34 protein-coding genes (1 of these 34 only partly in view) are annotated in these 57,671 nt (G+C 64.2%); 23 read left to right on the top strand and 11 right to left on the bottom strand.

Going from position 1 to position 57,671, the window contains the following annotated elements; genetic code table 11:
• The 4 genes in view from CRP40_RS07765 to CRP40_RS07750 are tightly spaced (at most 25 nt apart) and all read left to right on the top strand, a layout consistent with a single transcriptional unit that may run on beyond the window.
• Positions 1–337: the 3' portion of a polysaccharide biosynthesis/export family protein gene (locus CRP40_RS07765; protein WP_027916351.1), read on the top strand. It extends 221 nt beyond the left edge of the window; only the last 337 of its 558 coding nucleotides appear in the window; the start codon falls outside the window, past its left edge; it ends in the stop codon at positions 335–337.
• Positions 338–362: 25 nt separating this feature from the next.
• Positions 363–1,478 (top strand): hypothetical protein, encoded by a 1,116-nt coding sequence (locus CRP40_RS07760; protein WP_027916350.1) that lies wholly within the window; start codon positions 363–365, stop codon positions 1,476–1,478.
• A gap of 19 nt (positions 1,479–1,497) precedes the next feature.
• Positions 1,498–3,060 (top strand): Wzz/FepE/Etk N-terminal domain-containing protein, encoded by a 1,563-nt coding sequence (locus CRP40_RS07755; RefSeq protein WP_027916349.1) that lies wholly within the window; start codon positions 1,498–1,500, stop codon positions 3,058–3,060.
• 10 nt (positions 3,061–3,070) lie between these two features.
• Positions 3,071–3,877: a CpsD/CapB family tyrosine-protein kinase gene (locus tag CRP40_RS07750; protein WP_027916348.1), complete on the top strand. Its 807-nt coding sequence runs from the start codon at positions 3,071–3,073 to the stop codon at positions 3,875–3,877.
• A gap of 40 nt (positions 3,878–3,917) precedes the next feature.
• On the opposite strand, the gene galE is transcribed toward CRP40_RS07750, so the two are convergent.
• From galE to CRP40_RS07735, 3 genes are all read right to left on the bottom strand, one after another.
• Positions 3,918–4,895: a UDP-glucose 4-epimerase GalE gene (galE, locus tag CRP40_RS07745; protein ID WP_027916347.1), complete on the bottom strand. Its 978-nt coding sequence runs from the start codon at positions 4,893–4,895 to the stop codon at positions 3,918–3,920.
• A 106-nt stretch (positions 4,896–5,001) separates the two neighbouring features.
• Entirely contained in the window at positions 5,002–7,599 is a 2,598-nt protein-coding gene (locus tag CRP40_RS07740) for a cellulase family glycosylhydrolase (RefSeq protein WP_027916346.1), read from the bottom strand.
• The gene (locus CRP40_RS07735) at positions 7,596–9,131 is read right to left on the bottom strand and encodes an O-antigen ligase family protein (RefSeq protein ID WP_042139422.1); all 1,536 of its coding nucleotides are present in this window, start codon (positions 9,129–9,131) and stop codon (positions 7,596–7,598) included. The genes CRP40_RS07740 and CRP40_RS07735 overlap by 4 nt, the downstream gene beginning before the upstream one ends.
• 95 nt (positions 9,132–9,226) lie before the next feature.
• On the opposite strand from CRP40_RS07735, the gene CRP40_RS07730 reads away from it, so the two are divergent.
• The 12 genes from CRP40_RS07730 (at position 9,227) to CRP40_RS07675 (ending at position 21,307) form a co-directional block, all read left to right on the top strand.
• The gene (locus CRP40_RS07730) at positions 9,227–10,603 is read left to right on the top strand and encodes an oligosaccharide flippase family protein (RefSeq protein ID WP_027916345.1); all 1,377 of its coding nucleotides are present in this window, start codon (positions 9,227–9,229) and stop codon (positions 10,601–10,603) included.
• A gap of 40 nt (positions 10,604–10,643) precedes the next feature.
• Positions 10,644–10,856: a twin-arginine translocation signal domain-containing protein gene (locus tag CRP40_RS07725; RefSeq protein ID WP_027916344.1), complete on the top strand. Its 213-nt coding sequence runs from the start codon at positions 10,644–10,646 to the stop codon at positions 10,854–10,856.
• Positions 10,853–12,319, top strand: coding sequence for a GMC family oxidoreductase (locus tag CRP40_RS07720; protein WP_027916343.1), 1,467 nt, complete (start codon positions 10,853–10,855; stop codon positions 12,317–12,319). Before CRP40_RS07725 ends, CRP40_RS07720 begins: the two co-directional genes overlap by 4 nt.
• A gap of 104 nt (positions 12,320–12,423) precedes the next feature.
• Positions 12,424–13,041, top strand: coding sequence for an acyltransferase (locus tag CRP40_RS07715; RefSeq protein ID WP_027916342.1), 618 nt, complete (start codon positions 12,424–12,426; stop codon positions 13,039–13,041).
• Positions 13,034–13,987: a glycosyltransferase family 2 protein gene (locus CRP40_RS07710; RefSeq protein WP_033695182.1), complete on the top strand. Its 954-nt coding sequence runs from the start codon at positions 13,034–13,036 to the stop codon at positions 13,985–13,987. Before CRP40_RS07715 ends, CRP40_RS07710 begins: the two co-directional genes overlap by 8 nt.
• 8 nt (positions 13,988–13,995) lie before the next feature.
• Positions 13,996–14,520, top strand: a complete 525-nt coding sequence (locus CRP40_RS07705) for a serine acetyltransferase (protein WP_027916340.1) — start codon at positions 13,996–13,998, stop codon at positions 14,518–14,520.
• On the top strand, positions 14,517–15,503 hold the full coding sequence (locus tag CRP40_RS07700; protein ID WP_027916339.1) for a glycosyltransferase: 987 nt from the start codon (positions 14,517–14,519) through the stop codon (positions 15,501–15,503). Before CRP40_RS07705 ends, CRP40_RS07700 begins: the two co-directional genes overlap by 4 nt.
• Before the next feature lie 9 nt (positions 15,504–15,512).
• The gene (locus CRP40_RS07695; RefSeq protein ID WP_027916338.1) at positions 15,513–16,517 is read left to right on the top strand and encodes a DUF535 family protein; all 1,005 of its coding nucleotides are present in this window, start codon (positions 15,513–15,515) and stop codon (positions 16,515–16,517) included.
• 49 nt (positions 16,518–16,566) lie between these two features.
• The gene (locus CRP40_RS07690) at positions 16,567–17,769 is read left to right on the top strand and encodes a glycosyltransferase (protein WP_027916337.1); all 1,203 of its coding nucleotides are present in this window, start codon (positions 16,567–16,569) and stop codon (positions 17,767–17,769) included.
• On the top strand, positions 17,766–18,953 hold the full coding sequence (locus CRP40_RS07685) for a glycosyltransferase family 2 protein (protein WP_027916336.1): 1,188 nt from the start codon (positions 17,766–17,768) through the stop codon (positions 18,951–18,953). The genes CRP40_RS07690 and CRP40_RS07685 overlap by 4 nt, the downstream gene beginning before the upstream one ends.
• Positions 18,953–19,711 carry a WecB/TagA/CpsF family glycosyltransferase gene (locus CRP40_RS07680; RefSeq protein ID WP_027916335.1) on the top strand — a complete coding sequence of 253 codons (759 nt, stop codon included), beginning with the start codon at positions 18,953–18,955 and terminating at the stop codon, positions 19,709–19,711. The genes CRP40_RS07685 and CRP40_RS07680 overlap by 1 nt, the downstream gene beginning before the upstream one ends.
• A gap of 174 nt (positions 19,712–19,885) precedes the next feature.
• Positions 19,886–21,307 carry an undecaprenyl-phosphate glucose phosphotransferase gene (locus CRP40_RS07675; protein ID WP_027916334.1) on the top strand — a complete coding sequence of 474 codons (1,422 nt, stop codon included), beginning with the start codon at positions 19,886–19,888 and terminating at the stop codon, positions 21,305–21,307.
• A 38-nt stretch (positions 21,308–21,345) separates the two neighbouring features.
• Here the strand turns inward: CRP40_RS07675 and CRP40_RS07670 are convergent, their stop codons facing one another.
• A complete protein-coding gene (locus CRP40_RS07670; RefSeq protein ID WP_027916333.1) occupies positions 21,346–22,299 on the bottom strand; it encodes a LysR substrate-binding domain-containing protein in 954 nt (317 codons plus the stop codon).
• A 146-nt stretch (positions 22,300–22,445) separates the two neighbouring features.
• Between CRP40_RS07670 and CRP40_RS07665 the strand changes: the two genes are divergently transcribed.
• Positions 22,446–23,822 (top strand): L-serine ammonia-lyase, encoded by a 1,377-nt coding sequence (locus CRP40_RS07665; protein WP_027916332.1) that lies wholly within the window; start codon positions 22,446–22,448, stop codon positions 23,820–23,822.
• 12 nt (positions 23,823–23,834) lie between these two features.
• Here CRP40_RS07665 and CRP40_RS07660 read toward each other — a convergent pair whose 3' ends face one another.
• The 4 genes from CRP40_RS07660 to CRP40_RS07645 all read right to left on the bottom strand — a co-directional run bounded on the left by CRP40_RS07660 (position 23,835) and on the right by CRP40_RS07645 (position 29,698).
• Positions 23,835–25,754 carry an acyltransferase family protein gene (locus tag CRP40_RS07660; protein WP_033695181.1) on the bottom strand — a complete coding sequence of 640 codons (1,920 nt, stop codon included), beginning with the start codon at positions 25,752–25,754 and terminating at the stop codon, positions 23,835–23,837.
• Positions 25,755–25,874: 120 nt separating this feature from the next.
• Positions 25,875–27,170: an FAD-binding oxidoreductase gene (locus tag CRP40_RS07655; RefSeq protein ID WP_027916330.1), complete on the bottom strand. Its 1,296-nt coding sequence runs from the start codon at positions 27,168–27,170 to the stop codon at positions 25,875–25,877.
• Positions 27,171–27,183: 13 nt separating this feature from the next.
• Positions 27,184–28,272 (bottom strand): polyamine ABC transporter substrate-binding protein, encoded by a 1,089-nt coding sequence (locus CRP40_RS07650; protein ID WP_027916329.1) that lies wholly within the window; start codon positions 28,270–28,272, stop codon positions 27,184–27,186.
• A gap of 67 nt (positions 28,273–28,339) precedes the next feature.
• On the bottom strand, positions 28,340–29,698 hold the full coding sequence (locus CRP40_RS07645; protein ID WP_027916328.1) for a glutamine synthetase family protein: 1,359 nt from the start codon (positions 29,696–29,698) through the stop codon (positions 28,340–28,342).
• Between the two features lie 161 nt (positions 29,699–29,859).
• Between CRP40_RS07645 and CRP40_RS07640 the strand changes: the two genes are divergently transcribed.
• Entirely contained in the window at positions 29,860–30,759 is a 900-nt protein-coding gene (locus CRP40_RS07640; RefSeq protein WP_027916327.1) for a helix-turn-helix domain-containing protein, read from the top strand.
• A gap of 101 nt (positions 30,760–30,860) precedes the next feature.
• The gene (locus CRP40_RS07635; RefSeq protein WP_027916326.1) at positions 30,861–32,771 is read left to right on the top strand and encodes an AAA family ATPase; all 1,911 of its coding nucleotides are present in this window, start codon (positions 30,861–30,863) and stop codon (positions 32,769–32,771) included.
• A 219-nt stretch (positions 32,772–32,990) separates the two neighbouring features.
• Here CRP40_RS07635 and CRP40_RS07630 read toward each other — a convergent pair whose 3' ends face one another.
• The gene (locus CRP40_RS07630; protein ID WP_027916325.1) at positions 32,991–34,376 is read right to left on the bottom strand and encodes an aldehyde dehydrogenase family protein; all 1,386 of its coding nucleotides are present in this window, start codon (positions 34,374–34,376) and stop codon (positions 32,991–32,993) included.
• Positions 34,377–34,482: 106 nt separating this feature from the next.
• Here CRP40_RS07630 and CRP40_RS07625 point away from each other — a divergent pair, with 106 nt between their 5' ends.
• Both CRP40_RS07625 and CRP40_RS07620 read left to right on the top strand, forming a co-directional pair.
• A complete protein-coding gene (locus tag CRP40_RS07625) occupies positions 34,483–35,352 on the top strand; it encodes a LysR family transcriptional regulator (protein WP_023535440.1) in 870 nt (289 codons plus the stop codon).
• A gap of 301 nt (positions 35,353–35,653) precedes the next feature.
• The gene (locus CRP40_RS07620) at positions 35,654–36,175 is read left to right on the top strand and encodes an acyloxyacyl hydrolase (protein ID WP_027916324.1); all 522 of its coding nucleotides are present in this window, start codon (positions 35,654–35,656) and stop codon (positions 36,173–36,175) included.
• Between the two features lie 51 nt (positions 36,176–36,226).
• Here CRP40_RS07620 and CRP40_RS07615 read toward each other — a convergent pair whose 3' ends face one another.
• Together CRP40_RS07615 and CRP40_RS07610 are read right to left on the bottom strand one after the other, a co-directional pair.
• Positions 36,227–38,362 carry a TonB-dependent siderophore receptor gene (locus CRP40_RS07615; RefSeq protein WP_027916323.1) on the bottom strand — a complete coding sequence of 712 codons (2,136 nt, stop codon included), beginning with the start codon at positions 38,360–38,362 and terminating at the stop codon, positions 36,227–36,229.
• A 135-nt stretch (positions 38,363–38,497) separates the two neighbouring features.
• On the bottom strand, positions 38,498–39,280 hold the full coding sequence (locus tag CRP40_RS07610) for a helix-turn-helix transcriptional regulator (protein WP_042139415.1): 783 nt from the start codon (positions 39,278–39,280) through the stop codon (positions 38,498–38,500).
• Positions 39,281–39,692: 412 nt separating this feature from the next.
• Between CRP40_RS07610 and CRP40_RS07605 the strand changes: the two genes are divergently transcribed.
• Both CRP40_RS07605 and CRP40_RS21915 read left to right on the top strand, forming a co-directional pair.
• The gene (locus CRP40_RS07605) at positions 39,693–46,034 is read left to right on the top strand and encodes a non-ribosomal peptide synthetase (RefSeq protein ID WP_033695180.1); all 6,342 of its coding nucleotides are present in this window, start codon (positions 39,693–39,695) and stop codon (positions 46,032–46,034) included.
• A gap of 132 nt (positions 46,035–46,166) precedes the next feature.
• Positions 46,167–57,671, top strand: an 11,505-nt coding sequence (locus CRP40_RS21915) for a non-ribosomal peptide synthetase (protein WP_176505836.1), incomplete at its 3' end; no start/stop codon positions are given.

Genomic DNA, 57,671 nt, shown 5'->3' with positions numbered 1-57,671 from the left:
CTCGGTTGAAAAACAAGTGGCCAGCAAACTGGAAAAGTTTCTGCCTGACCCGAACGTCAGCGTGGTAGTCAAGAGTAACGCGGGCAACTTGGTGTATGTCCAAGGCAAGGTCATAAAGCCCGGCCCCGTACAAATGTCAGGCCCTACGGCGGTGCTGCAGGCGTTGAGCATGTCGGGTGGCCTGGACAAGTTTGCCGATGAAAGCGAAATAATGGTCGTGCGTGGCACCGGCACGTCCCAGAGAATCCTGCCCGTGCGATACAAGGATTTGGTGACGGGCCGCGACATGTCGACCAATATTCAACTTCAGGCCGGTGACACGCTGGTCGTTCCTTGATCATGCCTTTTAATAAGTAGACTTGATGCCTCTTCCAAGAACAACTCGCATTGCCGCGGCAATTGTGGCCTTGCCGCTTGCGCACTCAACCCAGGCCGCTACCTGGCAGTCGACGGTGGTGGTACCGACGTCGGTCGAACACGACAGCAACCCGCTGTTGCTATCGTCGGGCGAAAAAGGCGTGACACGTACCCTGATTGCACCTGACTACACCCTGATCGGCAGTTTCGGCCGAGATGAACTGCGGTTAGGTCTGGGCCTGGATATTCTGCGCTCCTCCGACACCAACGTCGTCGATGACCGCGAAGACCCAGACATCAGCCTGGGCTGGCAACGCACCACCGAACGCGGGCAGTTCGGGCTGCTGGCCCGCTACAACGAAACCTCGACGCTGTCGGGTACCGTGCTCGATACCGGCGTTGTTACTACCGATGGGACGCAGAAGCTGTACACCTTGACGGGTAACTGGCGCCAGGCGATCACCGAACGCAGCACCCTGAGCAACGAAACCACCTACAACCGCGCCCGTTACGATATCAACAGCCTGACTGGCTACGACGAGCTGGCCAATACCCTGACCTGGACCTACGCCTTGAGCGAGCGCGCCGATGCCTATACCCGTTTCGGTGCCCGGCGTTATGAACCCGAGGACGACCTGACCGCCACGGCCTCCAACAGCTACAGCCCGGCGGTGGGGATCAAGTACCAGTTCTCAGAGTCATTCAGCGCCGATGCGCACCTGGGCGTCAACAAGGTATCGGGCAGTCAGGGGGGCCGGCGCGGGGAGGGCGGCGTGGCGCTGCTGTACACCGGCGCACGCAGCGATGCCAGCCTGACGGTCGAGCGCAGTACGGTAGCCAGTGCCCAAGGCGGGTTTGCCCAGCTCGATCAGGTGCGTGGGGTCTGGAGTTATGCGCTCGACCCCTTGACCCGGGTCGGCGCCGACGCCGCCTGGCAGGACAGCAAGGGCCAGATACCCAATACCTTGCAGATCTACAGCCTCTGGGCCAGCCGCCAATTGTCCCCCTACTGGGACCTGCGCCTGGCGCTGACGTACAAGGAGCGCAAGCAGGACCTCGACGGCGATGCGACCGCCACGATCGTTGGCTTGACCCTGACATACCGCTATCCCGACATCTGAACCGCTTGCAGGTGGCCCCATGAAGTCCGATTACGAGCTCTCTCTCAGAGATTACATCGCCATTATCAAGGACCGGGCCGTGGTGTTGGGGGTCAGCGCAGCCGTTATCCTGGCTGCCACCGTCGCCGTGGCGCTGACGGTGCCACCGATCTATCAGTCCACCGGCACGATCCTGGTGGAGTCGCAGCAGATATCTCCCGAGCTGGTGTCGACCAACACCACCAGCTTTGCCGACGAGCGCATCGAGGTCATTCGCCAGCGGGTGATGACGCGCGAGAACCTGCTGCGCATCATCGACAAGTACGGACTGTTTGCCGACAAGCGCTTGAGCGAAAGCGACAAGATCGACCAAATGCGCAACGCCATCGCGGTCCAGACGCTGACCACCTTCGTGCGCGGGCGCGGCGAGGCGACGGTGGCCTTCAACGTGTCTTTCGAGCATCGTCAGGCAGAGGTGGCCAAAGAAGTCGCCGATGAACTGGTCACGCTGTTTCTCAACGAAAACCTCAAGCAGCGCACCGAACGGGCCAACGAGACCACCGAGTTTCTGACCCAGGAGGCGAACAAGCTGGGGGCAGAACTGGCCAGCCTGGAGAACCAGCTGGCCGACTTCAAGCAGGCCCACGCCAATGCGTTACCTGAGCATCAGACGCTGCGCATGAACATGCTTTCGCGGGCTGAGCTCGAGTTCCGGGAGGTCGACCGCGATTACAAGGCGGCCCAGGAGGAACTGCGCTACCTGGAGCTTGAACTGTCCGCCGCCAATGCCGGCCTAGGTACCAAAACCGGCGAGGGCGTGCGCCCAGCGGGCGCCGACCAGCCCCAGGACCTGGCGAGCCTGAAGGCCGAATATGCCCGCTTGCTGACCCGCTACAAAGAAGCGCACCCCGACGTGGCGGCGGTCAAACGCAGGATTCAAGCGCTGGAGGCCAGTGGCCAGACCGGTAGCGTGGCCTCGACGGTGAGCCTGGATGCGGCACGCGTACGGGCCAAGATGAGCGCGGCACAGGTACGCATTGCCTCGCTGGCCGAGCAGAAGCGCGAGCTGACCCGCAAGATGGAAGGTTACGAAGCCGAGATTCTCGAAGCGCCGCAGGTCGAGCGCGGCCTGGTTACGCTGATGCGCGACCATGACAACGCGCGCAAGAAGTACGAGGAAATCCGGGCCAAGGAAATGGGCGCCAAGATTACCGAGAGCCTTGAGCAGGAAAACAAGGCCGAGCGTTTCGTGCTGCTCGAACCGCCCTTGATGCCCGAGAAGCCGATCAAGCCCAACCGCAAGAAAATCGCGGCACTGGGCCTGGTGCTGGCGCCGGCAGGTGGTGGGGCGCTGGTCATGTTGCTGGAGATGCTCAACCAGCGCGTGCGTGGCGTTGGCGCCCTGGAGAACCTGCTTGGCAGGCGCGTGCTGGTGGCGCTGCCTTATATCGACACCCGCGCCGACGTGGCCAGGCGCAAGCGCTGGCGCAACGGGCTGATCCTGGCAGCGTTGTGCCTGGTGGCTATCCTGGTAGGGCTGGTACACCTCTTCTACATGCCGCTGGATGTGCTGTTGCTCAAGCTCACCTCCAGGTTTGCATAGGAAAGCAGTGATGGACAGGAATACACCGGCTCATGGCAATACCCTTCACCCGGTCACTCCAGGTACGCCCCAGGCCGTGAACCCGGCACCGGGTACCGCGCTTGCGGAGGTCCCGGGGCAGTTCGACTACGTCAATACCAAGGTGGTGGCGCTCAAGGCCGATCACCTGGAACGTCACCGCATTGTCGCCTACAACAAGAACTCCAGCATGAACGGGCCCATTGACCTGTTGCGCACCCAGGTGCTCAGGACCATGGAGGAAAACGGCTGGCGTACCCTGGCCATTACCTCCCCCACGCCCGAAGCGGGCAAGACGGTACTGGCCATCAACCTGGCCATGAGCATTGCCCACTACACCACCCGCACCGCCTTGCTGGTGGATTTCGACCTGCGCCGTCCTCGCGTCGGCAGGAGCCTGGGGCTGCCCATGGACTGCTCGCTGAACGAGTTTCTCGATGATCAGGCGCCGCTGCAGGAATGCCTGGTGAACCCCACATTGCCTCGTTTCGTCGTACTGCCGACGCGGGTGCCGGTACCCATGTCGACCGAAGTGTTGTGCTCACCCAAGGTCACTCACCTGGTCAGCGACCTGCGTAATCGCTATGCCTCGCGCATCTGCATCTTCGACCTGCCACCGCTGCTCAGCTCCGACGATGCGATCACCGTACTACCCACGTTCGACTGCGTGCTGTTGGTGGTGGCCAACGGCATGAACACCAAGAAAGAGATCGAGGACTGCCTGCACCACCTGGGCACGGCGAACCTGATTGGCACCGTCCTGAATAAGGCCGACGAAAAACCGCAGCCCTATTATTGAGCGTTTTCAAGGGGCGCCGTCGGGCAGCCCCGATGGACGCTCAACGCCATGTCATTGCCGGCCATGGGTACTGCCGCTCCCATTGCCAGGCGTGCGCCACGATCACTTCCAGGTCTGCGTGCACAGGCCGCCAGCCCAGCACCTGCATGGCCTTGCTGGCATCGGCCACCAATCGGGGCGGGTCGCCTGCGCGGCGCGGTGCGTCCAGCACGGTGATGGGTTGGCCCGTCACGGACCTGGCCGCATCGATGACCTCCTGCACCGAGAAGCCCAGGCCATTGCCCAGGTTGAACACTGCACGCTCGCCGCCGTCGAGCAGGTAGTCCACGGCCAGCGCATGGGCGCAGGCCAGATCGGTCACATGTACGTAATCGCGGATGCACGTGCCGTCGGGGGTGGGGTAGTCCCGGCCGAATACCGTCACTGCCTCGCGCCGGCCAGAGGCGGCCTGGAGAATAAGGGGGATCAGATGTGTCTCCGGCTCATGACGCTCGCCGAGCAACCCCGCCGGGTCTGCGCCTGCGGCATTGAAATAACGCAGGCATACCGACTTGAGCCCGTAAGCCCGATCGAAATCCTCAAGGATCTGTTCCACCATCCACTTGCTCAGCCCATACGGGTTGATCGGCGCCTTGGGATGGGCCTCGTCGATAGGCACGTACTGCGGATCCCCATACACAGCCGCCGTGGAGGAGAAAATCAGGCACTTGATTCCTGCGCTGACCATCGCCTGGAGCAGCGACAGGGTAGCGGCGACGTTGTTCTGGTAATACTTGCCCGGAGCGCTGACCGATTCGCCCACCTGGATGAACGAGGCAAAATGAAAGACCGCGTCGAACGTGCACATGCCGAACAGCACGTTGAGCGCGGCTTCATCGGCGATGTCCAACCTGGCCCACTGAATGCCCGGCCCTGGAGATACCAGGTCCGCTACCACCACTTCATGCCCGGCAGCCAACAGATAGCCGACCATGTGCGAGCCAATATAGCCCGAGCCCCCCACTACCAGGTACCTCATCCACACCTCCACGAAGCCGCTGTCGACAGACACCGTGAACCGTCCCTGGGACATGCAGGCGGGATGCTCGGCTAACAGGTGCCATGAGCGTAGATGGCCATCTGCCCTATTTCAAGAACAGCCAATTGGACATGTAGGTGCCATCCAGGGTGATGTGATAACGCCCATCACGGTAGCTGGCGGGCAGGGGCTTGAGCTGCGCCTGGGCATCGCGGGCGAACAGCTTCAACCCGGCAGGCGCCTTGATGCTCAGCTGGGCCTTGAGCGGTTCGACATGAAAGCGCGTGTTTTCCTCAGGCTGGGGCACCGCTCGCGTGCCCAGGGACACCAGCAGGCTGCGCGACTGGCCCAGTACCACACCGTCGAGACTCTGCACGGCGATACTGGCGTAGGGTGTGCTCGCCTGAACCTGGACATCCCCCAGGGTGACCGTACGCCCGCCCAGCCAGCCCGTTGCCGCTTGGGTGAGGGGCGTGTCGATGGTGTAGAGGCCTGACTGCCAGTTGCGCTTGAGCTCGCCGGTATCGCTCACCGACTCGGTCGCGTCTGCCGGCAGCAACGCCTGGGCAGGGTCGTGCAGCACGGTAGCCCCGTCAGCAATGGCCGCAGGTTTGAGCCATGGCAGCTGGGGCGTGACAGGCAAGGCGATCTGAAGTTGGCCCAGGCCCACCGCCGTGCGCAGCAGCGCCGAGGTACGTGGGGTGATGTCCTGGTTGTACAGGGTTTCGGGGCTCGGCGCGAACACGTAGCGGGTACTGGCGGGTTGAACGTCCCCACGCCTGTACATCAGTGCGGCAGCCGGCATCGTGGCAAGCAATGCCGGATCATTGTAGGCATGCCAGTTGTCTGCCGTGCGCCAGCCGGGGTTGAACGCCTGTTGACTGTAGGCGTACTGCAGCATGGCGTCCCAACCTTGGTGGCTGGCGGTTCCGGCGATGTACAGCGGCAGGGAATGCCGGTCAGGCAACGGGAAAGGCTCGGCGTTCCATTCGCTGACCGTCAACGGTTGGCCCACGACCTGAGCGGCGGCCAGCCAGTCGATCAAGCCGTCGCTGGTCAACGGGTTCTTCTCCAGCTGGCCACTGGCGCCGTAGCTGTGGGCATCGATGACATCACCCACCGTGAGGGCGGGCAGGGCACTCAGGCCGTTGCCGCCCCAGGTGCTGGTGGTGGCGATCGGCACCCGTACCCCCAGGGCGCGCAAGTGCGCGATCATGTCGGCATTGAAGCGCTGCTCCAGGTCGTTGAGAAACAGCTTGGAGGGCCCAGGTTGCCAGGCCCGCCAGGTCAGGTCCGCTGGCAGGTCGTGCTGGCTGGCGAACGCCTTGGCAGCGGCCATGTAACGCTGACTGTGACGGGGGACGTCCTTGTCCGGCAGCAGGGCGTTGCCGTAGTGCTGGGTGATGTCGTTCTCGTTGGTGAGCAGGATGGCCGCGATGGCGGGGTCATCTTTGTAGGCCAGGCCTGTCAGAGGGTTTACATGGCCCAGGTACTGAGCGGCGAAGTGTTTCATCGCCTGCTGGATGCTGGCGTTGACGTAGGCGTAGCCCTTGAGGTCGACCCGCGCTTGGCCCTTGGCCAGTTCGCCAAAGTCATCGATACCGTCCTGGGCGGTCAGAGCGCGCTGCACATGCAAGTCCAGCCAGATGTAGATGCCCTCGTCCTTGAGCGCCTTGATCCAGAGGTCAAGCTTGCGCATGGACTCGGCGTCCAACTGCTGGGTGTCGCGAACCTGCGTGCCGTCACCAAACACATTGGGGCTCACCCAGGGGGAGTCGTGATGGTGCAGCCGTACAAGGTTGAAGCCCAGCGCCGACAGGCGTTTTGCCTGCTGGGCAATCTCCTCGTCAGGGCTCTTGAACAGGGCGTAAGCCGACAGGTTGGTGCCCCAGAAACGCACGGGGGTATTGTCCTCGAACACCAGTTGTTCCCCGCGCGCCTGCACAAAGCCGTGCTTGCCGGCGGGCTTTTGCCGCGCATTGAGAAACGAAAGGTCAACGGGGGATGTGCGCCAGTCCACCTGGTCCTCTGGCCAGGCTGTAGGGTCCACCAGACCGAAGCGCTCGGTAGGGGTGGGCGCGAGTGCGATGTCCCCGGTTACGTTCAGCACCGCCTTGACCTGTTGCTTGCCGGCAGCGATGGCGTCCTTGTAGAAGAAGGCGCGCAGCTCCGAAGGATTGCCGCGCTCGAAGTAGACCTTGGCCAAGGGTGGGTCGAAACGCATTTCTACACGCCTGCCCTGCTCGGCACCGCCCCAGGACCACCCGCGGTTGTCGGCCAACAGTTGCGGGGCACCCATGGCCCCCGCGATCTGCGCAGGATCGAACTGGAACACCATGCCGCCGCCAATCACATCGCGCTGGCGGCTATGGGCGTCAAGGTCGAAGTCCCACGCCAGGGTTTGCGGTTGCACCTGGGTGATCGCCGCCTTCAGCTCGAAATCCAGGGCCTTGTTCAGCCCCTGCAAGGTGTAGCGCCCGGGGCCATCGACGCTCAGGGCGGTCTGGAAACCCGTCCAGCTCCAGTCCTGCGCCCAGAAGTCGAACTTGGCGCTCATCACTGGCCCGCCGCCCTGCGTCACCACCGGCAGGCCGTTTTGCTCATCGATGCTGACCTGCCACGCCTCGGACCGAACGCTCGTGGGTAAGCCCAGGGAGCAAAGGGCGGTCAGGCACAGCACGGCACGCAAGGCAGACAGGGTCATGAAAGGCTCCTGGGTTGCGCAGAGGGGATGTCGTAAGAGGGCGTAGCGAGCGAGTGCTGCCGGCGGACCATGTGGGTATAGGCCACGCCTAACCCTGCGATGGACCAGTACACCACCGGGATGAACGTGATGCTGCTGACGGTGAAGATGATCACCAGGATGCCGATCAATGTCGCCAGCAGCACCCGGCCAAGCTGACGACGTTCGTCGTCCTTGTCGTCGAAGCTGCGCATGGCCTTGTAGATGCCGCGCAGTACCATGGCGAAGAAGGCCACGAACAGCCCGAGCCCGACCAAGCCGACGTGCAGGGCCAGGTTGATGTAGGAGTTGACGATATCGATGATGCCTTCGCCCTGGATCATCGACTGCATTTCGGGCGTGTTGCGAAAATCGAACGAGCCGAACAGCGGATTGCGCTGGATGACGATCCACGCATTGTCCATGAGCCGCTCGCGGTAAGTGATGTTCTCTTTTTCAAGGTTGCCAATGAACGGCAGCAGGTCCAGCACCTTATCGCCACCCGGTATCACACCGAGCAGCGGCAGGGCGAGCACCCCCGCCGTTGCCAGCAGGGCCAGGCGCCGCACGGCCCCCCTGCCCAGCGCCACGAACACCACCACGATCACCGCAGCGCCAATCCAGGGCCCGCGTGAGAGCGGCGCGAACAGACCGGCAGCCAGCAAAAGCGCGCCCATCCAGCGATGCAACGGCCGGCGCAGATAGCCTTGCACGAACAGGAACAGGCCGATGGCGACACTCATGACATAACCCAGCACGATGGCCTGGCCCGTGGTGACACTGGCCCGCAGGGCGCCGCCCCGGCTCAGGTAGCCCGACAAGCTCCACGGCACACCCATGGCGTCGATCAGGGCGCTGTACAGCAACCAGTGGCGTACATACTCGGCGACCCCGATCAACGCCAGCAGGAAGCCGACCAGGACGAAGGCCAGCATGGCGTCCTTGAAGTCGCTGACCTGGCGCAACCCACGGCTGGCCACGTAGTAGGGCAGAAATACATCGACATACAGGTACAGGGCCTGGCGCAGGGTATCGGTGGGCGTGGTTTCGCGCAGATAGAGCACACTCATCAGCACCAGGCTTGCCGCCAGCAGGCGATCTGGCCAGGTGCGGCCAAAGCGCAGCGTGTCCGGCTGCCGACGCAAGGCCAGGGCGGCTGGTAGCAGCACGCACAGTGTCAACAGGCGGATGTGGTTGAGGTCGACCAGGTAGTTGACCACACCGAACCCCGGAACCTGCGCCGCCGCCGGTGGGATCAGAAACAACAGCAGGTAGAACAGCGCCATGGGGTTGTGTTCACGACGCCCGGCCAGGTACAGGATGAGCCCGCCTGCCGCCAGGTACAGCCAGAAACTGTGGGAGACGAATGCCAGCACCGTCAGCAGGAACCAGAGGTTGCGCCGGCGCTTGAAATCGCGCAGCGGGATCAGGTCGGTGGCAGGACGCCGAGCCAGCACGAATACCACGCTGGCCAGGAACAGGATGACGATCAACGCGCGAAAATGTTCAGGCATCAGCTATTTACACCTTCCTTTCGGTGGGCCACGGCTAGCATCATGGCTGATTGAAACTATAGTGACTTTTAGCCATCTAGTCAGAGATAGAACCCATGCCGTCGATTGAGGTGTCAGCCACCGCAAGCTTGCGCTCGCGGGCCTTGCGGGCGGGGTCATGGAACCTGGTCTCGCAAGTGGCTTCCCAACTGATGCGCCTGGGCGGCAACCTGATCATGGCGCGTATCCTGGTCCCCGAGATGTTCGGGGTCATGGTCATCGCCACCACGGTTTCGGTACTGCTTCACTTGCTCTCCGATGTTGGCTTGCGCCAGAACATCATCCAGAGCCATCGAGGTGACGACCCCGTTTTCCTCAACACGGCCTGGACTGTCCAGATCATTCGCGGCTTTATCCTGTTCGCCTTGACCTTGCTGCTTGCCCTGGGCGCATGGCTGGCGCAGGTGGCTGAGCTGTGGCCTGCGGACGCGACCTACGCGGCCCCGGTTTTGCCGGCGGTACTGGCCATCACCGGCCTGTCTGCCGTGATCTGGGGTTTTCAGTCCACCAAGATAGACGTGGCAGTGCGAACCTTCCAACAAAAGCGCGTGGTGCTGGTCGACCTGGCATCGCAAGTCGCGGGCCTGCTGGTGATGCTCGTGGTGGGCTACCTGACCCATTCCATCTGGGCGCTGGTCAGCGCTGGCCTGGTGTCTGCCCTGGCCTGGACGGTACTGGGCCACACTGCGCTGGAGGGCCCTGGCAATCGTCTGCACTGGGACCGCGCCGCCCTGAACGAGCTGATCGTGTTCGGGCGCTGGATCCTGCTGTCTTCGATGGTCGGGGTCCTGGCCATGTATGGCGACCGCATCTGGTTCGGTGCCAGCATGACGGCGGCGCAGCTGGGCGTGTACTCCATCGCCGTGCTGATTCTGGGGGCAGTGCAGATGGCCATCATGAAGGTGGTCGGCGCCGTTGCGCTGCCGGCGTTCAGCGAAGCGGCTCGTGCTGATGATCGCGAGCGTCTGGTAGCCCTGTATCACCGTTTTCGGCTATTGGTGGACCTGCTGGTGCTGTTCATCTGCGGAGGGTTTCTGACCGCCAGCCCGCTGCTCATTGGCTGGATGTACGACGAGCGGTACCGTGAAGCAGGGCCGATGCTCGCAATTCTCTCGCTGTCATTCCTTACATTGCGCTATACATTGGCCCATCAGGTCTGGATCGCCTTGGGGCTGACCAAGTACCAGGCCATGGACAACATCATTCGCCTGGTCTCGTTGTGGGGGTTACTGCCGGTACTGCTGTATTTCGGTGGGGTGGACTGGGCGATCTGGGGCGTTGCCCTGCACACGCTGCCCACACTGGTGTTGATCGTTTACGTGAACAGCAAATTGGGAATGTTCAGCCTCAAGCGCGAGCTTGGAGTGCTGCCGGCCCTGTTGGCCGGGGCGCTGTGCGGGGCTGGATTGACCGCTTTATTCGAGTGGATCTGAGCGCGACCTGTAGGAATTTCGTGAGGATGGCCAGGTAATCATGGGCAAGCAGAGCGTGTGTGCGTCACGAGTAGGGCGTAGGGGCTTTCTGAAGGGGTGCGCGGTGGTGGGGGCGGCAGGCGCTGTGCTGGGCCCAGTGACAGCGGTCGCCGGCCAAACGCTGCCCCGGCCCACCGCCGAGGCCAATGAGGCGTTCGTGGTCATCAATGGCTGGGTATTGCCGTCTCAGTATTTCAAGAGCCCGTCGGCATGATCACCGATTTCCAGGAACACAAGACGCTGCGCGACAGTTACGACGTGTGCATCATCGGCGCCGGCCCGGCCGGCATCACGCTGGGGCTGCGCCTGGCGGCCGCAGGCTGGAGCGTGCTGCTGGCCGAGGGGGGCGGCCATGACTACGCACCTCGCTCTCAGGAGCTGTATGCCTGCACCTCCAGCGGGCTGCAGCTGTATGCCGAGCAGACCCGGCTACGTTATTTAGGCGGCACTTCAAACCATTGGGCAGGCCGGTGCCGACCCTTCAGCCCGTCCGACTTTTCCATCGCACCGCCAGGTGACCTGCCGGGCTGGCCCATTGAGTACGCCGAAATCGCGCGCTACCTGCCCGCCGCCATGGACATCGTCGACCTGCCCGCCGGTGCCGACTTTCATGCCATCAACACGGGCCTGGACGGCGACGAGTTCGAACCGGACCGCTTCCTGCTCAGCACCCCAACCCGATTTGCCCAGAAGTACGCCACCGCCTTGGAACAAACCCCAGGGCTGGACGTGTTCATCAACTGCAACTGCGTAGACCTCGAATTCGACCCCGCCTCTGGCCGGCTGGCGGCAGTGCTGTTGTCGGACTACGCTGGCAACCGCCAGCGTCAGGTCGCACGGCATTTCATCCTCGCCGCAGGCGCCATCGAGAACGCCCGGCAACTGCTCAACAGCAGCTCCCTGGCAGCGGCCGGTGTGATCAGCCAGGACGGCTTGGTGGGCCGTTGTTTCATGGAGCACCTGAACATCGACATGGGCACGTTCATCCTCAAGTCAGGGCTGGATCCCGACCCGCGCGAGTACTACACCACCGATGCCTTCATCGAGCATTTCAAGATCGGCAAGGGCAATGTGCGCGCGGCCCTGCTGGCCGACGTGCAAACCTACGGCCGTACCGCCGAGGTCAAGTACTTCCTGGAAACCCTGGCCTGTGACATGGGCGTGGCCAGCAAGGTGGCCTTCGTCGCCAGCTTCAGCTGCCCGGGCGATGGCATCATCAGCACCATGATCGAACAATTCCCAAGCCTGCACAGCCGGATCTCGTTGCTCGACGAGAAGGATGCGCTGGGCGTGGCCAAGGTCAACGTCAACTGGGTACTCGACGAGCAGGACCGGCATACGATCAAGTGCATCGGCACCGAACTTGCGACCCAGTGGGCCAAGGAGAACCTTGGGTTCGTCAAACTCAACGACTTCGTCTACGACACCTCGATACCGCTCAGGCTGTCGCCGCACGCCCACCACATGGGCACCACGCGCATGGCCGCCGACGCCCGTCATGGGGTGGTGGACCGCGACTGCAAAGTGTTCGGCACCGACAACCTGTATGCAGCCGGCAGCAGCATCTTCGCCACCGGCGGTGCCTCCAACCCGACCATGCCACTGTTGCAATTCGCCGTGCGCCTGGCTGAACACCTCGATGCCCGCATGAGCGCCCAGAGGAGCGCCGCGGCGTGATTCACCGGCTTTAGGACAAGGGGTGCGGCGGTCAGCACACACAAGAACGAGACCGGCGCCGCCCAGGGATAACTCAGGTTGCATCGATTGCGAGGCCAGGCAGCATGATGGGATGGATACGCAGAGCCGTAATGCAGTATGCCCACCGCACGGGACGGGCACGCGGTTTGTACAAGAAAATGTGCAACCCAGCGGGGCTGGAATGGGGCACCTACCTGGCCCGTTGGGGCGGTTTTCACTCGGTGGGCACCAACGTCTACATCAACCAGGGTTGCAACGTGACCGACCCATCGCTGGTGCGCATTGGCAACAGCGTGGGCCTGTCCGATTGCACCCTCATCGGCCATGACGGCGTCGTGCTGCTGATCGAGCACCGCTTCGGCAAGCACCTGGACTCGGTCGGCTTCATCGACATCAAGGACAACTGCTTCATCGGTCACGGCGCAATCGTCATGCCGCGCGTGACCATCGGGCCGGACTCCGTCGTGGCCGCCGGGGCCGTGGTGACCAAGGACGTGCCGCCCGGCACCGTCTATGGGGGTAACCCAGCGGCCTTCATCTGCACCACCGATGCGCTGATCAAACGGGTGGAAGCCCGCTGCGAAGCCTATCCCTGGATCGACATCGTCAAGCAGCGCAAGGGCGCTTTTGACCCCCAGGTGGAGCCCATGCTGATGGCCCAGCGGCGCCAGTACTTCTTCGGGGACAGCGACAATGGCTAAGCCGGTGGACGTGATGGTGGTCAATTTCAATACGGCCGGTTTGCTGCAGCCCATGTTCGATGCCTTGCGCAGCGCCGACAGCGAGCACCTGGCGCGCTACCTGGTGGTGGACAACGCTTCGGCTGACGACTCACTTGCCCGCTTGACCCAGGTCTGCCCTCAGGCGCTGGTGCTGAGCAATCGGCAGAACGTAGGGTTTGGCCGTGCCAACAATCAGTTGCTGACCCACCTGCAAGGTCAATACGCCCTGCTGCTCAACACCGACGCTTTCGTGGCCCAGGACGCGTTGCACAAGACCCTGGACTACATGCAGGCGCACCCGGAGTGTGGCGTGCTGGGTGTTCGGCTCGAAGGCCGCGATGGCAGCCTGCAACCGAGCTGCCGGTATTTTCCGACACCGCTCAACGTGTTTCTTGCCCGCACCGGCCTGGAACGCTTCGTCCCCGGCGTACAGCGCGTTGATGACATGAGCTGGGACCATGGGTCGGTGCGCGAATGCGATTGGCTGCCTGGGTGTTTCTACCTGGTGCGCCGTGAGGTCCTCGACCAGGTCGGGCTGTTCGACCCCCGTTTCTTTCTGTATTACGAAGAAGTCGACCACTGCAAGCGCGTCAAGGCAGCGGGCTGGAAGGTGGTGTTCTACCCGCACACCACGGTGGTGCACATCGGCGGCGAGAGCTCCAAGTCGGTGGCCCAGCTCGAAGCCGCGAGCCGGCAGATATCCGCTTACCAGATAGAAAGCGAGCTGCTGTACTTTCGCAAGCACCACGGTCGGGCCGGCCTTGCCCTGCATATGCTGCTGGTGAGCCTGGGTGACCTGATACTGGCGCTCAAGGCCTTGATCAAGCGGCGCGGGCGGGCGGCCTTGCGGGCCTGCTGGCTGCACAGCCGCACCACGTGGGCATTGCTGTTCAAAACCCGCTATGCCACCCAGCCGACAAGGTAGTGCGCACCATGTTCGAGAATATTCGTGCCGATTTGCGGGCCCATGGGGGCGATTGGGGAGCCCAGGGGTTCTGGGTGATGCTGGTCTACCGATTTGGCCGCTGGCGGTATGGCGTGAGGCCCGCGCCGCTGCGCAAGCTCTGTTCGCTGGTCTACAAGGTGTTGTTCAAGCTGGTACAGATCCTGACCGGGGTCGAACTGCCCTGCGAGGCGGTAGTGGGCCGGCATTTCGTCATCGATCATTTCGGCGGCATCATCGTCAGCGGCTATGCCCGGTTCGGTGACGACTGCCGCATTCGCAACGGTGTGGTGGTGGGGCTCAAGCAGGTCGATCGGCCTGTGGCGCCCGTGTTCGGCAACAATGTCGACATTGGCACCGGCGCCAAGATCCTGGGCGATATACGCATTGGTAACAATGTGGTGATCGGCGCCAATGCGGTCGTGCTGGTGGATGTGCCGGACAACTGCATTGCGGTCGGCGTGCCGGCCGTGATCAAGCCCAGGCACAGCCCCGCGACGCAGGTGATGCCGTGAGCACACAACTGGAGGCGGTCGGCGTCGTGGTGATCGGTCGCAACGAGGGCCAGCGCCTGGAGCGCTGCCTGCGTGCGCTGGTGGCCCGTGTCGATACGGTGGTGTACGTGGATTCCGGTTCGACCGATGGCTCGGTTCAGCTCGCGCATCAGTTGGGTGTGCACGTCCTGGCCTTGGACTTGAGCATTCCATTCACCGCCGCCCGCGCGCGCAACGAAGGTTTCGCCCGGCTGCACCAGCTGCAGCCTGGCCTGAACATGGTGCAGTTCGTTGATGGCGACTGCGAGATCGACCCCCAGTGGTTGCCCACTGCCCACGCCTTCCTGCAACGGCACGCGCAGGTGGCGGTGGTCTGTGGGCGGCGGCGCGAGCGGTTTGCCCAGCAAAGCGTGTACAACCAGTTGTGCGACCTGGAGTGGGACACCCCGGTTGGACAAGCCAAGGCCTGTGGCGGTGACGCGTTGATGCGCGCCCAGGCGTTCGCCAGCGTAGGGGGCTTCCGGACGGGGCTGATTGCCGGCGAAGAGCCGGAACTGTGCGTGCGTTTGCGAGCCGCGGGCTGGAAAGTCTGGCGCCTGGACGCCGAAATGACCCTGCACGATGCGGCCATGACGCGCTTCAGCCAATGGTGGCGACGCAGCATGCGCGCCGGCTACGCCTATGCCGAAGGCGCTTGGTTGCACGGTGCTGCACCCGAGCGGCACTGGGTGCGTGAGTCCCGCCGTGCCTGGGTCTGGGGGCTGGGGATTCCGCTGCTGACACTGTTGGCTTGTCTGATGTTCGGGGCAGGGGGGCTGGCGCTCTTGCTGCTGTACCCACTGCAAATCCTGCGGTTGGCCAGGCGTGGCGCCCTGGCGCCCCGGCAACGCAGGTTGCAGGCCTTGTTTCTGGTGCTGGGCAAGTTCCCAGAGGCAGTGGGCCAACTCAAATTCTGGCGCCAGCGGCTGTTGCCCGGCAAATCAGCGCTGATCGAGTACAAGTGAGATGACCCCATGATGCTTGTCCGCCTCGTGACCCGCGTATCGACGTTGCAACCCGGTTTCACCCCGCGCGCCGTGAAGAGCAAGTGCGCGCTGGCCCTGCTGATGATGAGCCATCGCCACGCGCTTGTGCGCTTCATGGGACGCATGACGACTGCACTGGGCCCACAATGGCGCCAGCGCATGGGCGACGACGCGCTGGGCATGGTGCAATGGCCCTACATCAGTAGTGCCTGGAGCGTGGCCCAACGGTTAGATGCCGTGGCCTCGCATTTCGAAGTGGTGACTGCACAAGCGCCGGGGCTTCTGGTCACAGGCCGCGATGAACGCCGTGTGTTGTGCGACCTGGGGGATCATTCACCCGCTTGCAGCCTGGTACTGGACCGGCCGATCTGGTTCAAACGCGAAGGCGAGTTGGTCCTGAACCTGTTTCAGGGCGACCTGCGGGTCGCGTCACTCGCCTTCACCCTGTGCAGGGACGCAAACACGTTGACGCTGTTCATTGGCGCGGTGCAAGGCATCCACAAAGGCATCGACAGCGAAACATCCCTGTCCATCTATCGCGACCTGACCAAGCATTTCGAAGGCCTGCGCCCGCGCAGCCTGGTGCTCGAAGCGCTCAAATGCCTGGCGCGCTCGCTTTCGGTCGATCGCATACTGGCCGTCAGCGACCGTTGCAGGCACCACCGTCATCCTTATTTTGGCGCCGACACCGCCCGGGAACTGGCGGCCGACTACGATGCTATCTGGCAGGAGCACGGCGGCCAACCGACGCCCTGCAACGGTTTCTTCGAGCTGCCCCTGGTGGCTGCACAGCGCGCCGATTCGGATATTCCTGCCAAGAAACGGGCCATGTACCGCCGCCGGCAGGCGTTGCTCGACGATGTTTTCACGCGCATGCACGAGGCTTTGGCAGGCGCTGCCGGGAACCATGAACTACAAGAACTACAAGGGGATGCATGCGCTGGGCATGCATCGGCAGTGGACGCTCCGCCCCTGACAGAAGGCCGTTCATAAGGCTTGTCGGGCGCGGGGGGTCATCAAGCGGGTTTGGATCTGGATTTGTATGCGTATTGCTTACTTCGTCAATCAGTACCCGAAAGTGAGTCACAGTTTCATACGGCGCGAAATCCTGGCGCTTGAACGCCTGGGCATTACGGTACAGCGCATTGCCCTGCGCGGATGGGACGCCGAGGTGCAGGATCCCGAGGACGCCTGCGAGAAAGCCAAAACGGTTTATGTGCTGCAGCAAGGGCTGTCGGGTTTGCTCAAACCCCTCTGGCACGTGCTGCGGGCACAGCCACGGCGGTTCCTGCACACCCTGAACCTGGCCTTGCGCATGGGATACAGGGCGGACCGCGCCTGGCCGTATCATTTGGTGTACCTGGCCGAAGCCTGTCAGGTACTGCTCTGGCTGCAGCAAAGCGGGGCCTCCCACGTCCATGCCCACTTTGGCACCAACTCCGCTGAGGTCGTCATGCTCGTCCATGCACTGGGTGGGCCGCCTTTCAGCTTCACTGTTCACGGACCGGAGGAGTTCGACAAACCGCAGTTCCTGCACCTGGGCGAAAAGGTCGACCGAGCCGCTTTCGTGGCAGCGGTCAGTGCCTACGGACGCAGTCAACTGTATCGCTGGGTGGCGCATGCCCACTGGCCAAAGGTCAAGGTGGTGCATTGCGGTCTGGAGCGTGCGTTTCATGAAGTGCCTAGCGTGGCGATACCCCAGGCGCCGAGACTGGTTTGCGTGGGTCGCCTGTGCGAGCAGAAAGGCCAGTTGCTGTTGCTCGAAGCTGCCTCCCGGTTGGCGGCACGTGCCATCGCCTTCGAACTGGTGCTGGCCGGTGATGGCGAGCTGCGTGGGGAGATAGAACGGTTGATCGCCCATCATGGCTTGCAGCACCAGGTGCGCATCACTGGCTGGATTGGCAGTGCGCAAGTGCGTGAGCACATCCTGGCGGCGCGTGCCCTGGTGCTGCCCAGTTTTGCCGAAGGGCTACCCGTGGTCTTGATGGAAGCCATGGCGCTGCGCCGTCCAGTGCTGAGCACCTACGTGGCAGGTATCCCCGAGCTGGTGCGCCCCGGCGAGAACGGCTGGCTGGTGCCGGCGGGCGACGTCGAACAATTGACCGAAGCCATCGCCGAGTGCCTCCAGCAGCCCGTCGAGGCGCTGCAGCGCATGGGCGCAGCCGGCCATGCTCGGGTATTGGAACGGCATGATGTCGACACTGAGGCGGCCCGGTTGGCCGAGTATTTCAAGGCAACGGCATGATCACTGTATTGACGTTCTTGCTGGGGGCACTGGCGTTCCTGGTATCGGTTCCGGTGCTGGTACTGCTGGGGCAGGTGTTGCTGGCGTACCTGCCCGCTCGTGCACAACCCGCCGCTGCCTGGACGCGCCCGCAGGTGGCCGTGCTGGTGCCGGCCCATGACGAGGCGAGCATCATCGGCGCAACGCTCGCGAGCCTCGTGCCGCAACTGCAAGCCGGTGACCGCCTGCTGGTTGTGGCCGACAACTGCAGCGACGACACGGCGCGGCGGGCCGAGGAGGGCGGCGCCGAGGTGGTCGTGCGTCAGGATGCCTTGCGCCGGGGCAAAGGCTATGCGCTGGACTTCGGCATGCGTCACCTGGCCGCCGACCCACGCCAGGTGGTGATCATCGTCGATGCCGATTGCCGTGCAGAGAAAGGTGCGCTCGAGCAGTTGGCCCGTCGCTGCGCACAGAGCGGCCGACCCGTGCAGGCGCTGTACCTCATGAAGGCGCCGGCTGGTGCCGGTCTCAAGGTGCAGGTGGCCGAGTTCGCCTGGCGGGTCAAGAACCTGGTCCGGCCCCGTGGCTGGGCACGGGTGGGCCTGCCGTGCCAGTTGATGGGCTCAGGCATGGCGTTCCCTTGGCAGGATTTGGCCGCCGTGGACTTGGCCAACGGGCATCTGGTCGAAGATGTGAAGTTGGGCCTGGACCTCTGCCAGCGTGGCACGCCGCCATTGTTCTGCCCGCAGGCGCTGGTCACCAGTCAGTTCCCGACCAGCGAGCAGGGCCTGAACAGCCAACGCACGCGTTGGGAGCACGGGCACCTGGGGCTGATGCTGGCCGATGCGCCCCGTCGCGCCTGGGCTGCCGTGCGCCAGCGCAACCTGGCCTTGGCCGGTTTGACGCTGGACGTGCTGGTGCCTCCGCTGGCCTTGCTGGTCCTGATGCTGTTGGGGCTCAACGCCCTTACCTGGTTGGCCTACGCCGTGGCAGGCATTGCGATACCTGCCTGGATGGCGCTAAGTGCGTTGCTGTTACTGGCGCTTGCGGTGCTGCTGGCCTGGGCGCGGTTCTGCCGCGACGTGATTCCGTTCTCGGTGCTGCTTTACGCGCCGTTCTACGCCTTGCGCAAGGTCCCGGTGTACGTGGGTTTTCTGATCAAACGCCAGGTGGAGTGGGTGCGCTCCCGCCGGGAGGAGGATTGATGGCCGGTGAGCAGTGGCGAGCACGATGGCACGCGGTCATCGACCAGTTGCAGGTGATCCAGGACGACGAGGCTGCCGAGCGCCTGCTGCAAGGCTTGGCTGCCCCTGTAGCCCCGACCGTGCTGGGCTTCGTCAATGCCCATGCCATGAACCTGATCGTTAGCGATGACGCCTATGGTGAGGCGCTGCTGGGGGCCGATGTGCTGCTGCGCGATGGCTCGGGCATGGCGATGCTGTACCGGCAGCTTGGGTTGGCGCCAGGGTTGAACATGAATGGGACCGATTTCATTCCTCGGTTGGTGCACGCCTATGGTGGGCGCCGCGTGGCCTTCTGGGGCACCCGCCAGCCCTTCCTGGAGCAGGCTGTTCAGTGCTGCGTTGCCACCTATGGCGTCACGCCGGTTTCGGTGCATGACGGCTTCGCCGACGTGCCGACCTACCTGCGCCTGGCGACCAAGCACCGGCCGGATCTCATCGTGCTGGGCATGGGCATGCCCAAGCAGGAGGCGGTGGCGGCTGCGCTCAAACGCACCGGCCTCGCGTGCACGATCGTTTGCGGCGGCGCCGTGCTGGATTTCATGGGCGGCAAGGTCCATCGCGCACCGGCCTGGATCAGGCGCCTGGGTGCGGAATGGTTGTACCGCCTGTTGTGCGAGCCACGGCGGCTGTTCATGCGCTACGTGGTTGGCAATCCGCTATTTCTGTCACGCGCGCGGCGGTTCGCCCAGGCAGAGCGAGCGCCGCACCCTGGCGGCTGACGACATGGCGCGGTCGCCCAAAGGCACCGCGCACCCAAGGACGGGCTGCTACAGTGATATCACGGCTACACACATCCGAGCGCGCCTGCTGCTTTACCGGCTTCGCCAACGCTGTTCTTCAGTATCAAGGGGCGATCACAGGCCCTGGCCATGCACCCATCGATGAGGTCTGAAATGGTGTTCGAACCCCGAAGCAGCCGGTCTTTGCTTCAGCGCAGAAGCAGTGTCAGCAACGCCGTGCAAGCCGGTCTGGATGGCGTAGCGGTGACCGGCATCGCCTGGTACCTGATCTACGACCAGTTCGGCTACATCACATCCGACTACGTCATCATGCTGTTGCTGCTGATCGGGGCGCTGGCGGTCATTTACGATCACTACGCCATCTATCGCACCAACGTCGGGCTGTCGATCAAGGCGTTCCGGCTGTTCAAGGCGTGGTCAGCGACGTTCTGCTTCCTGGTGGTCATGGCCTTTCTGACCAAGCAGAGCGAAACCTACTCACGGTTGCTGGTGGTGGAATTGTTCGTCATCGGCTACATCGCCCAGCTGTTCCTGCATTTTGCCGTGCGTGAACTGCAAAAACGCTTTACCGCCCACGCTCGCCTGGAGAACGCCCTGATCATCGGCGACGGGGACCTGGCCAATTTTCTCTATCAGAAAATCAGCAGCAACCCCTGGTTCGGGGAACGGGTGGTGGGCTGCGTGTTGACCGCAGAGGCCGCGCCGCATGGCGACGACGTTGAGCAAGGCAAGCAGCGCCTGCCGGTGCTCGGGCATATCGGTGATCTGGACGGCATCGTCGCCCAGCATGGCATTCGCACGGTCTACCTGGTAACGCCCCTTGGAGGCTCGCAAGTCATCAGCGACGTCTATTTCAAATTGCTCGACAAGTGCATCGCGGTCAACTGGGTGCCCGACATTTTCTCCCTGCGCCTGATCAATCACAGCGTGCGCGAAATCGCCGGCATTCCCGTTCTGACCTTGTCCGAAACCCCTTTGACTGGCATGAGCCTGTTCCTGAAGAACCTCGAGGATCGCATCCTGGCGGCACTGATTCTGCTGTGTGCATCGCCCGTGTTACTGGCCGTGGCCCTGGCAATCAAGCTCGACAGCCCAGGCCCGGTGTTCTTCCGGCAGGAACGCACGGGCTGGACCGGGGAGTCGTTTCGGATCTGGAAGTTTCGCAGCATGCATGTTCACCAGCCCGAAGCCGGGCAGATCAAGCAGGCGCAGAAGAACGACCCGCGCTTGACCCGGGTCGGCGCGTTCATCAGGCGCACCAGCCTCGATGAGCTGCCACAGTTGTTCAACGTGCTGACGGGCGAGATGTCACTGGTTGGCCCCAGGCCCCATGCGTTGCAGCATGACACGTTGTACTCCCAGGACATCGTCGACTATTTTGCGCGCCACAACATCAAGCCGGGCATGACCGGCCTTGCCCAGGTGCGAGGCTTCAGGGGTGAAACCAAGGACATCGAGCAGATGATCCAGCGCGTCGATTCGGACATCGAGTACATCAACAACTGGTCCCTGTGGCTGGATTTCGTGATCCTGGTGCGCACCCTCAACGCTTTTACCGGCAAGCAGGCGTATTAGCGACCCTAACCGCTTCCAAGCATCCCCGGTGCTCTGCGCTAGAGGTCTTGCGGTGCGCCAGACAGAGGATGCAATTCACGAAATGCTTGCGCTTCTGCCACCAGCCAGTCGTGTACCGCACGCGCGCCGGGCTGGTTCAACCCGCCGGGTGGGTAGTGCACCACGTAGCGCTTGTGGTTGGGGATGGCGACCCCGAATGGCACGATCAGCGCGCCGCGCTCCAGTTCGTCGTTGAGCAGAGTACGCCGGGCAATGGCCACGCCAAGGCCCGCAATGGCCGCCTCGATGGTCAAGTGGTTGCGGTTGAAGGTGTGGCCACGCCGAACGGGTTGCGCCGACGCGCCGATGCCCTCCAGGTAGAACTCCCATTCGGCATATTCCGAGCTGCCTCGCCACGCCGTGATGTCGTGCAGCAACGGGTAGTGCACCAGGTCCGCTGGCCCGTGCAGCGGGGGGCGCCCACGCAGCAGGGCCGGGGAGCAGACCGGGAAGATCTGCTCGGCCAGCAGCGGCGTCGACAGCATGCCCGGGTAGCTGCCGTCATTCAGGTCGATCGCAAGGTCGAAATCCCCAGGCGTCAGTGCCTGTGCGCTGTCCTCGGCCACTAGGCGCAGCTCGATGTCGGGATAGCGCTGCTGGAAACGTGACAGCCGCGGCGTCAGCCATTTGGCCAGAAACGATGGGATCGAGCGCACCCGTACGGTGCCGCGAATTTCACCTGCATCCAGACGCAGCAGTTCGGCCTCGATGCTGCCATAGGCATCGGCCACCGTCTGCGCCAGGCGCTGGCCTTCGGCACTCAGTTCCACGCCACGGGCGCGGCGCAGGAACAGCCGATAACCCAGCCGTTCCTCCAGCTGGCGCATCTGCTGGCTCACGGCCCCTGGGGTGATATGCAGCTCTTCGGCGCAGCGGGTGAACGACAGGTGGCGGGCAGCACAGGCGAACACGTGCAGCCAGACGAAGGATTGCCCTGTCAGTTGACGTCTCATGGTTTAGTCCTGCTAAAGGCTGGCTTAGGAAGTTTCGTTGGTCATTTGTAGCACAGGCGCGCAGTATCTCGCGAAACGGGCCTGTGCGCCCTAGGTTTCCAAGCGTTGGGTGTTTTGGCAGCAGCAACCGCCCGTCAGGTATTAGCATGGCTATCAGTGTTTTCGACCTTTTCAAGATAGGTATCGGCCCCTCCAGTTCGCACACGGTTGGACCGATGCGTGCCGCCGCCACATTTGCCCAAGCGCTGCGCGAGCAGGGCCTGCTCCGAAGCACCCAGCGTGTCGAAGTACGCCTGTACGGCTCGCTCTCGGCCACTGGCGTGGGCCATGCGACCGACCGGGCCTGCCTTCTGGGCCTGATGGGACAGTGGCCGGACCGCATCGATCCTGCCAGCATCGACTCGCGCATCGGCCAGGTACTGCAGGAGCACTGCCTGATGGTCGACGGCAGCCATCCCGTGGCGTTCGACTACGCCCGCGACCTGCTGTTGCTCGATGAAAACCTGCCTTATCACCCCAACGCCATGCGCCTGGAGGCGTTCGACACGCAGACCAGCCTGCTGCACCAGACCTACTATTCGGTGGGCGGCGGCTTCATTGTCGAGGAGGCCGAGCTGACCGCGCCCGTGGGGCTGGCGCCAACCGTCACGCTGCCCTACGAGTTCGACAGCGCAGCCGAGCTGCTGGCGCTGTGCGGCCAGCATGGCCTGAGCGTGGCCCAGTTGATGATGGCCAACGAATGCGCCTGGCGACCCGAAGCGCAGGTGCGGGACGGGCTGCTGCGCATCTGGGCTGCCATGCGCGAGTGCGTCGACAATGGGCTGCGCAACGAGGGCGTATTGCCAGGCGGCTTGCAGGTCAAGCGCCGGGCGGCCAAGTTGCACCGCAGCTTGCAAGAGCTGGGCAAGCCCAATGTCATCGGTTCTACCTTGAGCGCCATGGAGTGGGTCAACCTGTTCGCCCTGGCTGTCAATGAAGAGAATGCCGCCGGTGGTCGCATGGTCACCGCACCCACCAATGGCGCAGCCGGCATCATCCCGGCCGTGTTGCACTACTTCATGAAATTCAACCCCGGCGCCTGCGATGACGACGTGGTGGATTTCCTCCTGGCGGCTGCGGCGGTGGGCATCCTGTGCAAGAAGAACGCGTCGATTTCCGGCGCCGAGGTGGGCTGCCAGGGCGAGGTGGGCTCGGCGTGCTCGATGGCAGCCGCAGGCCTGGCGCAGCTGCTGGGCGCGACACCGGCGCAACTGGAAAACGCCGCTGAAATCGCCCTGGAGCACAACCTGGGCCTGACCTGTGACCCGGTCGGCGGCCTGGTACAGGTACCTTGCATCGAGCGCAATGCCATCGCCGCGGTCAAGGCGATCAATGCCGTGCAGATGGCGCTGCGCGGTGATGGAGAGCACTTCATTTCCCTGGACCGCGTCATCCGCACCATGCGCGACACCGGGGCGGACATGCACGCCAACTACAAGGAAACCTCTCGCGGCGGCTTGGCCGTTGCGTTCGTCGAGTGTTGAGCACCCTGCGCTTCAGCGCACGGCAGTCGAACCCGTGCTGCTGTGCAGGGCCTGCTTGAATAGGCCCTTGAGTTGTTCGTTGCCCGCGTCGATCAAGTGGTTGTCATCGAAATACAGCGGCCTCCCGTCCTTGGAACCCATGCACCTGCCGTCCGGACACAGGTAGGGCACCGGGTCGACGATACCTGCGTGGCAGCGCTCGGCCGCAGTCTCGATGGCTTCCAGGGCCAGGCGGTTGCGGGCCTGGTACTCGCTGACAGGCGTAACGATGTCGCTGTTCATGCCCAGTAGCCGATGCTGCAGGGTCAGGCCCTTGTAGACGCTGAAAGGCATTTCCGGCACTGGCTTGACGATATACAACGGGCGATTGCGTGCCAGCATGCAGACCGTTTGGGTGTAGGTCTGGATGAACTGCCGTTCGAATGCCGGGCCGCTTTGGTGCTTGTCGCCGTTGAAATAGACGCTGTAGCCACTGTGCCGACGCTGGTCGGTATACAGCGCTGCCCGGCTGAACAGGAATAGGGGGACGCCGGGGTAGTCCGTAGCCAGTTTGGCGAACTTGTCGGCGTTGAAAGCTTTGCAGTGCTGCTCGACGTCCTTGTCGCCCATTTCGAAGTCGATCAGGGTAGGGCAGCCGGCCCGGGCCCAGCCCATGGCCGCGCCGCGGTTTTCCAGCATCAAGGCCGCAGCGGTTGACTGGGCATGACTGTCGCCCAGCAAAAGGGCCGAGATGTCGCCGGTGCCCAACACGCACTGCGAGGCCCCGTACGCGTTGGTGTCGCAGTGCTGTGCGTACAGCTTGCTTTCGTATTCTGGCTTGCCGTCATCCTGGGTCCAGCGCAGTTGCGGGTTGTGCTTGATCGCCGAGGCCACGGCCCCGGCCGTTGCCACCCACACCAGGCCCATGCCCGCGTAGCGGACAAGGCCCAGTACCGGGCGCTTCAGGGCGCGTGTCCTGCTTTCGATCAACCCATAGGATGCCGCGCCCAGCGCAACCGACAACAGCACCGCACAGGTCACCGCGCGCCAGTCGTGTAGTAGCCCGCAGGTATAGAGCAATACCACCAAAGGCCAGTGCCACAGGTAGATCGAATACGACGTCTTGCCCAGAAATGCCAGCGCCCGGTTGCGTGCGAACAGGCTGTTGGCATTGGCGTGGATCACCAGCACGGTGCCGATCACCGGCACCAGCGCCAGGTAACCCGGCCAAGTAGCATCGTGGGGCAGCAGTGCCAGGGCGCCTGCAATCAGCGCAAGGCCCAGGCCTTCGCACAGTGCCGCGGCCCTGGGCGAAAGCGCGAGCGGATACAAAAACACCAGCCCCCCAGCGAGCATTTCCCAGGCCCGGGTGGGCAGCAGGAAGAACGATGCGACCGGATGGCCTGGGGTGTAGAGCGCCGAGAACACCAGGGAACCGACACCAAGCGCCAACACAAGGCGCTTGAAGGTTGGCAGTGCAAACACCTTGTGCAGGCCCATCATGATCACTGGGTAAATCAGGTAGAACTGCCACTCCACCGACAGCGACCAGGTGTGCAGCAGCCAGTTTTCCTGAAGCGGTGCGTCGAAATAACTGCCGTCACGGGCGAAATAATGGTTGGACGTGAACAGCAGGCTTTGCTTGCTGGTGCGCAGCAATTCCCGGTAGTCGTCCGTTGCCAGGAAAAAATACCCGAACACTGCCAGGGCGATGCACAACCCCAGCAGGGCCGGAATGATTCGCCTGGCCCTGGCCGCGTAGAAGCCGATCAGCGAGAACTGCTGTTTGTGCAGGCCGCTCACGATGATCCGCGTCATCAGGTAGCCCGAAATCACGAAGAACACATCCACGCCGAGAAACCCGGCCGAGAACCCCGGGATCTTGAAGTGGTACAGCACGACCGATACGACAGCCAACGCACGCAAGGCGTTGATGTTCTTGTGGAACAGCATGGGAGGGGTCCTGATCTGGCCTGGGCCTGGTGGCCCGCTTCCTTTTGGCAGGGTCGGCGTGACCGTGCATTTCAAGGGGCGCAGACTACCACATGGCCCTTGGCCTATACCTGAACGTCTTCACCCCAAGGCCTCGCGCAGCCGGTACCACAACATGCCAAGGGCCAGCAGAGGTGAGCGCAACGCTCTGCCGCCGGGGAACGTGAGGTGCGGCACGGCGCTGAACACATCCAGCCCCTTGCTTTGCCCCAGCGCGATGCTTTGGGCGAGCAGCCTGGCCGTCCAGTGTGTGACGTTCAGCCCATGGCCCGAATAACCTTGGGCATAGTAGACGTTGGGGTGATCACGTAGTCGTCCGACCTGCGGGAAGCGGTTGGCAGTGATGCCGATCATGCCGCCCCATTGGTAGTCGATGCGCACTTCGCCCAACTGCGGGAACACCCGCTGTACCTTGGGCCGCATGTACGCGGCGATGTCGCGAGGATCGCGCCCGGAGTAGTGGCAGGCACCGCCGAACAGCAAGCGCCTGTCGGCGGTCAGCCGATAGTAGTCCAGGCCCACTTTTTGATCACACAAGGCCATGTTCTGGGGGATGAGCGACTTCGCGACCGCTTCCTCCAGTGGTTCGGTTGCGACCACGTAGCTGCCCGCCGGCAGCACCTTGCCGCTGAGTCTGGGTTCCAGGCCCTCAAGGTGGGCATTGCAACCGAGTACCAGGCTGGCAGCGCGCACTTTGCCGTGTGCGGTGTGCACCGTTACCGTGGAGCCGTGGTCGATGCGAAGTACGGGGCTCTGTTCAAAGATCTGCACCCCCAGGGACTGCGCCGCTCGAGCTTCGCCCTGCACCAGATCCAGGGGATGTAGGTGCCCTGAGCCCATGTCCACCATGCCGCCTGCGTAGCGGTCGCTGCCCACCACCTCGCGCAGCCGCTCTGCCGGCACCCGGTAGGTGTGCGGCTGGTATCCCAGCGCCGCCAGCTCCTGCTGTTCGGCGCCAAAGGCAGCGAACTGGGCGGGGGTATTGGCCAGCTCGCAGAAGCCCCAGCGCAGGTCGCATTCTATGCCATGGCGGGCGATCCGCTCAGCCACCAGGGTGACCGAGTCGATGCCTGCCTGCTTCAGATACCGCACGCCGTCCTCGCCCACGTACCGGGCGAAGCCGTTGACGTCGTGGCCGATGCCACGGATCAGCTGGCCGCCGTTGCGCCCGCTGGCACCCCAGCCCACGCGCCGGCCTTCGAGCAGCACCACCGACAGGCCGTGCTCGGCGAGTTCCAGCGCAGTGTTGACCCCTGTCAGGCCACCGCCGACGACGCACACATCGGCATCGATGTCGCCCTCCAGGTGCGGGTAGCGGGTGGTATCACGGGCAGTGGCCGCATAGTAGGACGCGGCATGTTCGGCAGGTAAAGTCATCGGGCGTGCTCACTCAGCGATTGGACTTGATCTTGGTCCAGGAGCGCGTCATCAGGCGCATGATCTTCGGACTCTGTGTCGTGGAAATGTACAGCTTGTCCAGCACCTCCTGAGGTGGGTAGACCTCGGGGTTGTTCACCAGCGCCGGGTCCATGAATGCCTTGGCGTCGGGGTTGGCATTGGCATAACCGACCGTCGCGCTCACCTTGGCGATGACCTGTGGGTCGAGCAGGTAGTTGATGAAGGCCAGGGCCTGCTCGGGGTTGTTGGCATCCTTGGGGATGGCCAGCAGGTCGAACCACAGGTTGCTGCCCTCCTTGGGGATGCTGTAGGCGATCTTCACGCCATTTTTGGCGTCCGCCGCGCGGTTGGCCGCCTGGAACACATCGCCCGAATAGCCAAACGCGATGCAGATGTTGCCGTTGGCCAGGTCCGATACGTATTTGGAGGAGTGGAAGTACGTGATATAGGGCCGCAGGGCCAGCAGGCGCGCCTCGGCCTTGGGATAGTCCGCTGCGTTTTCGCTGCGCGGGTCCATGCCCAGGTAGTTGAGCATGGCTGGGAACAATTCGTCGGGAGAATCCATGAAGGCCACGCCGCACTGCTTGAGTTTCTTGAGGTTTTCGGGCTCGAACAGCACCGCCCAGGAGTCCACTCGATCGATGCCCAATGCTGCCTTGACCTTGTCCACGTTGTAGCCGATGCCGTTGGTCCCCCACAGGTAGGGCACTGCATAGCGGTTACCGGGATCGTTCTGCTCCAGCAATTTGAGCAATTTGGGGTCCAGGTGCTGCCAGTTGGTCAGCTTGCTGCGATCAAGCGGCAGGAAAGCGCCCGCCTGGGCCTGACGGGCCAGGAAGTGGTTGGACGGGACCACCACGTCATAGCCGGTGCGACCGGCCAGCAGCTTGCCTTCGAGGGTCTCGTTGGAGTCGAACACGTCGTACACCACCTTGATACCGGTGCTGGCCTGGAAGTCCGCCAGCGTCGTGTCACCGATATAGTCGGTCCAGTTGTACACGCTCACCGTCGGCGCCGCCTGGCTGGTGGCCGCGAACAACAGGGTGAATGCAGAAGGGATCAGGGCTTTCAGGTAATGCATGACGACACCTCGTTGGCATTGTTGTGGGTGTGCGGTATGGAAGGGCCGCGCTGCGGCCCCTGCAGGGTCAGACGCTCAGCATCAGGAACTCACGCTCCCATGAGCTGATGACGCGCTTGTAGTTCTCATGCTCGGCGCGCTTGACCGCCACGTAGCCTTGCACGAAGGACTTGCCCAGGTACCGTTGCACGGTCTGGCAATCTTCCATGTGCTGCAGCGCATCCTCGATGGTGATCGGCAGGCGCAGGTTGCGCCGTTCGTAGGCCCGGCCCTGGACCGGGGCGCTGGGGTCTATCTGCTCGACCATGCCCAGGTAGCCGCACAGCAGGCTGGCGGCGATGGCCAGGTAAGGGTTGGCGTCTGCGCCCGGCAAGCGGTTTTCCACGCGCATCGACTCGGGCGTGGAGGTGGGTACGCGCAGGCCTGCGGTGCGGTTTTCCTCGCCCCACTCGACGTTGACCGGGGCGGAGGTGTCCGGCAGGAACCGGCGGAACGAGTTGACGTTGGGGGCGAACATCGGCAGCAACTTGGGTATGTACCGTTGCAGGCCGCCGATGTGGTGCAGGAACAACTGGCTCATGCTCCCGTCATCGTTGGCGAACACCGGCTTGCCCGTGGCCACGTCGAGCACGCTTTGGTGCAGGTGCATGGCGCTACCCGGTTCATCGGTGATGGGCTTGGCCATGAACGTGGCCGCCACGTTGTGCTTGAGGGCCGCTTCGCGCATGGTGCGCTTGAATACGGTGATCTGGTCGGCCAGGTCAAGCGCGTCACCGTGACGGAAATTGATTTCCATCTGCGCCGGGCCGTCTTCGTGGATCAGGGTGTCCAGGTCCAGCCCCTGCAGCTCGCACCAGTCATAGACATCCTCGAACAACGGGTCGAACTCGTTGGCAGCGTCGATGGAGAACGATTGGCGCCCACTCTCGGCACGCCCGGAGCGTCCCAGCGGCACCTGCAATGGCAGATCGGGGTCTTCGCAGCGCTGGGTCAAGTAGAACTCCATCTCCGGAGCCACGATGGGTTGCCAGCCTTTATCGGCATACAGTTGCAGCACTTTCTTGAGAACGTTTCTAGGTGACAGCTCGATCGGGTTGCCCTGTTTGTCGAAGGTGTCATGGATCACGATGGCGGTCGGCTCGATAGCCCAGGGGATTTGATACACCGCGCTGGGGTCAGGCCGGCAGATCATGTCGATGTCGGCCGCATCGAGCAGGCTGTAGTAGATATCGTCGTCGACGTAGTCGCCGGTGACGGTCTGTAACAGCACGCTCTCGGGCAGGCGCATGCCGCGTTCGTGCAGGAACTTGGCAGTAGGGGCGATCTTGCCGCGGGCGATGCCGGTCAAGTCGCTGATGACGCATTCGACCTCGGTGATGCGGTGCTCTTTCAGCCAGGCGGACAACTGATCGAAGGGGGCGTTCATACGGACCTCTTGAGGTTATCGGTGAGTGCGCGGCATTACAGGTGAACAGCCATTGGCTTCCCAGTCGACGCGCTGGCGACTATCTTGGTCGCAGTCCCGGCTACGATCTATCCACTTTCTACGCTGTTGAATGCACCATAAGAGTGCACAAAGGATGTCGCGTGAATACCGCAGATGCCTTGCAAGTCCAGGCTTACCACACTCACGATGTGACCGAGCAGGTCCGCGTCACACCTGGGTGGCAGCAGCACTATCGGCAGATGTCGCCGGGTCATTTCAGCGGCGAGCTCCGCTGCCTGGGCCTGGAGGGGCTGCAGGTGTACGAAGAACGTCTCAACACCCGCGTGGAACAATTCTTTCGGCCTCCGCAGGGCTCGTTGACCTTCTGCTTCGACCGAAGCGAGAACAACCTGTACCTGCTCAATGAGCATACCCGCAACATCTGGATCACCCCCGAGCACTATCAGGAAGTGGCCGTGGTGTTCGAGCAGGCCTTCCTGCTCAGCCATGGGCTGGACCTGGAACGCCTTCAGGGCTTGTTCATGGTGCCGCTGGGCAGCGGGCAAACGGCGTTGTTCGGCAGTTGGCTGAGCGCCACCCTGACCCACTTGGGGCAATCCCAGGGCCGTGTGCAGGGGCAAGCCCTGGCCGAGCAGCTGCTGCACGATTGCCTGTTCATTCTGGACACTGCCTGCCAGCGGCTGCAAGGCGTGGCACTGGGGCAACAGGTTGAGGCGCGGGCCATCATGCGCCGTGTCAGTGAATGGGCCGCCGATTGTCCCGAACAGACGCTTAACCTGGTCGAACTGGCGAGCGTTGCGGGCGTTTCGCTACGCCAGTTGCAGCAGGCGTTCAAAGCCTTCACAGGGATGCCCCCTGCGCAGTGGTTGCGGTTAAGACGCCTGAACGGCGCCCGGCGCGATTTGTTGAATGGGGCCGGCGGCACGGTGGCCGAGGTGGCGATGCAATGGTCGTTCTGGCATTTAGGAAGGTTTTCAAACAGTTACAGGCATTTGTTCAAGGAACTTCCCAGTGACACGTTACGGCGTGCCAAGGCTTGAGCAGCCCTCAAGTTGCGGCATGACAACTCCTAGGTGTTTGGTGCCTGCATCAGGGCGATAAAGTTGCTATCGTGCCGCCCTGATAAACGCCTGAGGTGCCGATGTTCTACCTGCCTTTGCCCAGTGACCAGGCCGACAACCTTGCCGGCGGCACGTGCGCCGATACACTGGCCGCTGCCGATGTGCTGCAAGCGGCTGCCGTGCTGTTCGTCCAGCACCTGGCCCGTCAACCCAGGCCGCTCACAGCCGACGCCCAGGAGCGGCGCTTCGCCGAGGTGCTGCGCATTGCCCAGCAGGTCGAGCAGGCAGCGCCCGGGCGCTTTCAGGCGCAGGTACAGCAGCAGTTCGACCGCGAAGCGTTCGCCATGGGCCTGGGCATGCTGGGCGAGAATGGCGTCGCGTTGCTATCGCCTGAGGTCGCCTATTCGCCGGATGAATTGCTGGACGATCAGGGGCAGTGGAACTACCAGTTCGCCGACCTGTATCGCCAGCGCGTCACGCCCCTGCATGCCGTGCACCTGCCGTCCCTTGCCAGTGACCTCAAGCTCAGTGACCAGCAGAACCGCCTGTTGCGTGAGTTTCTCAGCGGGGTGGACGAGTCAGTGGCGGTGCAGGGCTTTGCGGGCACCGGCAAGACCTTTCTGATTCATCAGTTCGCCAGGTTGCTCGATCCGCAGCGCACTTTGCTGCTGGCCTTGACCGAAGGGCAACTGCGCGCGCTGCAGGCGCGGGTAAAGGATGCCGCGGCCTACACGGCCATGACGTTCGGGCAACTGGCCGATGAGCTCTTGAACCGCGACCTGACCCGTACCGGCTGGCGACTGCGTGACCCGTATCGCACCCGGCAGTCCTGGCGCCCGCAGGAGTCGCAGATCGTGCGCTGGCTCGGCTTGCCCGATGTCGGACCGCTGTCGGCAGTCGACGTGGTGGGTGTGTGCGTACGCGCGGTGCGCGCCTTTTGCCACACTGGCGACGCCCAGATTGGCTTGCACCACTTGCCGTCGTCCGTGCCCGGTAGCACGCCGCTGGACCAGCAAGTGCTGCTCGAAACGGCGCGCCTTTACTGGCAGGCGCTGATCCGCCCCCCGGCCAGGGAAATTCAGTTGCCGCTGCGTGATTATCACCGGGTGAAATTGCTCGCCCTGACCGGCTATCTGATCGATGCGCGTTATACCCATGTCATCGTGGACGAAGCCCACGAATTGTCAGCGCCCATGCTCGAGGTGCTCGACCGCAGCCCGCAGTCGGTGATTGCGCTGGGTGACGAGTTGCAGAACCTCAATGGCCTGAGCGCCCACCACGGCGGGTTCATTCGTCAACGCTACATCGACCATTCGTTGCGGGTCGGGCCGGCCATGGACAATGTGCTCAACCCGTTGATTCAGGCGCACCCGGCGGCCATCCAGGCCGCGTTCAGCGGCAGTGCCGAGCATTACACGCGCGTCAGTTTCTTCGACGGCGTGACCGTGCCCGAGCAGCCAACGGCCTTGATCGTCGAGGACGAGTGGGGCCTGTTCGGTTGGTTCCAGCGCCTGACGCACCTTGGGGTTGCGTTCGTGATGCTGCACGGGGCACGCAAGGACTTCGAGCTGTTCGTGGAAGACTGCATCGAGCTGTACCGCCACGGCACCCGGCCCCGGCACCCGATGCTGTTCCGGTACGCCAGCTGGCAGGCGCTGGCCGAGCACAAAGGGGACGACAAGGCGTTCATCGCGGTGGCTTCGATGCTGGGCAAGGGGTATACCGCGCAGCACTTTGCCAAGGCCAAGAGCCGCTATCGCTGGGACAAGGCGCCCAAGCTGTTCCTGGGGCGGGTTCGGGATGTGAGAAACATGGAGTTCGCGCGGGTGATGGTGTCGCCAGAGCTGATGGTGCCGCAACAGGTGACAGGCAATCGCAACGAGCGCGCTCGGTTGCTGGCAGGGTTGTACACGGCGTGTTCCAGGGCTCGACATGAGCTGATCGTGCCGGGTGGGATGCTCGATTGGGTGAAAGATCAGGGGCGGGGGTGATGGAGAGTGAGGGTCAGCCGGGTGGGTAACAATTGCACCTCGGCTGAACGCTGCTCGTTCTTTCAGGCAGGGGCCCCCCTGCCTGAAAGGTGCTGCAGCGCCAGGCCCCCGCATTCAGCTTTGACTCTAGATCGGGGGGCCGCGCAGCGGCTTCGCGCGATGTAACACGCGAAGCTAAAACGCCATGACCACAACCCGGCTCTCATGCCAGACAGCGCCTTAGTTGCGATCCAACCACACGGTCTGCACATTGGTGAACTCCCGCACGCCAAAGTGCGACAGTTCACGCCCGAACCCGCTTTTCTTCACCCCGCCGAAGGCGACACGGGGGTCGGAGGCGCAGTAGCCATTGATGAACACCGCACCGGTCTCCAGCGCCGACGTCATCCGTTCGGCCAAGGCATAGTCGGCCGTGTAGATGGTCGAAGCCAGGCCAAACTCGCTGTCGTTGGCCAATGCCACGGCATGGTCGGCATCCCGCGCGGTCGTGATCGTCGCAACCGGGCCGAACAATTCCTGCCTGAAAGCTGTCATCTGCGGCGTCACATCACCCAGCACGGTGGGTGCATAAACGTTGGCCACACCTTCGACTTTGTGGCCACCGAGCAATAAGGTAGCCCCCTCGGCAAGGCTGGCCTGCACCTGGCCATCGAGCTCGTCACGCAAATCGTAGCGGGCCATGGGGCCAATATAGGTCGCATCTTCAAGCGGGTTGCCCACTTTCAAGGCCTGTGTTGCTTCCACGAATTTGCGTGTGAAGGCCTCGGCGATGCTCTGTTCGACGATAAAGCGCTTGGCGGCCGCGCACACCTGCCCGGTATTCTGATAACGGCCGATCACTGCCGCCTGCACCGCCGCATCCAGATCGGCATCGGCCAGCACAATGAAAGGGTCCGAACCGCCCAGCTCCAGGACGCACTTCTTCAGCGCAGCACCGGCCTGTGCACCGATCGCCATGCCGGCGCGCACGCTGCCGGTCAAGGTCACCGCCGCAATGCGCGGGTCGTTGATGGCGCGTGTCACACCCTCCGGTGTTACGTTGAGCACCTCGAACACACCCTCTGGTACGCCCGCATCCTTGAACAGCTTATCCAGCAGGTAGGCGCTGCCCATCACGTTGGGGGCATGCTTGAGCACGTAGGTATTGCCCGCCAGAATCGCGGGTACCGCGCCGCGCAGCACCTGCCAGATGGGGAAGTTCCAGGGCATCACAGCCAGGATCGGGCCCAACGGGCGGTACTCGATACGGGCTCTTTCAACCTGGGTCGCTTCAGGCGCGAGCATCGCGGGGCCGTGCTCGGCGTACCAGCGGCACAGACCCACGCACTTGCTGACTTCACCCCGTGCCTGCGTGATTGGCTTGCCGATTTCGCGGCTGATCATCTGAGCAAAGGTCTCTGCCTGCGCCTCCAGGGCAGTGGCCAGGGCCAGGAGGTGCTCGCTGCGCTGATCGGCCGACAGCCGGCTCCACTGACCGTAGCCGCACTTGGCCCGCGTTAGCGCCGCCTCGAGCGCGGCATCGGTGTCGAACGGGTAAGCGCCGATCTGTTCGCCGGTGAACGGGTCGAGTGAGATGGCGTGGGTCTGGCTGCTGATCGCATTCATGGCGTGGCACTCTCGCTGTAGTTATGCAGTGGGCTCAGACTAGTGGGCTAGGGCTTTAATGAAAACTGAATAATAATGAGTCACTCATTCACGTTTGGAGAAAGCCGTGGACCTGATACAACTTGAGATGTTCAAGGCAGTCGCCGAGCAAGGCAGCATCAGTGCAGCCGCGCAGCATATCCACCGGGTGCCCTCCAACCTGACCACGCGCATCAAGCAACTGGAAGAGGACCTGGGCGTGGACCTGTTCATACGTGAGAAAAGCCGCCTGCGCTTGTCCCCGGCCGGCTGGAACTTCCTGGAGTACACCCGGCGCATCCTCGACCTGGTTCAGGAAGCGCGTAGCACCGTGGCAGGGGAGGACCCACAGGGCACGTTCGCCCTGGGCTCTCTGGAGAGCACTGCGGCGGTGCGCATCCCGGCCGTACTGGCAGCCTACAACCAGCGCTATCCCAAAGTGGACCTGGACCTGTCCACGGGCCCCTCCGGGACCATGCTCGAAGGCGTTCTGTCGGGTCGGCTGGTGGCCGCGTTCATCGACGGGCCGGTCTTGCACCCTACCTTGGAGGGCATGCCGGTTTTCGAAGAAGAGATGGTCATCATCGCGCCCCTCAACCATGCGCCTGTGAACCGGGCGCAAGACGTCAACGGCGAGAATATCTACGCGTTTCGCGCCAACTGCTCCTACCGGCACCATTTTGAAAACTGGTTCGTCAACGATCAGGCCGTCCCACGCAAGATTCACGAAATGGAGTCCTACCACGGCATGCTGGCGTGCGTCAGTGCCGGTGCGGGCTTGGCCATGATGCCGCGCACCATGCTGGAGAACATGCCAGGGTGCAGCACGGTCAGTGCCTGGCCGATGTCTGAAGACTTCCGTTACCTGAAAACCTGGCTGGTCTGGCGCCGTGGGACGGTCTCGCGCAGCCTTTCGACGTTCGTGAATCTACTTGAAGAAAGCATCTCATCATCCTGATTTGAAAAGATTTGAACGATGCTGAAGGCGTTCGGTCTAGGCATCGGTCGCCGGGCTCGATGCATCAGACTGTCACGCTAGGGCCTTGGATATATCAAGCGGTTCTACTTCCAAGTTCCTATACAACTGACCATAATCCGGCAATTATTACATCGTGTGACCGAAACACGAGATTCGGTTACCAAAAATTTCGAGAGGTTAAACCCTGCGCCGTTCGGTCAGCGTTCAGCAAGCTGACGCAACCAACTGACACAGGGTCCATGCCTCCAGTTGTCGCACTTACCATCAGGAGATGTCATAGATGAAATCCCGTATCGCTGCTTCGTTGGCTGCCGCCGTGCTGGCCTTCGCCGGGGCGAACCTGGCCCAGGCTGCCCAGGTTACCGGCGCGGTCGGTGTCACCAGCCAAGGCGACATGACCTACCGTGCAGGCTTGTCCTTCGACTGGGACAAGCAGTGGTTCGAGACCAGTGTCGGCCACCTGACCGGCTACTGGGACGCGGGCTACACCTATTGGGAGGGCGGTGACGCCAGCGGTGCCCACTCGCTGTCCTTCAGCCCGGTGTTCACCTATGAATTCAGCGGCTTCACCTACACCCCCTACATCGAAGCAGGCATCGGTATCGCAGCATTTTCCAAGACCCGGGTCGGCGACCAGCGCATGGGCTCGTCCTTCAACTTCGAAGACCGCATCGGCCTGGGCCTGAAGTTGCCGTCGGAGCAGAAGGTCGGCATCCGCGCCATCCATTACTCCAACGCGGGCATCCGCCAGCCTAACGATGGCATCGAGTCGTACTCGCTGTTCTACAGCAAAGGCTTCTGATGACCAGCCCGGCTCGGCGGCTGCCTGGCCGCCGAGCCGGTCGAGTGCCTGTCAGAAGGTGTAGGCCACCCCGGCCTGCACCGTACGAGGCGCGCCCGGATAGGCGTAGGTGTTGAACGAGCCTTCGTCATAGCCCTTGTTGAACAGGTTCTTCACGTCCAGGTTCAGGCGTACGTGCTCGTTGACCTTATAGAAGCTCAGCAGGTCCACCACGCTGTAGCGCTCCATGGTGTAGGTGCTGGTTGCGGTCTGGCCGGCACGGTCATCCACGTATTTCACCCCAACGCCCAACCCGAGCCCCTTGGCCAAACCGTCCTGGAACTCGTAGGTGTTCAGCAGGCTGAAGGTGTTGCGCGGGATATTGGCAAGGCGCGTACCGCTGGGCAGGCTGGTGTCCTTGGTGACTTGGGCATCAACATAGGAATAGCCACCGATGACGCGCCATTCTGGGGTCAGGTTGCCTGCCACGTTGATATCAAGCCCGCGGCTGCGCACCTCACCTGCAGCCACCTTGAAGGTGTTGGTAGGGTCGCTGGGGTCGTTGGCCAGGACGTTTTCCTTGACGATGTGATAGACCGCAGCATCCGCGCTCAGCTGGCCATCGAGCGACGCCCACTTCAACCCCAGCTCATAAGACTTGCCCTTTTCCGGATCGAAGCCGCCACCGCTGGCGGGCGTGCCGGTGTTGGGCTTGAACGAGCGCGCGGTGTTGGCGTACACCGCCAGGGTATCGGTCAGGTCGTAGATCAGGCCAAAGCGCGGCGTCACGCCATTTTCGCCTTTGCTGAAGTCGCGGTTGGTCGGCATCTTGTCGTCGTAGTCATGCTCGAAGCGCTCCAGGCGTACCCCGGCCAGCGCCTTGAGGCGCTCGGTCAGGGCCACTTGGTCCTGAATGAAGAACGCCCAGGTCTGCAGGTTTTCCTTGTCCCAGGTGGTCGTGCGGGTCAGGGCAGGGCGAGGCTGGCCCAGTACCGGGTTATAGATATCGATGGGGTAGGTGCCATCGCGCGCCGAGGAGCGCTGAATGATGGAGTTGTAATCGTAGTTCTCGTATTCGACGCCGGTCAGCAAGGTATGGCTGAACGCGCCTGTATCGAAGTGCCCTGTCAGGTTCAGCTGCCAGTCCCGGTCGGTCCACTGCAGCTTGCGCCAGTTGAAGTTGCGCTCCAGGGTGCGACCATCCACCGGGGCCTTGTTGGCTTCCACGGCATTGCCCTGCAGGCTGCCATCGAGGAACTGGAACCCGCCGGCCAGCGTCCAGTCTTCGTTGAGCAGGTGCTCGAAGCGTATCTGGGCCATGTTGTTGTCGTTGTGCAGCAGGTTGTCACTGCCCTTTTCCCAGATGTAGGTGTCCCGCGAGGCGCTGCGCGGTTGGGTAGCGTAGCGGGTCAGGCCGCGATCAAGGGGGTGGTTGTTGCGCATGAAGTCGCCTTCGAACACCACCTTGGTGCTGTCGTTGACCTGCCAGCTCAGTACTGGGGCCACGTCGTAGCGCTCGCCCTGCACATCGTCACGGAAACTGTCGCCGCCTTCGCCCAGCACATTGAGCCGGTAGGCCACAGAGCCGTCCTCGTTTAGCGGCCCGGTGGCATCGAGGGTGGCGCGGTGCATGCCTTGGTCGTCGAACTGACTGCCCAGTGTCACGCTCGGGTCCGACAGGGGTTGCTTGCTGACCACGTTGAAGGTGCCACCCGGATCGCCACGGCCATACAGGCTGCTGGCCGGGCCACGGATGACTTCCAGGCGCTCGACCGTATTGGCGTCTGGCGCATTGGGGTACCCCCGGTTGATCGGGAACCCGTTGCGGTAGAACTCGCCGGTGGTGAAGCCGCGCACCGTGAAAGTGGTAAGACCTTGGCCGCCGAAGTTGTTGGCGCGGCCGACGCCGCCGGCATAATCGAGCCCGTCCTGCAGACGGGTGGCGCCGGTATCCTGGAGGACATCCTTGGGTACCACGCTGACGGACTGAGGCGTCTCGTGCACTGCCGTGTCAGTGCGCGTGGCACTGGCCGAGCGGCTGGCCTTGTACCCCTGGACCGGGCCGTCGGCCCGTTCGGCATCGGCACTGCCGGTAATGCTCAAGGCTTGAAGTTCGATTTGCGCGGCGTCGGGCGGGGAGGCCGGATCGGCAAACGCCAGGGGGGAAACGGCATGAAGTACACAAAGCGAGACGAACGTGCGACGCATCGACAGTACGATCCTGAGTAGGGCGCTGGAGTTGGAGGTGTAACCGCGCCGGGAAAATACTACGAATCATTATCAAATGCATCTATTTCGGTTTACACCTGTGCTCTGTTTGCGCAGAGGGGTAGGCGCAGGTCGCTACCCGCCTGTCATCCATTTGGTCAGGCCATTACGGCCGCTTACGCCTAACTTGGCAGCAGCGCGTTTGAGATAGGTTTCCACCGAGCTGTTCTTCACATTCAACCGCCGGGCGAGCTCAGGGACCGTGCAGCCGCTCAGCAGGCCCACGCACACCTCTTGTTCGCGCACCGAGAGCTTGACTGAAGCCTGCATCAGACGTCTGCCGAACGTCTGTTGCAGTCTGCCGACCTCTGCGTCATCCAGCGCCTGGCCGATCACTTCGGCGCCGTCATGATCGAGCAATTGACCGTGATGTTCGACGAGCGGCAGTAACGTACTCGAGAGGCTCTTGAGCTGCGACAGCTCTGCCAGCGAAAAGCGTCGCTCGCAGGGCAAGCGGTAGGCACTGATCACCCACCGTTTGGTACCGCTGCAGGACACCAGGTGGCATTGATGGGCCGGGCGCAGATTACGCGGATTGCTGCCTTCGGGCGCCTTGAACTCGATGAGCAATGGGTCGTGCATCTGCTCGATCGATTGCAGCAGGGGATGAGGCAAGCGTGAACCCACCTGCCTTGCATGCACACCGGCGCGGCCGAGCACCTCCACGCGGCTGTCCGTCAACTGCGGTGCATCGAGGGTCCATTCACTGATTTCCAACCCGTCGATGCTGACTTGATCCTGTACCAGTCGAAGCATCTGCTCGGCGAAACAGGCGCCTCCGGTCTGCGCGATCAATTCACCCAGTTGCAGATAGAGATGAGGGTCCGGTCGGTAGTCGGAGCGAGCGTTCAACATCATGTCGATGGGTTCCTGAGGGCCTGCTGTAACTGCGTCTGCCCGCGCAATCACATTGCAATCGGGCAGGGTGTATGGGCGTATTCAAGCCCGCTGACTGGAAGACGTCTGTAGCGGGATTCAGGGACAGAACATGCCAGCAAAAGGTGGTAGGCGCAGATCATCGGATGCGTGGGGAACGCTGGAAAAAGGGCCAAATGCCAGCAAATTGGCGTCAGAAGGGTGGCTCCGCAGGGATAAGCGACGCCAATACAGTATGCCGTGAGCCATCGTCGCCAGCCCCGTGTAGGTAATCTCCTACAAGGATTTCAGCAGCCCACGTTGCTTGCGAGGGTGTCCGGGTTTAATGGGCCATACAGGGCAGGCGCCCGGTGTTTGAATCGCACGCTGACCCCTCAGAAGGAACTGACCGATCATGCCTGCCGCCGACCTTTTCGACCTCACCGTTGCCCAGCGGGATATCTGGCTGGAGCAACTCAGCCAAGGCACATCCCCGCTGTACAACATTGGCGCCTATGTCGCGCTGGAGGGGCAGGTGGACAGGACCAGGCTGACGCTGGCACTGCATCACCTGGCCAGCCTCCACGATGCCTTGCGTACCGTGTGGGTACAGGAGGGTGGCTCGGCGCGGCAGCGTTTCGCCCCCCAGCTGCCCGTGACCTTGATGTGGGACGACCTTCAAGCTGACGCCCACCCGACCGATGCAGCCCTGAACCTTCTCGATGCCTGGATGCGCATGCCCATTGCACTGGAGCAAGGGCCGCTTTGGGAGGCCAGGCTGATCAGGATGGGCCCCCGCGAGCACTTGCTGGCCTTGCGCGCCCACCATCTGGTGCTTGATGGGTGGGGCGTTGACCAGTGGTTCAAGCAACTGGCCGACCTCTACCTCACGCTCGAACACCAACAGCCGCTGCCCGGCAGCGCGCCCTCGTACTGCGCCTTTATCGAAGAGGATGCGCGCTACCTGGCCTCGGCGCGTTATCAGCGTGACCGTGAGTACTGGCTGACCAGGCTTGCCCAACTGCCCGACCCCCTGCTGCGGCCTACCCAACCGGCTTTGTCGCCGGAGGATTCACCGAGCCATGCGCTCGATCTGGCGGTTACGCCTGGCCTGATGCGCAAGCTGCGGGCGCTGGCCGACACCCTGGGCGTGTCGCCGTTGCCGGTGTTGCTGGGGGCACTGCACGCCTGTGTCTGCCGCACTTGGCAGCGCGATCAATGGATGGTCGGCTTGCCGGTACGCAACCGCGCCAACGCACAGTTCAAGGCAACCCTGGGATTGTTCACCCAGGTCAGCCCACTGCGCATGGACTTTGGCAGGAACCTGTCCTTCGCGGACCTGATTCAAGCCATCGTCGCTACGCTCAAGCAGGATTTTCGTCATCAGCGCTACCCGTTGAGCGCGCTCAAACGCGACGTCGCCGCGCAGCAGGAGGGGCGCACGCAGTTGTTCGAGCTGCTGGTGTCCTTCGAAGAAGACAGCAACGCGCTGCAAATCGGCGACGTGGCCGGTGCGACGGTCATGATCTGCAATGGCCACGAACCCTCACCCTTGAGCATCCATTTGCGCTGCAACACCCACGCAGGCACCGCGCGCCTGCACTTGGTGCACAGCCGCGCCTGGTTCAGCGACGAACAGGCCAAAGCCCTCGGCGCACGACTGCTGCATGTGCTGGAGCAGGGCCTGGCCCAACCCCAGGCCCTGGTATCGGCCTTCGACATGCTGACCGCACCCGAGCACCAACGCCTTAGGGCATGGAACATGACGGCCATGTCAGCGGCGCACACGGCGCCCTGCCTGATTCAGCAACGCATCGAGCTGCAAGCCCGCACGCAGCCGGGAGCCCTGGCAGCCTGTTTCGGCGACCAAACCTTGAGTTACGGCGAGCTCGATCACCGCGCAAGCGCCTTGGCCCAGCACCTCGCAAGTCTCGGGGTAGGCCCTGAACGGCGCGTGGCAGTGGTCGCCCAGCGAGGGCTGGACACCCTGGTTGGCCTGCTGGCGGTACTCAAGGCAGGCGGTGCTTACGTGCCGGTCGATCCGGCCCATCCGGCAGAGCGCATCGCCTACCTGCTGCAGGACAGCGCTCCGCACGTGGTCCTGACCCTTTCGCGCTTCGCACCGCGCCTGCCCAAGCATGGCAGGCCACAGATCGAACTGGACGACCCGTCGTGGCCGACCGAGCCCGCAGCCACCTTCTCGTTCGCACCGCAAACGCGTACGGATTTGGTCTACATCATCTATACCTCTGGCTCCACCGGCCAACCCAAGGGAGTGATGGTCGAGCAACGCATGCTGGCCAACCTGGTGGACTGGCACTGCACCCAATTCGCGCTTGGCCCAGGCCGCCATCAGTCCAGCGTGGCGGGCTTTGGCTTCGATGCCATGGCCTGGGAGATCTGGCCGGCGCTGTGCAGTGGCGCCACCTTGCACCTGGCACCGGTACGCGAAGGGGCCGAGGATGTACACGCCTTGCTCGCCTGGTGGCGGGCCCAAACGCTTCACGTCAGCTTCTTGCCCACGCCGATTGCGGAACTCGCCTTCGCCCAGGGGATGCCCCATCCAACGTTGGAAACCCTGCTGGTGGGCGGTGACCGCCTGCGACGACTGGGCCGGGAGCTGACGTGCAAGGTGATCAACAACTATGGCCCGACCGAGGCCACGGTAGTGGCCACGTCGGGGCAGGTGCAGCCGGGTGGGCCATTGCACATCGGCGTTCCGGTCGCCAACACCCAGGTGTATGTGCTGGACGGGCAGGGCCAGTTGCTGCCGCCCGGCGCGGACGGTGAGCTGTATATCGGTGGCCAAGGGGTGGCCAGGGGCTACTTCAACCAGCCGCAACTGAGCGCCGAGCGCTTCGTTCAAGACCCGTTCAGTAGCGCGCCTGGCGCCCGGCTTTACCGAACCGGTGACTGGGTGCGCTGGCTGTCCGACGGCACGCTTGAGTACCTGGGCCGCAACGACGACCAAGTGAAGATCCGCGGTATGCGGGTCGAGCTTGCGGAGATCGAAGCCGCCTTGAGCCTTCACCCGGCGGTGAACGAAGGCGTGGTCATGCTCCGCAAGGGTCAGTTGCATGCCTGGTTCACGGCGACCGATCCGGTCACGCCCCGGGCCCTGCACGATCACCTGCGCGATAGCCTCCCAGTCGCCCTGTTGCCGGTCGCCTACATGCAGGTCGCCCACTGGCCCTTGACCGCCAATGGCAAGCTCGACCGACGCGCGCTGCCCCCAGCGGATGACACGGCCATGGTGCGGCACGAGCATGAGCCGCCAGAAGGGGAGATGGAGCAACGCCTGGCCGCGCTCTGGGCCCAGTTGCTGCACATCGAGCGCATCGGCCGGCACGACCATTTCTTCGAGCTGGGCGGGCATTCGCTGCTGGCTGTCCAGCTGATCGAGGCCATGCGCCAACAAGGCCTGCAGGTCGATGTGCAGGTGCTGTTCGGGCAATCGACCCTGGCAGCGGTCGCCGCCAGCGCCAGGGCCACCGAGTGCGTGCACACCCCACCGCCGTGCATCCTGTTGCAGTGCCAGCGCATCGAGCCGGGCATGCTGCCCCTGGCCACGCTCAGTCAGGCAGCGCTCGACCGCATCGTAGCGAGGGTGCCGGGTGGCGCGGCCAACGTGCAGGAAATCTACCCCTTGGCGCCCTTGCAGCAGGGGCTGCTGTACCACCACCTGACGGACACGGTCGACCCGTACCAGCAACAGGCCGTGTTCTCGTTCGCCACCGAGCAACAGGTGCGCGACTTCGCCGTAGCGTTGCAGCATGTGATGCAGCGCCACGACATCCTGCGCACCAGCCTGGCCTGGGAAGGGCTGGAGACGCCGCACCAGGTGGTCTGGCGCCATGCCCGCCTGCCGGTCGAACGCTGGCAGGGGCCTGAAGGTCAATGGCGCGACCACTACCATCCCGGCCGGCGCCCGCTCAGCCTGGACAAGGCGCCGATGCTAGCACTGGTGTGCATGGATGCACCTGAACAGGGCCGTTGGCTGGCCTTGCTGCGTTTTCACCATCTGGTCAACGACGCGGTGTCCTTGCAGGTGCTACTGGGCGAGCTGGAGGCCTGTATGGCGGGGCGGGGCGCGCAGTTGCCAGCGCCAGTGCCGTATCGGGATTACGTGGCGCTCACTAACCGCGCCGAGCGCCAGGCCGCCCACCGGGCATTTTTCACCGAGCAACTGGCGGGGTTGGCGCCGCAGCAGCCGCTGTCGGGCTGGGGCGCAGTGGCGCTCGATCCGGCCGACCTCGAGAACGCCAGCCGTGACCTGCCCGCCGCCACGGTTGCCAGCCTGCGCGCCCTGGCAAGGGCGCATGGCGCCAGCCTTGCGAGCCTGCTGCACCTGGCATGGGCCCACGCACTGGGTAGCCTGAGTGGGCGCGACCAAGTCGTGGTGGGCACGGTATTGCTGGGGCGCAGCATGGCCGGCCCTGGCGCCGACCGGGCGCTGGGGATGTTCATCAACAGCTTGCCGCTGCGCATCAACCTCAATGACTGCACCCCAGCGCAGGCGTTGGTGGATACCCATGCTCGCCTGGCGGCGCTGCTGGCCCATGAAGATGCGCCGCTGATCCTGGCCCAGCAATGCAGCGGTCTGCCGGCCGGCAGCGCACTGTTCGACAGCCTGGTGAACTACCGTCAGGGTGCGCTGCCGTTGGGCGAGGTCATGCCGGGTGTCGCGCTGGTCGAAGCCAGTGAAGTGACGAGCCATGGCCTGGTATTGACGGTGGATGACCCGGGAGATCGCCTGCAACTGTCTGTGCGTGCCCCGCGTGCGCTGGGGGCGCAGCGCATGCTGGACTACCTGGGCACGGCGCTCGAACAGATCGGCCAGGCACTATCGGACCCGACATCCGGCATGCTCCAGCAGCTATGCCCGGTGCCTGCACGGGAGCTTGCGTTGATGCTCGAAGGCTTCAACGCCACCGAAGACCCCACCAGCCCTGTTCAGCAGACACTGCCGACGCTGTTCGAGGCCCAGGTGCAACGTACCCCCTGCGCCATCGCCCTGCAGGCCGACGGCCAGAGCCTGGACTACCAGACGCTCAACGAACAGGCCAACCGCCTGGCGCACTACCTGATCGGCCTGGGCGTGACACCTGACAGCCGAGTGGCGGTGTGCATCGAGCGAGGTGTCAGCCTGATGATCGCCTTGCTCGGGGTGCTCAAGGCAGGTGGTGCCTACGTGCCGCTGGACCCTGAATACCCGCAAGAGCGGCTGCGCTTCATGTTGCAGGACTGCAACCCGGTCACGGTGCTGGTGCACGGGGCCACGGCAGGGCTCTTCGCGCCGTTGCAACAGCCCACCCTGAACCTGGACCGCTGTGATCTGACCGAGCGTCCTTGCACCGACCCTCAGGTGCCTGGCCTTGGCCCGCAGCACTTGGCTTACGTGATGTATACCTCAGGTTCGACCGGCACGCCCAAGGGCGTGATGATCGAGCATCGCGGCCTGTGCAACCTGATGCACTGGGGCTCGCTGATCCGGGCACCACGTGCCGGTGACGCCTTGCTGCAACGCGCCCCGTGCACCTTCGACGGTTCGGTCTGGGAGTTGTTCTGGCCGTTGACGGCGGGGGTGCGCCTGGTCCTGGCTCGCCCCGGTGGGCACCGCGACCCTGGCTACCTGGTGGAGCTGATCAAGGCGCAGCAGGTCAGCATCGTCAAGTTCGTCCCGGCGCTGTTGCAGCAGTTCCTCGATCAGCCAGGGGTGCAGGGGTGCACCCGGCTCACCGACATTTTCTGCGGAGGCGGCGATCTTACCCCCGCGTTGCTGCAAAGCCTTCGCGAGCGCTTGCCCTGGGTGTGCGTGCATAACGTGTATGGCCCCACCGAGGCCACTGTCGACAGTACCGCCTGGTCGTTGCCGGCCCATACGCCACTGCCGGTGCAGACACCGCCGATCGGCCGTCCGATCCCCAACACCCGCGTGTATGTACTCGATGAACACGACCGCCCGGTACCGCTGGGCGGCGTAGGCCAGTTGCACATCGGTGGAGTAGGCGTGGCGCGCGGCTATCTGGGCTTGCCTGAGCTTCAGGCCGAACGCTTCATCGCCAGCCCCTTCGTCGACGGCGACCGGCTCTACCGCACAGGCGATCTGGTGCGCTATCGAGAAGACGGCAACCTCGAATTCATGGGCCGCAACGACTTCCAGGTCAAGCTGCGCGGCCTGCGCGTGGAACTTGGAGAGATCGAGGCCTCGCTCACCGCCCACCCGGCCGTTGCGCAGGCGGTGGTGTTGATGCGCGAAGAGCGCCTTGTGGCCTACTTCACGCTGTGCGACGGTCAGCCTGCGCCGGCCCTCGAGGCGCTGCGCGGTCACCTGCTGGCCTGCATGCCGGAGTACATGGTACCCCAGGCCTTCGTGCGCCTGGCGCAGTTGCCCTTGAGCGCCAACGGCAAGCTGGATCGGCGCGCCTTGCCCGCGCCCGGCGCCGATGCGGTCATCAGCCGCGCCTACCGTGCACCCGAAGGCGAGCTGGAAGCGGCCATGGCGGCCATCTGGGCCGAGTTGCTCAAGATCGAGCAGGTGGGCCGTGACGACAACTTCTTCGAGCTGGGCGGGCATTCATTGCTGGCCGTGAGCCTGGTGGCGCGCCTGCGCCAGGCCGGGCTGCACGTCGATGCCAGGGCGCTGTTCACCCAGCCCACCCTCTCGGGGCTCGCCGCCAGCAGCCAGGCCCAGCCTGAACAGGCCGTCATCCCGCCTACCACCATCCCAAGCCTGGGCAAACGCAGGCGCCTTTGAGGCCAAGCCCGGGGCCCGCCGGCCCCGGCAATCGTTTGCGCGGTTGTCCCCACTTCCCATGTCAGACCGGCCGGTCGCGTTGCTTTAGCGTGTCGGCCATCAACCCTTCCAGGCAAAGCAGGATGCTTACCGATGCACTTCAGCGAACTGATCAACGCACTTTCCACCCGTCCCATCCGTCTGCAGCGTGAAGACCAGGACCTGATCGTCCTGGGTGATGACCAGACGCTGGACGACCCCCTGTGGGAGGCGTTGTCCCGGCACAAGCCGGCCTTGCTGGAGATGCTTGCAAGTCAGGATGACGATTGGCTCAGCCCGGCATTTCGCGTCACCCCCGACATGCTGCCGTTGGTCAGCCTCGACCAGGCGGCCATTGACCGTATCGTCGACAGCGTGCCGGGCGGGGCGGCCAACGTACAGGACATCTACCCGCTGGCACCCCTGCAGCGGGGCATGCTGTACCACCACCTGTCGGCCCAGGACGGCGACCCCTACCTGTCGCAGGTGCAATTGCGTTTCGCCAGCAAGGCGCACCTCGATGCCTTCGCCGACGCCCTGCAAGCGGTCATACAGCGCCACGACATCCTGCGCACTGCCGTACATTGGGAATGCCTGGACGAGCCCGTGCAGGTGGTATGGCGCGAAGCGGCCCTGGTGCGTGAAGCGTTGCCGTTCAAAGGCCACGGCGCACTGACCGAGCTGTGCGACCACCTCGCCCCACGCCGTTATCGACTGGACCTGCGCCAGGCACCCCTGATGCAACTGGCCCAAGCCCAGGGTGAGGGGCAGGCGTGGGTGGCAGTGCTGACCTTCCATCACATGATCATGGATCACACGGCGCTCGATATCGTGCGCCGGGAAATCCAGGCGCATTTGGCCGGTACGGCCGCGCAGTTGCCCGCGCCGACGCCGTTTCGCAACTTCCTGGCGGCGGCCCGCCAGGCCCTGGACGAACAAGCCCACACCCAGTTCTTCGAGCACATGCTGGCCGATATCGACGAGCCGACCCTGGCCTTCGGTGCCCAGGCAAAGCCCGAGCAGCTTCTGCAGCAAGCCCGCCTGACCTTGCCGACCCCTCTGGCCCGTCGCCTGCGTCAACAGGCCCGGCAGCTCGGGGTCAGCCCAGCCAGCGTCCTGCACCTGGGCTTCGCCCGGTGGGTAGGGCAGCTGGCCGGGCGTCAGACGGTGGTGTTCGGCAGCGTATTGCTGGGCCGCATGACCGCCGGGGAGGGCGGCGAGCAGGCATTGGGCATGTTCATCAACACGCTGCCGCTGCGTATCGACGTGACAGAGGTGGGGGTCAAGGACGGCCTGTTGCACACCCACCGTCGTCTGACCGGCTTGCTGGCCCACGAACAAGCGTCCCTGGCCCTGGCTCAGCGCTGCAGCGGGGTGGCTGCGCCCACGGCCTTGTTCAACAGCATGCTCAATTACCGTCACAGCGACGCCGGCGACGCCGCCGAGATCATTCCTGTCGCGCCGGGTATCGACATTGTCGGCGCCGAGGAGCGTACCGATTACCCATTGACGGTGAGCGTGGACGATTTGGGCGACGACCTGCGCCTGACCGTGCAAAGCCTGCCTGAATGGGATGCCGCACGCCTGAGCCAGCAGTTCGAGCAGGTGCTCGCCAATCTCGTGCACGCCCTGGAACACGAGCCCGACACGCCTTTGCAGCACGTGGCCGTACTGCCGCCGCAGGAATTCGATCAGGTGGTGCGTCGCTTCAACCACACCGCCTGCACCTATCGGCAGGGCGACACTGTGCACGCACGGATCCAAGCCCGTGCGCGCGTGGCGCCAGAGGCCATCGCACTGCGTCAGGACGGCCAGGTGCTGAGCTACGCGGCGCTCAACCAGCAGGCCAATCAACTGGCCCACCGGCTGCTGGGAGAAGGTGTGAAGCCAGGCCAACGCATCGCCCTGTGCCTGCCGCGAAATGCCAACAGGCTGGTCGGCATGCTCGCGGTGCTCAAGGCCGGTGCGGCCTACGTGCCCGTCGATCCCGCTTACCCCGCAGACCGCATCGCCTACTTGCTGACCGACAGCGCACCCGCCTGGGTGCTGGCCGAGTCCAGCATCGAAGGCCTGCCCACTGGCGTGCCGCGCCTGGATCTGGACCATCCCCCTACCGACGCCCCGACACACGACCCTGTGGTCACGGGGCTGGATAATCGGCAACTGGCCTACCTCGTCTACACCTCAGGCTCGACCGGCCAGCCCAAGGGCGTAATGGTCGAACACCGTGCCCTGGTCAACCTGGTGGACTGGCACTGCCAGGCTTTCGAGCTGGACGAGCACGGCCACGCCTCGAGCGTGGCCGGGTTCGGTTTCGATGCCCTGGCCTGGGAGGTATGGCCCTGCCTGTGCGCCGGGGCTACGCTGCACCTGCCGCCGGCGGATGTTGGCAATGAGCATGTCGAGGCGCTGCTCGACTGGTGGCTGGAGCAGCCGCTGACGGTGAGTTTCCTGCCAACGCCCGTGGCCGAGCACGCGCTGCGCCGCGAGCGCCAGCACCCGACCTTGCGCACCCTGCTGGTGGGCGGCGATCGCCTGCGCCACTTCGAGCGCGATCCAGGCTTTGCATTGGTCAACAACTACGGCCCGACCGAAACCACCGTGGTCGCCACTTCTGGACGACTGCGCCCAGGCGGTGCCCTCCATATCGGTACGCCGATCGCCAATACCCAGGTCTACGTGCTGGACGCAGGCCTGCAACCGGTGCCCGTGGGCGTCGTAGGCGAGTTGTATATCGGGGGCGCTCAGGTGGCGCGGGGCTACTTCAACCGCCCCGAACTGACGCACTCGCATTTCATCAAGGATCCGTTCAGCGATGACCCTCAGGCACGCCTGTACCGCAGCGGTGACCTGGTACGCTGGAACACCGACGGCACGCTGGATTACCTCGGGCGCAACGACGACCAGGTGAAGATTCGCGGCGTGCGCGTTGAGCTGGGTGAAATCGAGGCGGCGCTCAAGTGCCAGCCTGGTGTCGAAGACGCCGTGGTGCTGGTGCGCGACGGCCGACTGCTGGGTTGGTATACCCAAACTCGGCCTCTTGAAGCGCTGGCGCTGCGCGAGGCGTTGCAGGCCTGTCTGCCTGCGCAACTAGTGCCCGCGGCACTGACCTGCCTCGATGCATTGCCGCTGACCCGCCATGGCAAGCTTGACCGCCGGGCGTTGCCAACCCCGGACACCTCAAGCCTTGCTGCCAGCGCCTTCGAAGCCCCGAACACCCCGACCGAAACGGCCATGGCCGCGATCTGGGCCGACGTGCTGCAGGTCGACCGGGTAGGGCGCCACGACAACTTCTTCGAGCTGGGTGGGCACTCGTTGTTGGCGGTCACGCTGGTCGAGCGTCTGCGCCGGGCGTCGCTGGTGGTGGACGTGCGCATGCTGTTCGCCCAGCCCACCGTCGCCGCCCTGGCCGCTGTGGTTGGCGATAGCCCGGCCTTGCAGGTGCCGGCCAATGGCGTGCCGACGGGCGCGCAGCGCATTACGCCCGACATGCTCAGCCTGATCACGCTGGAGCAGCACCTGATCGACCGCATCACTGCTCAGGTACCAGGCGGCGCGGCCAACGTGCAGGAAATCTATCCGCTGGCACCCCTGCAGCAGGGCGTGCTCTACCATCACCTGAGCGCAGAGCAGGGCGACCCCTACCTCTTGCAGACACGCCTGGCATTCGACAGCATCGAGCGCCTGCTGGCCTGGGCCGGCGCCCTGCAACAGGTCATCGACCGACATGACATTCTGCGCACCGCTGTCCTGAGTCACGGCTTGGCGCAGCCGCTGCAGGTGGTGTGGCGCAAGGCCGAGCTGGGCGTCTTCGAGGTGACCGACCTGCACGAGGATTCGGGCACCTCGCGCATCGACCAGTTGCAGGCGCGCTTCGATGCCCGCCATCACCGCATGGACCTGAGCCAGGCACCCCTGGCGCAGTTGCACTATAGCCTGGACCCTGACAATCACCGGGTGGTGGCCGTGTTGCTGTTCCATCACCTGGCACTGGACCACACGGCCCTGGACGTGGTGCTGTACGAGATGCGCGCCTTGCTGTTCGGGCAAGGGCATACCCTGCCGCCGGCCGTGCCATACCGTAATTACGTTGCCCAGGCTTGCCTGGGCAACGAAGCCGCCCACGAGGCCTTCTTCAAGACCCTGCTGGCTGATGTCGATGAGCCCACCCTGCCGCTCGGTCATGCCGACGTGCAAGGCGACGGTGCTGGCATCGAGCACGCCTTGCTGGCGCTCGACCACGGCCTGGCCCAGGGCCTACGTGCCCAGGCTAGGCGCCTGGGTGTCAGTGCTGCGAGCCTGATGCACGTGGCCTGGGCCCGTGTACTTGGGGTGTTGGCCAACCGCAGCGATGTGGTGTTCGGCACAGTGCTGATGGGGCGCTCGCAAGCCGGCGAGGGCGCCGACCGCGCACTGGGCATGTTCATCAACACCCTGCCTCTGCGTGTCGATACCGCCGCCGGGGTAGAACAAGGCGTGTTGGCCACGCACCGCCACTTGTCGGCCCTGCTGGCCCACGAGCATGCGTCGTTGGCACTGGCCCAGCGTTGCAGCGGCGTGGCTGCCGGGGCGCCGTTGTTCAGCGCACTGCTCAACTACCGCCACAGCGCCGACCCGGCCGCCCAGGCAGGTGACGGCCTCTGGGAGGGCGTACAGCTGCTGGGGGCAGAGGAGCGCAGCAACTACCCGCTCACCCTCAGCGTCAACGACCTGGGGAATGGTTTTACCTTCAATGTGCTGGCGTTGATCGACATCGGCGCGGCGCGGGTCGCCGAGTGGATGGCAATGGCCGTGGCGCAGATGGTTCGGGCGTTGGAGCACGACCCGCAAACCAGCGTTCAGCGCCTGTCCATACTGGACGATGCGGCGCGCGAGCAGGTGCTGGGCGGCTTCAACTTGACCGCGCAAGCGTACCCACAGGGCCAGACCGTACATGCGCTGATCGAGGCCCAGGCTGCCGCGGTGCCCGATGCCACAGCGGTGTGCCAGGGCTCCCTGACCCTGACCTACGCCCAGCTCAACCGACGCGCCAATCAGTTGGCCCATCGGCTGATCGCAGAGGGTGTAGGCAGGGCTGACCGCGTCGCCTTGTGCCTTGATCGCACACTGGACCGTATCGTCGCCTTGCTGGCCGTGCTCAAGGCCGGGGCCGCCTACGTGCCCGTGGACCCGGCCTATCCGGCCAGCCGTATCGCCTACCTGCTCGAAGACAGCGCGCCGGCCCTGTTGCTGGCCCAGGCCGACATTGGCGGCCTGCCGCCGCACGTGCGCCGCATCGACCTCGACCAGCCGGATGCTTATCTGAGCCTTACCGACAACCCGCACGTGGCGGGGCTGACTGCCAATGACCTGGCGTACCTGGTGTACACCTCAGGGTCCACCGGCCAGCCCAAGGGCGTCATGGTCGAGCACCACACCGTGACCAACCTCGTCCACTGGCACTGCCAGGCGTTCGCCGTGCAGGCGGGCACACGCACCTCCAGCGTTGCCGGTTTCGGTTTCGACGCCATGGCTTGGGAAGTCTGGCCCGCCCTGTGCGCGGGGGCCACGCTGCACCTGCCGCCGGCCTACCTGGGCAACGAGCAGGTCGAGGCGTTGCTGGACTGGTGGCTCGAACAACCCCTGACGGTCAGTTTCCTGCCGACCCCTGTGGCTGAACAGGCGCTGCGCCGCCCACACCAGCACGCCACGTTGCGCACCCTGCTGGTGGGCGGCGATCGCCTGCGTCAGTTCGAGCAGGACCCAGGGTTCACCGTGGTCAACAACTACGGCCCCACCGAGTGCACCGTGGTTGCCACCTCGGGTGCGTTGGCACCCGGCGCAGCCCTGCACATTGGCATACCCATCGCCAATACCCGTGTCTACGTGCTCGATGACCTGGGCCAGCCTGTGCCGGTCGGGGTCACCGGCGAGCTCTACATTGGTGGCTCGCAAGTGGCGCGAGGCTATTTCAACCGGCCGGACCTGACCGCAGAGCGCTTCCTGCGTGACCCGTTCAGCCGCCTTCCCAACGCCCGCCTATACCGCAGCGGCGACCTGGTGCGCTGGAACAGCGACGGCACGCTTGATTACCTGGGCCGCAACGACGACCAGGTCAAGGTGCGTGGCGTCAGGGTGGAGCTGGGTGAAATCGAGGCCGCGCTCCGGGCGCAGCCCGGCGTCGGCGATGCCGTGGTGCTAGTGCGCGGCGAACGCTTGCTGGCCTGGTTCACCGAGACCTCTGCTGTCGAGGTGAGTGACGTGCGCCAGGGCTTGCAGGCAAGCCTGCCTGGTCAGCTGTTGCCCCAGGCCTTCATCCGCATCCAGGCGCTGCCCCTGACCAGCCATGGCAAGCTCGACCGTCGCGCGCTGCCCGAGCCACAGCCCCAGGACCTGGTCCAGCAGGGGTATGAGGCCCCGCTGGGTGAAACCGAGGCGATCATCGCTCAGGTGTGGGCCGACGTGCTGGGCCTGGAGCAGGTCGGCCGGCACGACAACTTCTTCGAACTGGGCGGGCATTCGCTGTTGGCCGTGAGCCTGATCGAGCGGCTGCGCGAACAAGGCTTGGCCCTGGATGTGCGCGTGTTGTTCGGGCAACCGACGGTGGCGGCACTGGCCGGGGCGCTGGGCTCAGCCCGCGAGGTCCAAATCCCTGCCAACGGCATCCCGGCCCACTGCACCCGCATCATCCCGACCATGCTGCCCTTGCTGATGCTGGATCAGACTGCGCTGGACCGCATCGTTGCTGCGATCCCCGGCGGTGCGGCCAACGTCCAGGACATCTACCCACTGGCGCCGCTGCAGGAGGGCATTCTCTATCACCACCTCAGTGCAGACGATGCCGACCCGTACCTGCTGCAATGGCGGGTCGCCTTCGATTCGCGGCAAAGGCTGCATGCCTTTGCCCAGGCCCTCGACCAGGTGGTGGCTCGCCACGACGTGCTGCGCACGGCGGTGCTCTGGGATGGCCTGCCCCAGCCGGTGCAGGTGGTGCAGCGTTCGGCGAGCCTGGCGTTGATCGAGGTGACCTCAAACGACGCGATGCTTGCCGGTCAACGTATCGAGCTTGCCTCGGCGCCGCTGATTCGGCTGTTGCATATCCATGACGCGGCAGGCGTGCAGGCCGTGCTGCAGTTCCACCACATCGTGCTCGACCACACCGCCATGAAGGTGGTGTTGGCAGAGATTCGCGATCACTTGCACGGCCAGACGCCGGCAGGGGCGCCGGTGCCTTACCGCAACTACGTGGCCCAGGCCCGGCTGGGTATCAGCGAGGCCGAGCACGAAGCGTTCTTCAGGACCGAACTGGGCGATGTCGAAGAGCCGACGCTGCCCTACGGGCTTGCCGATCTGCAGCATGAAGGCGGTGATTTCGAGCTGGCCAGTACCGATTTGGCCACTGAGCAGTATCAACGGCTGCGGGCGCTGGCCCGCCAGTGCGGGGTGAGCGCCGCAAGCCTGGTGCACCTGGCCTGGGCGCGGTTGGTCGCGGCCACCAGTGGCAAGGACGACGTGGTCTTCGGCACTGTGCTGCTTGGGCGCCTGCAAGGCGGCGAGGGCGCCGACAGGGCCTTGGGTATGTTCATCAACACCCTGCCGCTGCGCCTGGACTTGGCAGGGCTCGACGTACGGGCAGCGGTACAGCTGACCCACCAGCGCCTGGCTGCGTTGTTGGTCCACGAGCACGCCTCGCTGGCGCTGGCCCAGCGCTGCAGCGGCGTGGCCGCACCCACGCCGCTGTTCAGCGCGATGCTCAACTACCGCCACGGCGCGACCGAGCAAGAGCAGCAGGCGCGCGACCAGGCCCTTGAGGGTATCGAGGTGCTGCCGGCCGGCGGGCATGGCAATTACCCGATCAGCGTCAACGTCGATGACCTGGGCACAGGGCTGCGCATCACCGCCCAGGTGTGCAGGCCCATCGGCGCCCGCCCACTGTGCGAGCAATTGGCGCATGTACTGGTCGAGCTGCTGGATGCGCTTGAACGGCGCCCGGCGCTACCGGTGCACAGCCTGTCACTGCTTGACCCTGCGGCGCGCGCAGCAGTACTGGGTAACCATCGCGCCTGTCCACATGACCTGACCCAGACCCTGCACGGTCTTTTCGAAGCGCAGGCCCTGCGCAGCCCGCAGGCCATCGCGCTGGTCGCTGAGGACGGCGAGCTGAGCTACGCCGAGCTCGATCAACAGGCCAATGGTCTGGCTCACCATTTGCTGTCGCTGGGCGTACAGCCCGACGACCGCGTTGCGCTCTGCCTTGAGCGCGGTGTCGCGCTGGTGGTTGGCCTGCTGGGCATCCTCAAGGCCGGCGCGGCCTATGTGCCGATCGACCCTGGCTACCCCGCCGAGCGGATTGGCCACATGCTGCGCGACAGCGACCCACGCGCGGTGCTGGTGCATCGCGCCACTGGCGACCTGGCGCTGCCTACCCAGGCGCCCAAGGTGGACATGGACACCGCCCGGTGGGCGCAGCAAGCGCATTTGGCTCCCCAGGTGCCTGGGCTCACAGCACGCAACCTGGCCTACGTGATCTACACCTCCGGCTCTACCGGGCTGCCCAAGGGCGTCATGGTCGAGCACCGTAACGTGGTGAACCTGGTGCACTGGAGCCAAGGGCAGTGGCCGCTCGCGGGGACCCAGGCTGTACTGCACAAGACGCCGATCAGCTTCGACGCCTCGGTGTGGGAGCTGTTCTGGCCACTGTGCAACGGCTTGCGCCTGGTGCTGGCCCGCCCGTTGGGCGAGCGCGACCCGGACTACCTGGCTCGGCTGATCCAGGCGCAGGGCGTGGCCGTGGTGCAGTTCGTGCCTGCGCTGCTGCAACAGTTCCTCGATCATCCAGGCAGCCGCCTGTGTTCAGGCTTGACAGACATCGTGTGCGGCGGCGGTGAGCTGACCCATGCGCTGGCCACGCAAGTGCGCGAGCAGTTGCCTCAGGTGCGTCTGCACAACGTCTACGGCCCCACCGAGACCACGGTCGATTGCAGCGCCTGGACGCTGCAGCCCACTGCCGCCATCCCCGTCGCTGGCCTGCCGATCGGAAGCCCGGTGGACAATACCCGCCTGTATGTACTCGATGCACACGACCAACCGGTGCCGCCAGGCGTTGCCGGGCACCTGCACATAGGCGGTGCTGGCGTGGCGCGCGGGTATCTGGGCTTGCCCGAGCAGCAGGCGGAGCGTTTCCTCGACAATCCCTTCGTCGAGGGCGAGCGGCTTTACCGCAGTGGCGACCTGGTGCGCCTGAATGCTCAGGGCGAGCTGGTCTTCCTTGGTCGACTCGACCAGCAGATCAAGCTGCGTGGCCTGCGAATCGAACCAGGCGAAATCGAAACCTGCCTGCAGCGCCTGCCTGGCGTGCACGCCGCCGTAGTGCTGGCGGTGGACGGTACGCGCCTGGCTGCCTGGTACACCGGTGACCCGCAGGCACCAGAGGCACTGCGCCAGGGCGTGCTCGAGCACTTGCCCGAGCACATGGTGCCTGCGGTGTTCATTCACGTGGATCGCTTGCCGCTGACGCCGAACGGCAAGCTCGACCGCAAGGCCCTGCCCACCCCGGACAGCGTGGTGCAGGGACGGGCCTTCGAGGCGCCGGTGGGTGATACCGAAGTGCTGCTGGCCCGCCTGTGGGGCGAATTGCTGACGGTGGCGCAGGTAGGCCGACACGATAATTTCTTCGAATTGGGTGGCCACTCGCTGCTGGCCGTCACCCTGACTGCTCGGCTGCGCCTTGAAGGCTTGCAGGTCGATGTGCGCACCTTGTTCGGCCAGCCGACCGTGGCTGCCCTGGCTGCCACGCTCACTGCCAGCCGTCAGGTCCAGGTGCCCGAGAACCGCATCCCAGCCGGCTGCTCGCACATCACCCCCGACATGCTCAGCCTGGTCGAGCTGGACCAGGCTTGCATTGCGCGGATCGTCTCGCAGGTCCCGGGCGGTGCAGCCAACGTGCAGGACATCTACCCCCTGGCGCCGTTGCAGGAGGGCATCCTCTACCATCACCTGTCGGCCGAGGATGATCCCTACGTGCTGCACACGCGCCTGCATTTTAGCGACAAGCAACGGCTGCAGGCATTTGCCGCTGCACTGGACCAGGTCATCGCCCGCCACGATGTATTGCGCACGGCGATCTTCTGGGAAGGGCTGCCGCAAGCGGTGCAGGTGGTGGTGCGCCAGGCGCGCCTGAGCGTGGACGCCGTGGCTGACCTGTCGGCCACTGCCACCCTCGACCTGGCGCGGGCGCCGCTGCTGCGACTGGTGTACAGCCAGGGACAGCACGGCATCGACGCCAGCTTGCAGTTCCACCACATCGTGTTGGACCACACGGCGCTGGAGGTGGTGGGCGAAGAACTGACAGCCTTGCTCAGCGGTGCCCCCGCACCGGCTCATGCTGCGGTGCCTTACCGCAATTACGTCGCCCAGGCCAGGCTGGGGGTCGATCAGCGCGCCCATGAGGCGTTCTTCACCGCGCAACTGGGTGACATCGACGAGCCGACCTTGCCTTATGGCCTGGATGACGTACAAGGCGACGGCCGCGACCTGGACGAGGCCAGGCAGGTCTTGCCCGAGGCGCTGTCCACCGGCTTGCGCCAACAAGCTCGGCGCTTGGGCATCAGTGTTGCTTCGTTGTTCCACCTGGCCTGGGCCCGCCTGCTCGGGGCTGCCAGTGGCAGAACGCGCGTGGTGTTCGGCACCGTGCTGCTGGGGCGCCTGCAGGGCGGAGAAGGGTCCGAGCGGGCACTGGGGATGTTCATCAACACCTTGCCACTGCGTGTGGACCTGGAGGCCATCGGCATGGTCGATGCGGCCAGGGCCGTGCATCAGGGGCTCAGCGACCTGCTGGCCCATGAGCATGCCTCGCTGGCGCTGGCACAGCGTTGCAGTGGCGTCGCGGCGCCGCAGCCGCTCTTCAGCGCAATGCTCAACTATCGCCATGGCACCCAGCCGGGTGCCGATCGCGGCGAAGGCTGGGCGGGTATTGAGGTGGTGGACGGGCAGGAGCGCACCAACTACCCGCTGAGCCTGAACGTGGATGATCTGGGCGAGGCTTTCCGACTGGTGGCCACCGTACCTGCGCAGATCGGCGCGCAGCGCATCTGCGGGCAGGTGCAACAGGTGCTGCAAGCGCTGCTGAGCGGGCTTGAACGCACCCCCACGTTGCCCGTGCAGCAATTGCCCGTGCTCGAAAGCCATGAGCGTGAACGCGTGGTGGCAGGTTTCAACGCTACCGAAAAGGCGTACGGGCTCGATCACACGCTGCATCGACTGATCGAAGATCAGGTACAGCGCACCCCGCAGGCCATCGCCGTCAGCGCCGAGGAGGGCGAACTGACCTTCGAGCAGCTCAACGCCCAGGCCAACCGCCTGGCTCACCACCTCATCGCGCTGGGCGTGACACCCGATGATCGCGTGGCGATCTGCGTTGAACGCAGTTTGTCGATGATGGTGGGGCTGCTCGGAATCCTGAAGGCGGGCGGCGCGTATGTGCCGGTCGATCCGGACTACCCGGCAGAGCGTATTCGCCACATGCTCACCGACAGCGACCCGGTGGCGGTGCTGGTGCACGCGGCGACCCGGCATGTGCCCGAGCACGGCGTCGTGATCGATCTGGACGCGCCGTTGAGCCTGGAACTGCCTGCCACCAAC

Origin of the sequence: Pseudomonas sp. URMO17WK12:I9 (assembly GCF_900230165.1) — a bacterium.
Taxonomy (GTDB): Bacteria; Pseudomonadota; Gammaproteobacteria; order Pseudomonadales; family Pseudomonadaceae; genus Aquipseudomonas; species Aquipseudomonas fulva.
This window is presented reverse-complemented; position numbering and strand designations above follow the sequence as displayed.

Bases quoted from the DNA above. Each gene is read 5' to 3' on its own strand.
- CRP40_RS07760 (WP_027916350.1), top strand. From the start codon at position 363: ATGCCTCTTCCAAGAACAACTCGCATTGCCGCGGCAATTGTGGCCTTG.
- CRP40_RS07755 (WP_027916349.1), top strand. From the start codon at position 1,498: ATGAAGTCCGATTACGAGCTCTCTCTCAGAGATTACATCGCCATTATC.
- CRP40_RS07750 (WP_027916348.1), top strand. From the start codon at position 3,071: ATGGACAGGAATACACCGGCTCATGGCAATACCCTTCACCCGGTCACT.
- galE (WP_027916347.1), bottom strand. From the start codon at position 4,895: ATGAGGTACCTGGTAGTGGGGGGCTCGGGCTATATTGGCTCGCACATG.
- CRP40_RS07740 (WP_027916346.1), bottom strand. From the start codon at position 7,599: ATGACCCTGTCTGCCTTGCGTGCCGTGCTGTGCCTGACCGCCCTTTGC.
- CRP40_RS07735 (WP_042139422.1), bottom strand. From the start codon at position 9,131: ATGCCTGAACATTTTCGCGCGTTGATCGTCATCCTGTTCCTGGCCAGC.
- CRP40_RS07730 (WP_027916345.1), top strand. From the start codon at position 9,227: ATGCCGTCGATTGAGGTGTCAGCCACCGCAAGCTTGCGCTCGCGGGCC.
- CRP40_RS07725 (WP_027916344.1), top strand. From the start codon at position 10,644: ATGGGCAAGCAGAGCGTGTGTGCGTCACGAGTAGGGCGTAGGGGCTTT.
- CRP40_RS07720 (WP_027916343.1), top strand. From the start codon at position 10,853: ATGATCACCGATTTCCAGGAACACAAGACGCTGCGCGACAGTTACGAC.
- CRP40_RS07715 (WP_027916342.1), top strand. From the start codon at position 12,424: ATGATGGGATGGATACGCAGAGCCGTAATGCAGTATGCCCACCGCACG.
- CRP40_RS07710 (WP_033695182.1), top strand. From the start codon at position 13,034: ATGGCTAAGCCGGTGGACGTGATGGTGGTCAATTTCAATACGGCCGGT.
- CRP40_RS07705 (WP_027916340.1), top strand. From the start codon at position 13,996: ATGTTCGAGAATATTCGTGCCGATTTGCGGGCCCATGGGGGCGATTGG.
- CRP40_RS07695 (WP_027916338.1), top strand. From the start codon at position 15,513: ATGATGCTTGTCCGCCTCGTGACCCGCGTATCGACGTTGCAACCCGGT.
- CRP40_RS07690 (WP_027916337.1), top strand. From the start codon at position 16,567: ATGCGTATTGCTTACTTCGTCAATCAGTACCCGAAAGTGAGTCACAGT.
- CRP40_RS07685 (WP_027916336.1), top strand. From the start codon at position 17,766: ATGATCACTGTATTGACGTTCTTGCTGGGGGCACTGGCGTTCCTGGTA.
- CRP40_RS07680 (WP_027916335.1), top strand. From the start codon at position 18,953: ATGGCCGGTGAGCAGTGGCGAGCACGATGGCACGCGGTCATCGACCAG.
- CRP40_RS07675 (WP_027916334.1), top strand. From the start codon at position 19,886: ATGGTGTTCGAACCCCGAAGCAGCCGGTCTTTGCTTCAGCGCAGAAGC.
- CRP40_RS07670 (WP_027916333.1), bottom strand. From the start codon at position 22,299: ATGAGACGTCAACTGACAGGGCAATCCTTCGTCTGGCTGCACGTGTTC.
- CRP40_RS07665 (WP_027916332.1), top strand. From the start codon at position 22,446: ATGGCTATCAGTGTTTTCGACCTTTTCAAGATAGGTATCGGCCCCTCC.
- CRP40_RS07660 (WP_033695181.1), bottom strand. From the start codon at position 25,754: ATGCTGTTCCACAAGAACATCAACGCCTTGCGTGCGTTGGCTGTCGTA.
- CRP40_RS07655 (WP_027916330.1), bottom strand. From the start codon at position 27,170: ATGACTTTACCTGCCGAACATGCCGCGTCCTACTATGCGGCCACTGCC.
- CRP40_RS07650 (WP_027916329.1), bottom strand. From the start codon at position 28,272: ATGCATTACCTGAAAGCCCTGATCCCTTCTGCATTCACCCTGTTGTTC.
- CRP40_RS07645 (WP_027916328.1), bottom strand. From the start codon at position 29,698: ATGAACGCCCCCTTCGATCAGTTGTCCGCCTGGCTGAAAGAGCACCGC.
- CRP40_RS07635 (WP_027916326.1), top strand. From the start codon at position 30,861: ATGTTCTACCTGCCTTTGCCCAGTGACCAGGCCGACAACCTTGCCGGC.
- CRP40_RS07630 (WP_027916325.1), bottom strand. From the start codon at position 34,376: ATGAATGCGATCAGCAGCCAGACCCACGCCATCTCACTCGACCCGTTC.
- CRP40_RS07620 (WP_027916324.1), top strand. From the start codon at position 35,654: ATGAAATCCCGTATCGCTGCTTCGTTGGCTGCCGCCGTGCTGGCCTTC.
- CRP40_RS07615 (WP_027916323.1), bottom strand. From the start codon at position 38,362: ATGCGTCGCACGTTCGTCTCGCTTTGTGTACTTCATGCCGTTTCCCCC.
- CRP40_RS07610 (WP_042139415.1), bottom strand. From the start codon at position 39,280: ATGATGTTGAACGCTCGCTCCGACTACCGACCGGACCCTCATCTCTAT.
- CRP40_RS07605 (WP_033695180.1), top strand. From the start codon at position 39,693: ATGCCTGCCGCCGACCTTTTCGACCTCACCGTTGCCCAGCGGGATATC.